55 protein-coding genes and 1 tRNA gene (2 of these 56 only partly in view) are annotated in these 55,812 nt (G+C 56.3%); 29 read left to right on the top strand and 27 right to left on the bottom strand.

What is annotated here, in order from left to right:
* From F8N36_RS09680 to F8N36_RS09650, 7 genes are all read left to right on the top strand, one after another.
* Nucleotides 1-1,739: the 3' portion of an aldehyde ferredoxin oxidoreductase gene (locus F8N36_RS09680; protein ID WP_291332585.1), read on the top strand. The gene continues 370 nt to the left of window position 1, outside the view; 1,739 of the gene's 2,109 nt are visible here — the last part of the coding sequence; its start codon lies off the left edge, out of view; the stop codon is at nucleotides 1,737-1,739.
* Nucleotides 1,740-1,752: 13 nt separating this feature from the next.
* Nucleotides 1,753-2,778: a hypothetical protein gene (locus F8N36_RS09675; protein ID WP_291332584.1), complete on the top strand. Its 1,026-nt coding sequence runs from the start codon at nucleotides 1,753-1,755 to the stop codon at nucleotides 2,776-2,778.
* Between the two features lie 96 nt (nucleotides 2,779-2,874).
* Nucleotides 2,875-3,873, top strand: a complete 999-nt coding sequence (hmcB, locus tag F8N36_RS09670; RefSeq protein WP_291332583.1) for a sulfate respiration complex iron-sulfur protein HmcB — start codon at nucleotides 2,875-2,877, stop codon at nucleotides 3,871-3,873.
* The gene (nrfD, locus tag F8N36_RS09665; protein WP_291332582.1) at nucleotides 3,867-5,045 is read left to right on the top strand and encodes an NrfD/PsrC family molybdoenzyme membrane anchor subunit; all 1,179 of its coding nucleotides are present in this window, start codon (nucleotides 3,867-3,869) and stop codon (nucleotides 5,043-5,045) included. Before hmcB ends, nrfD begins: the two co-directional genes overlap by 7 nt.
* A gap of 13 nt (nucleotides 5,046-5,058) precedes the next feature.
* Nucleotides 5,059-5,184: a hypothetical protein gene (locus F8N36_RS09660; RefSeq protein WP_022658500.1), complete on the top strand. Its 126-nt coding sequence runs from the start codon at nucleotides 5,059-5,061 to the stop codon at nucleotides 5,182-5,184.
* 13 nt (nucleotides 5,185-5,197) lie between these two features.
* The gene (locus F8N36_RS09655) at nucleotides 5,198-5,770 is read left to right on the top strand and encodes a hypothetical protein (RefSeq protein WP_291332581.1); all 573 of its coding nucleotides are present in this window, start codon (nucleotides 5,198-5,200) and stop codon (nucleotides 5,768-5,770) included.
* 86 nt (nucleotides 5,771-5,856) lie between these two features.
* Complete coding sequence (locus F8N36_RS09650; protein WP_291332580.1) at nucleotides 5,857-7,908, top strand: cytochrome c3 family protein; 2,052 nt, start codon at nucleotides 5,857-5,859, stop codon at nucleotides 7,906-7,908.
* A gap of 92 nt (nucleotides 7,909-8,000) precedes the next feature.
* Here F8N36_RS09650 and F8N36_RS09645 read toward each other — a convergent pair whose 3' ends face one another.
* Nucleotides 8,001-9,074: a 4Fe-4S binding protein gene (locus F8N36_RS09645; protein ID WP_291332579.1), complete on the bottom strand. Its 1,074-nt coding sequence runs from the start codon at nucleotides 9,072-9,074 to the stop codon at nucleotides 8,001-8,003.
* A gap of 264 nt (nucleotides 9,075-9,338) precedes the next feature.
* On the opposite strand from F8N36_RS09645, the gene F8N36_RS09640 reads away from it, so the two are divergent.
* Genes F8N36_RS09640 through F8N36_RS09630 form a run of 3 tightly spaced genes read left to right on the top strand, consistent with a single transcriptional unit; the run spans nucleotide 9,339 to nucleotide 11,833 of the window.
* Nucleotides 9,339-10,322, top strand: a complete 984-nt coding sequence (locus tag F8N36_RS09640) for a methionine ABC transporter ATP-binding protein (protein ID WP_291332578.1) — start codon at nucleotides 9,339-9,341, stop codon at nucleotides 10,320-10,322.
* Nucleotides 10,315-11,010 carry a methionine ABC transporter permease gene (locus F8N36_RS09635; protein WP_291332577.1) on the top strand — a complete coding sequence of 232 codons (696 nt, stop codon included), beginning with the start codon at nucleotides 10,315-10,317 and terminating at the stop codon, nucleotides 11,008-11,010. The genes F8N36_RS09640 and F8N36_RS09635 overlap by 8 nt, the downstream gene beginning before the upstream one ends.
* Nucleotides 11,011-11,056: 46 nt before the next feature.
* Nucleotides 11,057-11,833, top strand: a complete 777-nt coding sequence (locus F8N36_RS09630; RefSeq protein WP_291332576.1) for a MetQ/NlpA family ABC transporter substrate-binding protein — start codon at nucleotides 11,057-11,059, stop codon at nucleotides 11,831-11,833.
* Between the two features lie 113 nt (nucleotides 11,834-11,946).
* Here the strand turns inward: F8N36_RS09630 and F8N36_RS09625 are convergent, their stop codons facing one another.
* Entirely contained in the window at nucleotides 11,947-12,168 is a 222-nt protein-coding gene (locus tag F8N36_RS09625) for a YgdI/YgdR family lipoprotein (RefSeq protein ID WP_291332575.1), read from the bottom strand.
* 222 nt (nucleotides 12,169-12,390) lie between these two features.
* Here F8N36_RS09625 and F8N36_RS09620 point away from each other — a divergent pair, with 222 nt between their 5' ends.
* Nucleotides 12,391-13,269 carry a PhzF family phenazine biosynthesis isomerase gene (locus tag F8N36_RS09620; RefSeq protein WP_291332574.1) on the top strand — a complete coding sequence of 293 codons (879 nt, stop codon included), beginning with the start codon at nucleotides 12,391-12,393 and terminating at the stop codon, nucleotides 13,267-13,269.
* A 179-nt stretch (nucleotides 13,270-13,448) separates the two neighbouring features.
* Here F8N36_RS09620 and F8N36_RS09615 read toward each other — a convergent pair whose 3' ends face one another.
* From F8N36_RS09615 to F8N36_RS09580, 8 genes are all read right to left on the bottom strand, one after another.
* On the bottom strand, nucleotides 13,449-14,018 hold the full coding sequence (locus tag F8N36_RS09615) for a hypothetical protein (RefSeq protein WP_291332573.1): 570 nt from the start codon (nucleotides 14,016-14,018) through the stop codon (nucleotides 13,449-13,451).
* A 90-nt stretch (nucleotides 14,019-14,108) separates the two neighbouring features.
* On the bottom strand, nucleotides 14,109-15,140 hold the full coding sequence (locus F8N36_RS09610) for an acyltransferase family protein (protein ID WP_291332572.1): 1,032 nt from the start codon (nucleotides 15,138-15,140) through the stop codon (nucleotides 14,109-14,111).
* Between the two features lie 128 nt (nucleotides 15,141-15,268).
* Nucleotides 15,269-15,511: a thioredoxin family protein gene (locus tag F8N36_RS09605; RefSeq protein WP_291332571.1), complete on the bottom strand. Its 243-nt coding sequence runs from the start codon at nucleotides 15,509-15,511 to the stop codon at nucleotides 15,269-15,271.
* Between the two features lie 17 nt (nucleotides 15,512-15,528).
* Nucleotides 15,529-16,614, bottom strand: coding sequence for a permease (locus F8N36_RS09600; RefSeq protein WP_291332570.1), 1,086 nt, complete (start codon nucleotides 16,612-16,614; stop codon nucleotides 15,529-15,531).
* A 107-nt stretch (nucleotides 16,615-16,721) separates the two neighbouring features.
* Nucleotides 16,722-17,072: a helix-turn-helix domain-containing protein gene (locus F8N36_RS09595; protein WP_291332569.1), complete on the bottom strand. Its 351-nt coding sequence runs from the start codon at nucleotides 17,070-17,072 to the stop codon at nucleotides 16,722-16,724.
* Between the two features lie 110 nt (nucleotides 17,073-17,182).
* The gene (locus F8N36_RS09590; RefSeq protein WP_291332568.1) at nucleotides 17,183-19,213 is read right to left on the bottom strand and encodes a methyl-accepting chemotaxis protein; all 2,031 of its coding nucleotides are present in this window, start codon (nucleotides 19,211-19,213) and stop codon (nucleotides 17,183-17,185) included.
* A gap of 13 nt (nucleotides 19,214-19,226) precedes the next feature.
* Nucleotides 19,227-19,646 carry a cytochrome c family protein gene (locus F8N36_RS09585; RefSeq protein ID WP_291332567.1) on the bottom strand — a complete coding sequence of 140 codons (420 nt, stop codon included), beginning with the start codon at nucleotides 19,644-19,646 and terminating at the stop codon, nucleotides 19,227-19,229.
* Nucleotides 19,630-19,839: a hypothetical protein gene (locus F8N36_RS09580; protein WP_291332566.1), complete on the bottom strand. Its 210-nt coding sequence runs from the start codon at nucleotides 19,837-19,839 to the stop codon at nucleotides 19,630-19,632. The genes F8N36_RS09585 and F8N36_RS09580 overlap by 17 nt, the downstream gene beginning before the upstream one ends.
* Nucleotides 19,840-20,839: 1,000 nt before the next feature.
* Here F8N36_RS09580 and F8N36_RS09575 point away from each other — a divergent pair.
* Complete coding sequence (locus F8N36_RS09575; RefSeq protein WP_291332565.1) at nucleotides 20,840-21,685, top strand: MerR family transcriptional regulator; 846 nt, start codon at nucleotides 20,840-20,842, stop codon at nucleotides 21,683-21,685.
* A gap of 216 nt (nucleotides 21,686-21,901) precedes the next feature.
* Here F8N36_RS09575 and F8N36_RS09570 read toward each other — a convergent pair whose 3' ends face one another.
* Together F8N36_RS09570 and F8N36_RS09565 are read right to left on the bottom strand one after the other, a co-directional pair.
* Nucleotides 21,902-23,476: an outer membrane homotrimeric porin gene (locus tag F8N36_RS09570; protein ID WP_291332564.1), complete on the bottom strand. Its 1,575-nt coding sequence runs from the start codon at nucleotides 23,474-23,476 to the stop codon at nucleotides 21,902-21,904.
* A 79-nt stretch (nucleotides 23,477-23,555) separates the two neighbouring features.
* The gene (locus tag F8N36_RS09565) at nucleotides 23,556-23,735 is read right to left on the bottom strand and encodes a hypothetical protein (protein ID WP_291332563.1); all 180 of its coding nucleotides are present in this window, start codon (nucleotides 23,733-23,735) and stop codon (nucleotides 23,556-23,558) included.
* 392 nt (nucleotides 23,736-24,127) lie between these two features.
* On the opposite strand from F8N36_RS09565, the gene F8N36_RS09560 reads away from it, so the two are divergent.
* From F8N36_RS09560 to F8N36_RS09550, 3 genes are all read left to right on the top strand, one after another.
* Nucleotides 24,128-26,014, top strand: coding sequence for an alkaline phosphatase family protein (locus tag F8N36_RS09560; RefSeq protein ID WP_291332562.1), 1,887 nt, complete (start codon nucleotides 24,128-24,130; stop codon nucleotides 26,012-26,014).
* A 91-nt stretch (nucleotides 26,015-26,105) separates the two neighbouring features.
* Complete coding sequence (locus F8N36_RS09555) at nucleotides 26,106-26,654, top strand: hypothetical protein (protein WP_291332561.1); 549 nt, start codon at nucleotides 26,106-26,108, stop codon at nucleotides 26,652-26,654.
* A 975-nt stretch (nucleotides 26,655-27,629) separates the two neighbouring features.
* On the top strand, nucleotides 27,630-28,223 hold the full coding sequence (locus F8N36_RS09550; RefSeq protein WP_291332560.1) for a hypothetical protein: 594 nt from the start codon (nucleotides 27,630-27,632) through the stop codon (nucleotides 28,221-28,223).
* Between the two features lie 50 nt (nucleotides 28,224-28,273).
* On the opposite strand, the gene F8N36_RS09545 is transcribed toward F8N36_RS09550, so the two are convergent.
* Complete coding sequence (locus F8N36_RS09545) at nucleotides 28,274-29,695, bottom strand: sigma 54-interacting transcriptional regulator (RefSeq protein WP_291332559.1); 1,422 nt, start codon at nucleotides 29,693-29,695, stop codon at nucleotides 28,274-28,276.
* A gap of 205 nt (nucleotides 29,696-29,900) precedes the next feature.
* Between F8N36_RS09545 and F8N36_RS09540 the strand changes: the two genes are divergently transcribed.
* From F8N36_RS09540 to F8N36_RS09495, 10 genes are all read left to right on the top strand, one after another.
* Nucleotides 29,901-30,338: an OsmC family protein gene (locus F8N36_RS09540; RefSeq protein WP_291332558.1), complete on the top strand. Its 438-nt coding sequence runs from the start codon at nucleotides 29,901-29,903 to the stop codon at nucleotides 30,336-30,338.
* Nucleotides 30,339-30,347: 9 nt separating this feature from the next.
* Nucleotides 30,348-31,775 carry a dihydrolipoyl dehydrogenase gene (gene lpdA, locus F8N36_RS09535; RefSeq protein ID WP_291332557.1) on the top strand — a complete coding sequence of 476 codons (1,428 nt, stop codon included), beginning with the start codon at nucleotides 30,348-30,350 and terminating at the stop codon, nucleotides 31,773-31,775.
* 23 nt (nucleotides 31,776-31,798) lie between these two features.
* On the top strand, nucleotides 31,799-32,182 hold the full coding sequence (gene gcvH / locus F8N36_RS09530; protein WP_291332610.1) for a glycine cleavage system protein GcvH: 384 nt from the start codon (nucleotides 31,799-31,801) through the stop codon (nucleotides 32,180-32,182).
* 1,085 nt (nucleotides 32,183-33,267) lie between these two features.
* Nucleotides 33,268-33,969 (top strand): ABC transporter ATP-binding protein, encoded by a 702-nt coding sequence (locus tag F8N36_RS09525; protein WP_291332609.1) that lies wholly within the window; start codon nucleotides 33,268-33,270, stop codon nucleotides 33,967-33,969.
* A 16-nt stretch (nucleotides 33,970-33,985) separates the two neighbouring features.
* Nucleotides 33,986-34,798 carry an ABC transporter permease gene (locus F8N36_RS09520; protein ID WP_291332556.1) on the top strand — a complete coding sequence of 271 codons (813 nt, stop codon included), beginning with the start codon at nucleotides 33,986-33,988 and terminating at the stop codon, nucleotides 34,796-34,798.
* A 4-nt stretch (nucleotides 34,799-34,802) separates the two neighbouring features.
* Entirely contained in the window at nucleotides 34,803-35,675 is an 873-nt protein-coding gene (locus F8N36_RS09515) for an ABC transporter permease (RefSeq protein WP_291332555.1), read from the top strand.
* Between the two features lie 12 nt (nucleotides 35,676-35,687).
* Nucleotides 35,688-36,461: an ABC transporter ATP-binding protein gene (locus tag F8N36_RS09510; RefSeq protein WP_291332608.1), complete on the top strand. Its 774-nt coding sequence runs from the start codon at nucleotides 35,688-35,690 to the stop codon at nucleotides 36,459-36,461.
* Between the two features lie 206 nt (nucleotides 36,462-36,667).
* A complete protein-coding gene (locus tag F8N36_RS09505; protein WP_291332554.1) occupies nucleotides 36,668-37,756 on the top strand; it encodes an ABC transporter substrate-binding protein in 1,089 nt (362 codons plus the stop codon).
* Nucleotides 37,757-38,051: 295 nt separating this feature from the next.
* Nucleotides 38,052-38,363, top strand: coding sequence for a hypothetical protein (locus F8N36_RS09500; protein WP_291332553.1), 312 nt, complete (start codon nucleotides 38,052-38,054; stop codon nucleotides 38,361-38,363).
* Between the two features lie 140 nt (nucleotides 38,364-38,503).
* On the top strand, nucleotides 38,504-38,716 hold the full coding sequence (locus F8N36_RS09495; protein WP_291332552.1) for a hypothetical protein: 213 nt from the start codon (nucleotides 38,504-38,506) through the stop codon (nucleotides 38,714-38,716).
* A 173-nt stretch (nucleotides 38,717-38,889) separates the two neighbouring features.
* On the opposite strand, the gene F8N36_RS09490 is transcribed toward F8N36_RS09495, so the two are convergent.
* Nucleotides 38,890-39,156, bottom strand: a complete 267-nt coding sequence (locus tag F8N36_RS09490) for an RNA-binding protein (RefSeq protein WP_291332551.1) — start codon at nucleotides 39,154-39,156, stop codon at nucleotides 38,890-38,892.
* A 276-nt stretch (nucleotides 39,157-39,432) separates the two neighbouring features.
* On the opposite strand from F8N36_RS09490, the gene F8N36_RS09485 reads away from it, so the two are divergent.
* Nucleotides 39,433-39,756 (top strand): hypothetical protein, encoded by a 324-nt coding sequence (locus F8N36_RS09485; RefSeq protein WP_291332550.1) that lies wholly within the window; start codon nucleotides 39,433-39,435, stop codon nucleotides 39,754-39,756.
* 83 nt (nucleotides 39,757-39,839) lie between these two features.
* Here F8N36_RS09485 and F8N36_RS09480 read toward each other — a convergent pair whose 3' ends face one another.
* From F8N36_RS09480 to hisD, 6 genes are all read right to left on the bottom strand, one after another.
* A complete protein-coding gene (locus tag F8N36_RS09480) occupies nucleotides 39,840-40,373 on the bottom strand; it encodes a phosphatase PAP2 family protein (protein ID WP_291332549.1) in 534 nt (177 codons plus the stop codon).
* Between the two features lie 166 nt (nucleotides 40,374-40,539).
* Nucleotides 40,540-40,631, bottom strand: a tRNA-Ser gene (locus tag F8N36_RS09475).
* A 320-nt stretch (nucleotides 40,632-40,951) separates the two neighbouring features.
* On the bottom strand, nucleotides 40,952-41,092 hold the full coding sequence (locus F8N36_RS09470; RefSeq protein ID WP_291332548.1) for a hypothetical protein: 141 nt from the start codon (nucleotides 41,090-41,092) through the stop codon (nucleotides 40,952-40,954).
* Between the two features lie 106 nt (nucleotides 41,093-41,198).
* Nucleotides 41,199-41,969 (bottom strand): enoyl-ACP reductase, encoded by a 771-nt coding sequence (locus tag F8N36_RS09465; protein WP_291332547.1) that lies wholly within the window; start codon nucleotides 41,967-41,969, stop codon nucleotides 41,199-41,201.
* Between the two features lie 222 nt (nucleotides 41,970-42,191).
* Nucleotides 42,192-43,073, bottom strand: coding sequence for a phosphoribosylaminoimidazolesuccinocarboxamide synthase (locus tag F8N36_RS09460; protein ID WP_291332546.1), 882 nt, complete (start codon nucleotides 43,071-43,073; stop codon nucleotides 42,192-42,194).
* A 27-nt stretch (nucleotides 43,074-43,100) separates the two neighbouring features.
* Entirely contained in the window at nucleotides 43,101-44,405 is a 1,305-nt protein-coding gene (hisD, locus tag F8N36_RS09455; RefSeq protein ID WP_291332545.1) for a histidinol dehydrogenase, read from the bottom strand.
* A 200-nt stretch (nucleotides 44,406-44,605) separates the two neighbouring features.
* Between hisD and grpE the strand changes: the two genes are divergently transcribed.
* Nucleotides 44,606-45,262 (top strand): nucleotide exchange factor GrpE, encoded by a 657-nt coding sequence (gene grpE, locus F8N36_RS09450; RefSeq protein WP_291332544.1) that lies wholly within the window; start codon nucleotides 44,606-44,608, stop codon nucleotides 45,260-45,262.
* Nucleotides 45,263-45,314: 52 nt separating this feature from the next.
* Here grpE and F8N36_RS09445 read toward each other — a convergent pair whose 3' ends face one another.
* On the bottom strand, nucleotides 45,315-46,286 hold the full coding sequence (locus tag F8N36_RS09445) for a LysR family transcriptional regulator (protein WP_291332543.1): 972 nt from the start codon (nucleotides 46,284-46,286) through the stop codon (nucleotides 45,315-45,317).
* A gap of 105 nt (nucleotides 46,287-46,391) precedes the next feature.
* Here F8N36_RS09445 and F8N36_RS09440 point away from each other — a divergent pair, with 105 nt between their 5' ends.
* Nucleotides 46,392-46,769 carry a carboxymuconolactone decarboxylase family protein gene (locus F8N36_RS09440; protein WP_291332542.1) on the top strand — a complete coding sequence of 126 codons (378 nt, stop codon included), beginning with the start codon at nucleotides 46,392-46,394 and terminating at the stop codon, nucleotides 46,767-46,769.
* A gap of 102 nt (nucleotides 46,770-46,871) precedes the next feature.
* Here F8N36_RS09440 and F8N36_RS09435 read toward each other — a convergent pair whose 3' ends face one another.
* The 5 genes from F8N36_RS09435 to F8N36_RS09415 all read right to left on the bottom strand — a co-directional run bounded on the left by F8N36_RS09435 (nucleotide 46,872) and on the right by F8N36_RS09415 (nucleotide 51,537).
* Nucleotides 46,872-47,969 carry an HD domain-containing phosphohydrolase gene (locus tag F8N36_RS09435; protein ID WP_291332541.1) on the bottom strand — a complete coding sequence of 366 codons (1,098 nt, stop codon included), beginning with the start codon at nucleotides 47,967-47,969 and terminating at the stop codon, nucleotides 46,872-46,874.
* On the bottom strand, nucleotides 47,966-48,562 hold the full coding sequence (locus F8N36_RS09430) for a PqiC family protein (RefSeq protein WP_291332540.1): 597 nt from the start codon (nucleotides 48,560-48,562) through the stop codon (nucleotides 47,966-47,968). The genes F8N36_RS09435 and F8N36_RS09430 overlap by 4 nt, the downstream gene beginning before the upstream one ends.
* Entirely contained in the window at nucleotides 48,562-49,530 is a 969-nt protein-coding gene (locus F8N36_RS09425; protein ID WP_291332539.1) for an MlaD family protein, read from the bottom strand. Before F8N36_RS09425 ends, F8N36_RS09430 begins: the two co-directional genes overlap by 1 nt.
* Nucleotides 49,527-50,285, bottom strand: a complete 759-nt coding sequence (locus F8N36_RS09420) for an ATP-binding cassette domain-containing protein (protein WP_291332607.1) — start codon at nucleotides 50,283-50,285, stop codon at nucleotides 49,527-49,529. Before F8N36_RS09420 ends, F8N36_RS09425 begins: the two co-directional genes overlap by 4 nt.
* A 124-nt stretch (nucleotides 50,286-50,409) precedes the next feature.
* A complete protein-coding gene (locus F8N36_RS09415) occupies nucleotides 50,410-51,537 on the bottom strand; it encodes an ABC transporter permease (protein WP_291332538.1) in 1,128 nt (375 codons plus the stop codon).
* Between the two features lie 94 nt (nucleotides 51,538-51,631).
* Here F8N36_RS09415 and polA point away from each other — a divergent pair, with 94 nt between their 5' ends.
* Nucleotides 51,632-54,418, top strand: coding sequence for a DNA polymerase I (polA, locus tag F8N36_RS09410; protein ID WP_291332537.1), 2,787 nt, complete (start codon nucleotides 51,632-51,634; stop codon nucleotides 54,416-54,418).
* A 417-nt stretch (nucleotides 54,419-54,835) separates the two neighbouring features.
* Here the strand turns inward: polA and tilS are convergent, their stop codons facing one another.
* Nucleotides 54,836-55,812, bottom strand: partial view of a tRNA lysidine(34) synthetase TilS gene (tilS, locus tag F8N36_RS09405; protein ID WP_291332536.1) — the 3' portion only. Its footprint extends 130 nt past the window's final position; 977 of the gene's 1,107 nt are visible here — the last part of the coding sequence; the start codon falls outside the window, past its right edge — the gene reads right to left on this strand; its stop codon occupies nucleotides 54,836-54,838.

Raw genomic sequence — 55,812 nt, 5'->3', positions numbered from 1 at the left:
CCGTGTGGTTGCATGTGCGTGACGGCAAGGCGTGGCTCAAGGACGCCAGCCATGTGTGGGGCCAGGGTACGCGCCGCACCACCCGCGTGATCAGCGAAGAAGTGGGCGCGGACGGCACCGTTGCCGCCATCGGACCCGCCGGTGAAAATCTGGTTCCGTATTCCGTGGTGGTCAACAGCCGCGCCCATACAGCCGGTTGCGGCATCGGTGCTGTCATGGGCTCCAAGATGCTCAAGGCCATTGCCCTTCAGGGCAGCCAGCCTGTGCACATCGCTGGCGACAAGGCCGACTGGGAAAAGCTCATCAACTACCACCGCACCATCATCGGCGCCAACAATCAGCATGTGGTTCCCAACTTTCCCAGCCCGCTCTTTGAGTACTGGGATGCCGGTTCCCGCTGGGTGGGCGCGCCTGGCAAGCGCTGGGGCGCATCTGAAGCACCGGTTACGCTTACAAACGACGTGCGTTCGCTCAACCGCATTTCGTACCGCACCAACAACGCCGCCTATTTTCTGGGCGACAACGTGTGGCAGTATACAGTGCGCAACAACGGCTGTTTTTCCTGCCCCATCCGCTGTTACACGGTGATGAAGGACGAAGACACGGCTGCCAAGTTCGGCGTCAGCCCCGTCCAGTTCAATACCTGCGTGGGCATGTTTGGCGGGCGTGAATGGTTCCCCAAACTTTCGCGCAAAAAGAGCGATCTGGCGCGTCAGGCCGGTTTTGTGGGCATAGAACTCATGGACGATCTGGGCGTGTGGGAAAACTACGGTCAGCTGTTCCGCGATTTCAGCAACATGTACGAAGACGGCATCTGGAAGCAGAAGCTGGGTGCGGACGAGTACAAGTCCATTCCCTGGGACATGGTGGACGCCTGCAACCCGGAATTCATCAAGGTTGCCGTAAACCGCATTGCCTACAAGCAAGGTGAATTTGGTCAGCTTCTTGGCATGGGCACAGGCTATATGCTTGAAAAAATGGGTATTCCCGAAGAAAAATGGAAGGACGACCACCGTACCGTCTACTGGAAGATGGGGCATCCCAAGCACCACGCCAACGAAGACGACGGTCAGACCGGGTGCGTCATCAACACCCAGTACAACCGCGATCCCATGTGCCACTCCAACTGCAACTTTGTGCGCAGCGGCCTGCCCATTGATGTGCAAAAGCGCCTTGCAGAGCACTTCTGGGGTTCTGCCGATGCGGTGGACGCCATCGGCGACTACAAGCCCACCAACAAGTACAAGATGATCCGCGCCAAGTGGTCCATCGAGCGCAAGGAACTGCACGACATGCTTTCGTTCTGCAACTGGATGGGGCCGTGGATTTCCAGCCCCAACAAACAGGACGGCTACATGGGCGATAACAGCCTTGAAAGCAAGTATTATAGGGTCCTTACCGGTCATAATCTGGACGTAAAGGAACTGGACCGCTGCGCTGAGCGCGCCTTTAACCTGCACCGCGCCTATACCGCGCGCCAGATGCAGACGGCAGACATGCGCAAAAAGCACGACCAGTACCCCAACTGGCTGTTTGAAGACAAAAAAGACAAGGCCCCCTTCACCAAGGGCACCATTCGTATGGACAAGGCCGATATCGAAAAGAGTCTCGACCTGTTCTACGAAGTGCAGGGCTGGGACGTAAAGTCCGGCCTGCCCACAGCGAACCAGTACCGTTCGTTGGGCCTCAACGATGTGGCCGATACCATGACCAAGGAAAAGCTGGTCCCCGGCGCGTAACCTTGGAGAGTCTATGAGTAACCAGAATCAGGTGCAGATGGTCGCTCCCCTTGGCGGGGGCGACCATGCCGCCCCCAATTTGGAGCAAGCTGGTCACGCTGTCCCGAACGTGGAGCAAACAGGCCATGCCCCGGAAATGCAGCCGACTGTGCAATGCGACGACACCGTGCTGGTAAACCAGCGTAGCGCCGACAAGGTGCTGCTGGTGGAAACGCTGGCCGATTTCAGCAGCGATGAGCGCCTTGTAACGGTCGAAGAACTGCTGGCGGCATTTGTGGAGCGTGCGGCAGCAACGCCGCCCGTTACCGTGGCCCAGGTGCGCGAAGAACTGGAAAGTCTGCCAGATCCCCGTTTTGAAGGACCGGATTCGCAGGCCGTGGCCGCAGACATGGCTCGTATCAAGGCCATGGAAAAGGCCCAGCCCGGTTCGGCCCCAGACCCGGAAGTGCCGGGCCTGCGCAAAACCCGCCGTCTGCTGAGCCGCAGGGAATTGCTTACCTCTCTGCTGCACCCAGCAGAGGCGCTGGCAGCGCCAGAACATGCTGTGGAGCAGGTAACAGAATCCGTACCGGCATCTGGGCCTGAACAGGTTGCAGCCGCCCCCCGGATGGTGGAAGCCGCCTACGCGGCGGCCCTGCTGGGCGAGCTGCTGGCCGAAAACGACGAGGTGACGGTTTTCACCGCCTGGGACGGCAAGGAATACTACCATTACAGGCCGCAGATGAGCAGCCTGTATGCCCGTATTCTTTCCACCGGCAACAACAGGATGGTGCAGGTCGCCAGTGTGGTGCGCGACAGTTCGCGCGACTACCCCCGGCCTGTGGCCCTTGAAATATTTGAGTATCCGCCCTTTCTTTTTGAGGCCGAGGCCTTGCAGCAGTGCCTGCGCGATATGGCTGAAAACCCGGAATACGAGGACATCAGGTTTACGGAAAGTTCCGTTGGCACGGTGTATCTGTATTCCACGCTGTATCTCGATGAGGATTACGCTGCCTTTCTGGCAGAAAATGAGGATGTGGGCGCCATTGCCAGCCCATAGCCGCAGGGTGCGTGTTTTCGGCGCCGCCTTGGCGGCTTGCTCCATGGCAGAAGTGGGGCATGAAATGATGCAATGCGCAAGCAGGGGAGGATCGCCATGCGGCGCAGACAGTTTTTGAAAATATTGGGCCTGGGCGGCGTGGCTGGTGCCGCGCTTCCCGGCACAGCCGGGGCCGCCCGGTTTGCCTATGACGGAAGCCCCGATGCCGTGGGCGTACTGCATGATTCGGTACGCTGCATCGGCTGCCGCAAGTGCGAGGAAGGCTGTCAGAAGGTCAATGCAGACGTGCTGCCCCCACTGGAAAAGCCCGTTGACGACCCTTCGGTATTCGGCCAGATCCGCAGGCCAACATTCAAGGCCTATACGGTGGTCAACAGATATGAGCCGCAGGGGCACGCGCCCGTGTTTCGCAAATTGCAGTGCAACCACTGTCAGGAACCGGCCTGTGCTTCGGCCTGCTTTGTAAAGGCGTTTGTAAAAACAGAGCAGGGGCCGGTGGTGTACAATCCCAAGCTGTGCGTGGGTTGCCGCTACTGCATGATGGCCTGTCCTTTTTACGTGCCTGCATATGATTACAACAATGCCTGGAATCCGTTGGTGTACAAGTGCACCATGTGTGCCCCACGCCTCAAGGAAGGGCAGCTGCCCGGCTGTGTGGAGGCCTGCCCCAAGGAAGCCCTGATTTTTGGCAGGCGCAGCGACCTGATCACGCTGGCCCGCCGCCGTATCATGGACAACCCCGGCATGTACGAAGACCACATTTACGGCGAGCACGAAATGGGCGGCACCAATTGGCTGTACCTTTCGCCTGTGCCGCATGCCGAGCTGGGACAGCCGGACGTTCCCGCCGTTTCAGCGCCAGAGCTCACTCGGGGCATGCTCGGTTCCATTGCCGTAATTGCGGGCGTGTGGCCGGTGATTTTGGGCGGCGCGTATTCCATGAGCAAACATTACAAAAAAATGGTGGAGCAGGCCCGCCGCGAGGGCGCGCAGCAGGCGAAAGACCAGGGCTGCACTGACACCCATGCAGAGGCCTGTGGCAGCAAGCCCGCTGACCATAATCCTGAAAAGGGCCAGGGAGGCGGACAATGCTGAAGCCTTCGAAACTGCTGAAAAATACGCTTGGCCTGCTCAACACGCCGGGCAACATCATTACCGCCATTATTCTGTTTTGCGGAGCAGTGGCTACGGTCATGCGTTTTGGCTGGGGAATTGGCGCGGTTACCAATCTTGACGATTACTACCCCTGGGGCCTGTGGATCGGCTTTGACCTGCTGTGCGGGGTTGCCCTGGCTGCTGGCGGTTTTACGCTGGCTGCAGGCTACTACATCTTCGGCTTCAGCAATCTGCGCTCCATGTGGCGGCCCGCCCTGACCACGGCATTTTTCGGCTATGCCTTTGTCATTGCCGACCTGCTGTATGATGTGGGCCAACCGTGGCGTCTGCCGTACCCTGTGTTCGTTTCGCAGGGCACGACCTCGCTGCTGTTTACCGTGGGCGTATGTGAGTTCTTTTACCTGTGCGTCATGGCCGTGCTGTGGTTTGTGATTCCCTGCGAATGGCTGGGCTGGCAAAAACTGCGCGCCATGCTCATGAAGCTGGTTATGCCGCTGGTGGCTCTGGGTATCATACTTTCCACCCTGCACCAGTCGTCGCTGGGCGGGCTGTATGTGATGGTTCCCTCAAAGATGCACCCTCTCTGGTATTCCACGTGGTTGCCGGTGTATTTCTTTGTGTCGAGCCTGTACGCCGGGCTCAGCATGGTGATTTTTGAGGGCACGCTGGCCCACGCGGGCATGCACAAATACATGGACGACAACCATGCAAAAAGCTTTGACGGCGTGAGCCTGAGCCTTGCGCGCGGCGCATCGCTGCTGCTGATGGGCTACTTTGTCATAAAGATAGGCGGCCTTACGCTTGACAACGGCTGGAAGCATGTGTTTAGCGGTTACGGCATGTTGTGGCTGCTGGAGATGGCGCTGGTCATTGTGCCCGCCTTCATGTTTGCCGTGGGTGTGCGTGAGCGCCGTTACGGGCTTATCCGTGTGGCGGCGGGGCTTTCTGTATTTGGGGTCATGCTCAACCGTATGGATGTGAGCCTTGTGGCCTACAACTACAATCTGCCCTCGCAGCTCAAGTATTTTCCCTCGCTGGGAGAAATAACGCTTTCGCTGTTCATGCTGGTGGGGCTGGTGACCGTGTACCGTTTTGTATGCGCCAAGATGCCGGTGCTGCGCGATCACCCCGACTACAAACCCGAAGCCTGACAGGGAGTATGCCATGCAGACGGTATTTTACTCGCTTTATGCCTCCCTCATGTCCGGTACGGGCTGGATGTTTATTTTCATCTGCTTTGCCCTGTTCGGTCTGCTGGGCTTTTACCTTTTTCTGAACGGCAAGGATTAGGCTGGAGCAAGCAATGACAACGCTGATTTCATTTCTTTCCGGCACGGGACTGCTGATATCTCTGCTGGGCTGCCTGGCCGGGTGCATGCTGCGCCTGCGCCAGTGTAAGGCCAGCGGCTGCACGACCCAGGACTTTGTGGCCCGCTGGCGCGCCCGGCTTGTGCCTGTTGACCTGTTGCGCGGCCAGTGGCCCGTGCGTGTGCTGGTCAACGACGCAATCTTCTGGTTGCTGTTCATAGCCCTTGTGGTTGTGCTGTTCGCCCCCGGCCATGCGGTGCTCATTGGGCGCGGCATTGGCCTTGACTGGCCGGGCATGGCCTTTCGCTGGGCCGATGGCCTTGGGGTTGTGCTGACCCTTGGCGTACTGGCCCTGCCGCTGCGCCATCTGCTGCTGGCCGATCTGCGCGCTGCCGCAACAAAGGGTGACTGGCGGCTTATGGCCCTGCTGGTATTGTTGCCTTTTACCGGCCTGCTGGCACGCTCTGGCATGCCGGGTTACGGATTATGGCTGTTGCTGCACCTTGTTGCCGGGCACATCTTTTTGTGGTGTGCGCCCCATTGCCGGTTTGCACGGTTGCTGCGCTGATGGTTTTTCTGATCAAAGTCCCCAAGGGGGAGTTAATGCGAACCACATGTAGTACAGCCCTGGTTTCTGCTTGCGCGAGGCGGTTTGTGGCTGCCGGCGCACTGTGTGCCGTGGCGCTGTGTTTTGCCGCCTCTGTTGTAAAGGCTGCCGAATCTGCGCCCCTTGCGGGCAATGTTGTGTATATGGGCGGCCAGCGGGCCAAAGAGCTTAAAATGCCGGTGGTGGCCTTTGACCACGCGGCCCACGCCAAGGCAAATGCCTGTGCCAGCTGCCATGCGGCTGCGCCCGATGTGGAAAAAAACAGTGCGGGTCTGCCGGTCAACATCATGCAGACACCTGTGTTCAGTGCCTTTGCCGGTGTTGCCTCCAGCGACAAGGACGAGCGCAAGGTGGCCTTTCACTCTGCCTGTGCCTCGTGCCACGCCCAAAAAGGTTCTGGCCCTTCTCTGGCCCAGTGCCGTAACTGCCACAGTGTTGACGACACAGCCCAGTTGCCCACGCAAAAGCCCTTCAAGCCGCAGATGGATGCCTCGCTGCACCAGCGGCATCTGACCTCCGGGGCCTTTCCGGCCAAACCGCAGGCGGGGCTGGCAGCGGGGACCATCATGGCCGAGAATGATCCGCAGCGCTGCATATCCTGTCACCATGCCAAGGGTTTTGCGCCCGACCTGCCGCCCACGGTGGATTCGTGCCGTACCTGCCACGCCAGTGGCCCCGGCACGGCTCTTGCCACCAGGGATGCCGCCTTTACGCCGCCGCCCCTGCGCGCCGCCGCGCACGAGGTTTGCATGAAATGCCACGCATCACTGGCAGAGCAAAAACAGCCCCACGGGCCCATTGATTGCGCCACCTGCCACGACAAGGCACGTTTTGAGGCCTTGCCCCGCTTTGAGGCAAGCCCCTCCATCATGACCATGGACAGGCCCACCGGCGTGGTGCTGAGCGACAAGGTTACGCCTCCCCAGGTGCCGCTTGCGCCCATATACCCCAAGGGCCCCAAGTGGGCCACGGCCATGCCTGCCGTGCCTTTTGACCACAGTCTGCACGAAAGGGCGCTGAACTGCGTGGATTGCCACCACACCAGCGTGAAACAGTCGTGCATTACCTGCCACACGCCCAACGGTGATCCCAAGGGCAAGAACATTCCGCTGGCGCAGGCCATGCATTCGGTCACTTCCAAAAACTCCTGCGTGAACTGCCACACCAGCCTTACAACCGCTGCGCCGGAATGCGCCGGTTGCCATACGCCCCGACCCGTGAGCAAGAGCGGCAACAACTGCGCCTTCTGTCACCGCGCCGCCCCCGGCGTAACTGGCACCATGGGGCTGATGCTGCCGAGCAACCTGCCCACTTCGCGGCCCGCCGCGCCAGAGGCTTCTGGCACCAATGGAGCCGTTGCACTCGAAGCTCCGGCCCTGCCGCAGACCCTGCCCGCGCCCTCTGCTCAGGCAGCCCAGCAGGATGCCAGGCTTGCGTCTTCGGCCATACTGCTGCCCGTGGAAGCCTCGGTTAAGGCTGCGGCCAAACAGGCTGCCGATTCCGAAGCCCTGCTTGCGCCCTCGGCCATTTTGCTGCCGCCGCCGGATAAAAATGCGGCAGCAAAGCCTGATACGGCAGCTAACGCTGCTGCGGCCAAGGCGCTGCAGCCTGCGGGCTCGACGCCTGCCGTTTCTGCCGCTGAAAGCGCTCAACCCGCAGTTGACGTGTCGGAAGCGCCCAAGCTTGGGCCTGTTTCTGACGGGCTGCCCGAAAAGGTGCGCATAGAGCTTATGAGCAAGGAATTCCGCCCTGTGGACTTTGCCCACGCGCAGCACCTGCAAAAACTGCGGGCAGCCATTGGCCGCAAGGCTGCTGGTTTACAGGGTATGCATGCCAAGGACGGCCTGGAATGCTCTGCCTGCCATCATAACAGCCCGCGCCTCAAGCCGGGCATGACGCCGCCCAGGTGCGTGTCGTGCCATCCGGTGAGCCTGCCCACCGGCACAACAACCATGCCTGACGGGCGGCCCCTGCTCAAGGCGGCCTATCACCAGCGCTGCATGGATTGCCACACGCGCATGAAGGTTGAAAAACCCCGCGCAACCGACTGTCAGGCCTGCCACATCAAGCGCGACCCGGCGGAAGCCCCGGTCTGGTAAAGCAGGAAACGGCCTGGTCATAAATAAGACAATGGCGGTGAAGGAAGTACCTTCGCCGCCATTTCTGTTGTTTATCCAGTATGATTGGCCGGTTAGCCGCCAAACTGGATCATGTGAAAGCGCCGTAGCATGGCAGGGGGAATCTCGGACGTCCAGTGCCCGGTGTACACGGCCCAGACATATGCGCCCAGCAGCACCACAAGGCAGCCAGCGACCACAGTCCAGAAGGGTACGCGTCTGCCTGCTGCTGACAGATGCAGGCAATCCTTCTGCGGGCAGGCCTCGATACAGGCGGTGCAGCCCAGGCATTCGGGCGAGTTGACGCGCACTTTCTTGTGCACGGCAATGGCGGATGGGCAGGCGCGCTGGCAGCGGAGGCAGCTTGTACAGGTTGCCGCGTTGCGACGTACCGCAACTGGGCTTGCCAGAGCAAACAGGCCAAGGAACGCGCCGTAGGGGCATAAAAACCTGCACCATGCGTTGCGCACCACCAGCGAGGCCGCCACAATCACGCCAACTACCACAAGGGTTGTGCCCGAAGCGTGCAGAAAGAAAAACAGCATGCTTGAATCGGCCACCATGTTGAAGGGCGCGCCCATAAAGGCATTGATTTCGTCCACGCCCATGGCAAACAGACTGAAATACCCCAGCAATGCCAGCGGAATGTATTTGATGGCCTGGAAGGCCAGCTCCAGTTTGCGCGGCGGGGTGCGGCTGAGGCCCAGCCGTTCACCAAGACGGCCCAGAAGGTTGGAAACAAAGCCCACAGGGCAGATATAGCCGCAAAACCCCTTGCGAAACAACAGGGCCATGAGGGCAATGGCCAGAAAGAGCGTTAACCCAGCGGGGTGTACTGCATCCCACATGCCGGTTTCAAACAGGCGACGGGCCGCCATAAGTTCGCTGATGGGCAAAAAACCCTCCACAGAGGGAGGCTTGGGCGTGTAAATCTGGCTTTGCCCTGTGGCCCATTGCACGTAGAGGTAAAAGTTGTAGCCCACCCAGGTGAGAAAAACGGCAAAAGCCGCCTGAATGCCGCGCCGCAGTATGGTTGGTGTGATTCGGTTATGGCCGCAAATGGCGGCAATAGGGCTGGGTGCTGCATGCCCGCAATCAGAAGCGGCGGGGGAGTTGTGAGAGTCGGAAGAATTGGGGATTTGATTCATATGGATAAATCCTTTCAGACTGTTCAAGTACACAATTGCGCCACTGGTTGTGTCACCATTGTGTGCAGCTGTCCATGCCTGTCGTCACACATCAAAAATCCTCTCTTGCCGCCGTTTGCGAGGCCCCGGCAGGCGGCTTGATTTTGCGCCGCTCCTTGAGGTATGATGCCGGGTTATTCATGCTGTGCCTGCGTGAATTCTTTACTTTCGCTGACAAATATCGCATTGTCTGGCGACACCGAAAACAGGCTCAGGAACCATCGCATGATTCAGGTAACCAATCTTGGCAAGCTCTACGGAAGCCACCTCGTGCTGCAAGACATTAATATGCACGTGCATGAGGGGGAAATTTTCGGCATTGTGGGGCATTCTGGCGCGGGCAAGTCTACCTTGCTACGCTGCCTCAATGGTCTGGAACCCTACCAGATGGGCAGTGTCAAAGTCATGGGCGTTGAAGTTGCCTCGCTGGAGGCAAGAGCCCTGCGCGAGCTGCAATGCAAAATGGGCATGATTTTTCAGAATTTTAATCTCATGTCGCGTAAAAACGTGTTCGACAACGTGGCTTTTCCTCTTTCGTTGTGGGGCAGCCCCAATCGCGAAGAACGCGTGATGGAACTGCTGGAGCTGGTGGGCCTGGCCGACCGGGCCAAGCAGCGCGTACAGAGCCTGAGCGGTGGGCAAAAGCAGCGCGTGGGCATTGCCCGTGCGCTGGCGCTCAACCCCCGCGTGCTGTTGTGCGACGAAGCCACATCTGCCCTTGATCCCAAGACCACATCGTCCATTCTTGACCTGCTGGAAGACATCAACCGGCGGCTCAACCTCACCATCATCATGGTCACGCACCAGATGGAAGTGGTCAAACGCCTGTGCCACAGTCTGCTTATGCTCGACGACGGCAAAACCGTGGCCATGGGCAAGACGGAAAATCTCTTTCTGTCGCCCACCAAGGAAATGCAGGCCATGGTGGAAGACGAATACACGCTCATACCCGGCGGCACCAACATTCGCCTCATGTTCCCGCGAGATATTTCGCAGCAGAGCGTTATCACCCAGATGGCGCGTACGCTGGGCATTGATTTTTCCATCGTTGGCGGCAAACTTGAGCGCTACCTCGATGATGTTTTTGGTTTTCTTATCATCAACGTGCAGGATAAAGACCTGGATGCAGTGCTGCACTATCTGAAAACGCAGAATCTGTACTGGGAAATTCTGACCTATTCTGAAAACGCGGGTGAACAGCATGATTGAGAACATGAGCGGCCTTGCGGCCTACTACCCGCTGTGGGAGCGGTTTCTTGAAAAGTTGCCGGAAATTATCACGGCAACGTGGGAAACCCTTGATATGGTGCTGCTCTCCACGCTGTTTTCGCTGCTTTCGGGCTTTTTGCTGGCCATTCTCATGATTGTGACCAACCCCATTGGTCTCAAACCCAACCGCTCGGTGTATCAGGCGGTCGATTTTGTGGTGAACCTGCTGCGCTCGTTCCCCTTTATCATTCTGCTTATCGCTCTTATTCCTTTTACCCGTTTTGTGGTGGGTACATCCATCGGCAGCGCGGCGGCCATTGTGCCGCTGACCATCGCGGCCGCCCCCTTTGTGGCGCGGCTGATCGAAACCTGCTTTCTTGAGGTGGACAGGGGCGTGATTGAGGCGGCGCGGTCTTTTGGGGCCAGCAACACGCAGATCATCTTTCGCGTGCTGATTCCCGAGGCTTTGCCTTCCATTGTGCTGAATGTGGCGGTTATTGCCATTACGCTGCTGGGGTATTCGGCCATGGCCGGTACCGTGGGTGGCGGCGGTCTGGGCGATCTGGCCGTAAAATACGGCTACAACCGCTTTCAGGTCGATATAATGGTCTATTCGGTCATTATTCTGTGTATTCTCGTGCTGCTCATACAGGGTGTGTGCAATTTCCTTTACAAGATATTGCGCTAAGGCCTGTTTGGCGATTTTCTACCCCTTTATCCTTGCAGGAGCGCTTATGAAACGTCTGCTTTTGTCTCTGGCCATGGTTCTGGCGCTGGCCGCCCCTTCGTTCGCCGCTGAAGACATTGTTGTCGGCGTGACCCCCTTCCCGCATAAGGACATTATGCTGGCGGCCAAGCCCCTGCTTGCCAAGGAAGGCTACAACCTGGTCATCAAGGAATTTACCGACTACGTGCAGCCCAATATGGCCCTGGCCAGCAAGCAGCTGTTTGCCAACTTTTTCCAGCACGAACCCTACCTTGACAACATGAACAAGGAAAAGAAGCTTGACCTTGTTTCCATCGGCAAGGTGCATATCGAACCCCTGGGCGTGTACTCCAAGAAGATCAAGAAGCTGGCCGACCTCAAGAAGGGCAACAGCGTCTCCGTGCCCAACGACCCCACCAACGAAGCCCGCGCTCTGCGTCTGCTTGAATCCAACGGCGTTATCGCCATCAAGCCCGGCGCGCTTGTGACCGTGGCTGACATCACCAAGAATCCCCTGGGCCTCAAGTTCCACGAACTGGACGCCGCCCAGCTGCCCCGCACCCTGGACGACGTGACCGCTTCGGTCATCAACACCAACTTTGCTGGCGAAGCCGGTCTGGTTCCCTCGCGTGACGCCCTTGTCATGGAAGGCAGCGAATCGCCCTACGCCAACATTGTTGTTGTGCGGAACGAAGACAAGGACAGCCCCAAGGCCAAGGCCCTCATGAAGGCCGTTCTGTCGCCCGAAGTGAAGGCGTATATCCAGAAGAATCTGGTTGAACGCGGCATCGTGCCCGTTTTCTAGACACGGCGCGACAGCTTAAATAAAGGCAGCCGCCTTACGGTTCCAGTAATGGAGCTGTAAGGCGGCTACTTTTTTGCACCCTTGCCGCGCTGGGCGGTCAGGTAAAAAATCCTTTAGGGCAGGGGACGAACTTGCTTGAGGTCTTCGCGGGGAATGGTGTGGGTTTTGCCGGTTTCGTCCTCGAAGCTCACGGAATCATTTTCGGGATTGATGATGGGCTTCTTGGTGCCGATGTAGACTGAGTAGTCTTTGGTAACGGCAATGTACTTGGAGCCACAGGCGGTGAGCATAAAGGTGCTCATCAGCAGGGCAAGGATCAGGGCGGTCTTTTTCATGGCGTAACATCCTCGGCTGTTGCAAAAAATATGGGGCTTGCTTGCTGGCCCATTCATGACGCGGTAAAGCGCATACACCCAATCGGAATGCTTGCCAATACGCAATGTGCGAAGTATTTTAGCATGGTGCCAAATAGTTAAGGTTGTTGAGACTGGCGAGCTCTCTGATACTGGTTGCATGGCCCTTGTTTCAAACACGCTTTCCTGCGCAAAGGAGCAAAAGTGAGCAGTTATCCGTATAAAAAGATAAATGCCTTTACTTCGCATTTTTCTTCAGGCAACCCTGCAGCCTGCCTGTATCTGGAAAAAGGCCAGACCCTCTCTGCGGATGACATGCTGGCAGTGGCCAAGGAACATGATGGCTTTGTATCAGAAGTGGTGTTTTGCACACCTGTTGAAGATGCACACTATCAGCTGCGCTATTATTCTTCTGAATGTGAAGTGGCGTTTTGTGGCCACGGTACAATTGCCTGCATGTACGACCTGATCGCCAACAGTCCCCTGCTGCTTGCAACGCCGCAAATAACCATAACCACAAGTAAGGGTAGCCTGAAGGTTTACAACGAAATCCCCTCCGCAGATGCGGTGTTCATCACTGCTCCAGACATGGTAGAGCTGACCGTAAACTCAGAAATTGATGCAGTTGCGCAATATCTGGAAATTTCAGAATCAGATATCAGAAATGATTTGCGCATGGAGTGCATTGATGCTGGCCTGCGCACGTTAATCGTGCCCATTGCTTCTTTGAAAACAGTTTTGGCCATGCATCCCGACGAAACAGCGTTGAAGCAGTTTTGCATCAAATATGAGGTTGATATCATTCTTGTTTTTTCTTCCGAAGTTGTCAGCAGCCAAAGCATGATGCGTACGAGGGTTTTTGCGCCAAGGTTTGGCTACCTTGAGGACCCCGCAACCGGCTCGGGAAACTCGGCATTTGGTCATTACATGCTGAAAAACGCCTTGTGGAACGGCAGTGCTGCTTCAATCGAGCAAAACGCTGAACCTGTGGCATTTAACGTGGTAAAGCTGAAAGAATCGGCGGGAAAGGTGCTGTTTGGCGGCAGTGCGACAACCAGAATCGAGGGCCGATATATGCTGTGAGCCTGCATTTTGTTGCCGCATGTGGCATGGCCGGAAAAGTGAAGGACTGCACGTCGCCATGTACGTGCAGTCCTTTTTTGTTCGGGCCACATTCCCTGTGTGCGTCATGCTGAGCATGCTGGCCGCATTTCATGTGCGAAGCAAAGTCCAGGCAGGCAAATGTGTGAACTGCGGTGACCTTATGCCGCAACCTGCTGACTGGCCCGCAAGCGTCGCAGATAGGCCGGGTACCATTGTGTAAATACGGCCACACCTATGAGCACAGCGTAGGAAAGCAGCTCAAAGGTCAGCTCTGAAAAAAAGAGCTGCTTCATCTTCATCCAGGCAAGCAGGGCATTGAGTGTAAACGCGCCGCCCCACATCGAAGCAATGATATTGTTGGTGCGCAAAAAGAGGGGCGAATTCCACAGCGAGGGGTCGGTGTGATCCTTGGCGTAATCAAGCGTAAAGGGTTTGCCCACAACTATACCGGCCCACGTGCCAAGCGCCAGCGAGCCGTTGGCTAATACGCCCATATATTGCACTGTCCACATGTTTTGAAACACTACCACAAGTACTGTGGCGGCACTAAAAAAGGCCAGCCCCACCCACAGTATCAGCCCCCGGTGCAGCCGAAGCACGCCCATCACAATGCTGAGCCCAAGGGCCACACACAGGCCAAGCTCAAGTCGAAACATGCTGCCGTGTGCAATGATCAAAAACGACAGCCACGGTGCGAACGACAGCAGCAGTTTGAGGAATCCCATCATGGCAGGTATCTCCCTTCAGGCGGTTTGTGCGTCACGCCGCAACGCGTACGCCATATCGAACAGGGGGAAGCGCCACAGATAATGCTAAAATTACAGGCTGATGCCCAGCCTTGCCTCCAGCTTGCGGCTGACCAGCACAATGACCGAGGTAACTGCCATTGTTATGGCAATGTTCAGCAGCACAAAGGCCACGGGCGGCAGTTGCAGCGGCTTGTACAGCCACATGAATACAAGCAGGGGCGTAGGCAGATGAAAAAGATAGAAGCGAAAGCCGTTACGCTCAAACCAGGTAAACAGGGGGATGGATTGCACCAGGGGGTACAGCCCACCTGAGAGCAAAAACAGGTGGTAGCCAAGCAGGGCGCACAGCAGAGAAACCGCCCAGCCGCTCACAGGGGCAAAGGCATAGGGCCAGAGCAGAATGATCATGACCAGCAGCCCAATCGCCAGAGTCAGGGGGCGTTTGCGGCAAAGGGCGTCGAAGGATTCGCGGTTTCTGAAAATCACAATGCCCAGATAGTAGCAAAGAATATACGCAGAAACTTCCCACAGGCAGTACCACTTGATCCACTGGCCGTAGTTCTGCATGCACAGGGCGGCAATCAAGGCCACCATGCCGCCAGCAGCCGCAGTGTCGTGCCCGCATTTTTTCAACACTGTCAGTGTGATAATCCAGAAAATGGTCACCCAGAACAGCACAAGCAGAAACCACAGGTGGTCGGTAAACAGGCCAAGGGCCACAGACTTCCATGTTTCCACAAGAGTGGCGTCAGCGGGGTGTCCAAAGGCGGGGATGGAAAAAAGCCAGTACAGAGGCGCTACCCAAAGCATACCCACGCCAAACCAGGGCAACAAAAGCCTGCGTCCACGGTGCAGCAGGTGTTGCAGAGGGGTGCGTTTGCCCGAATCCCACGCGGCGGCAAACAGAAAGCCAGAGGCCATCATGAAACACTGGATGAGCGTGGTGCCCGAAATGGCCGTAAGCAGGTCGGCAAAAGGCTGGGGTGCATCGGCGTACAGCTTCCAGAAAGGAAAGGGCGTAGCAAAAAACATGACGCAGTGCATGGCCACGACCAGAAAAAGGCACTTGGTCTTCAACATCGCGATGTGGGGATAGTGCATGGGGTCTGCCTTGGTGGAAGTGTGCGAAATAGCACCCTGAACAGTGACCCACAATAGCGTGACCCGCCATGCAGGGCAAGCGTGTTGCACAAGCGTGGCGGGTCAAAGCTGTGCTGGCAGCAGCCAGCCTAGCCCCTGGCTTCTTCAATCCATTGGGCTACTTCTTCACCGGTGGGAACCCTGCCGGTGCATTTGATGTCGCCGTCGACCATCACCGCCGGGGTTGAGATGATACGTGCGGCCATGATTTCCCTGAAATCGGAAACCTTGATCACCGATATGTCGCCGCCAGCCTGTGCTGCCGCCTGCCGTACCACACCCTCTGCCTCGACACAGCGGGCGCAGCCCGGGCCGAATACCTTTATTTCCATGTCATGCTCCATTTTTTTTAGATCATCAACGGTCCAAGCAGGTTGAACAGCCAGCCTACCAAGGTAAACATGAGCAAAAGATAGCCAACAAATACCGCCAGCAGGCGAACCGTCATGACCTGCCGCAGCATGATCATTTCAGGCAGGCTTACCACAACGGTGCTCATGCAGAATGCCAGGGTTGTGCCGAGTGGCAGCCCCTTGGCCAGCAGACTCTCCATGACGGGGATAATACCCGTAACGCTGGAGTATAGGGGAATACCCAGCAACACAGAGAAGGGCACAGACCACCACTCGCCAGCGCCAACGTGCTGCGCAAACCAGTTTTCGGGCACAAAGCCGTGCAGCCCCGCCCCCAGGGCCACGCCAACGATCACCCATTTCCACACGCGTCTGAAGATGGAAGAAGTCTCAGCCCAGGCAAAGTTGTGTCGTTCGCGCACGCTGATTTTGCGGGCAGCGGAAGAAGCCCTTATCTGGGCTGGCTGCGCAGGCATGCTGGCAATGGCCTCCAGAATGGCGGGGTGCAGCCAGCGCCCGGCCTTGAGGGCGTCCATAAGAAAGCCGCCAATTATGCCCGCCACCATGCCCACAACCACATAGGCCACGGTTATTTTCCAACCCAGCAGGCCCCACAGCAGCACTACGGCCAGCTCGTTGATGAGCGGCGAGGTAATGAGAAAGGCCATGGTTATGCCCACAGGAATATTGGCCGTGGTAAAACCGAGAAACAGCGGGATGCTTGAGCAGGAGCAGAAGGGTGTAACCGCGCCAAAAGCCGAACCCAGAAAATAGCCGAGCCCGCGTGCCTTGCCGGTCAGATAGTCGCGTACGCGCTCAACATTGAGGCCCGCCCGGGCCCACGCAATGGCGTAGATGAGCGATACCAGCAGAAGCAGGATTTTGGCCGTATCATAAAGGAAAAATTCCAGGGATTCTGCAGCTGGCGAGCCGGGCACAAGACCAAATACGCTTACTGCCAGCCAGTGGGCCACTGGTTGAATGGTGGAGTACGCCAACCACCACAATATGGCCAGCGCCGTGATGGTCAGCGCGTATTTGCCGTTCCAGTTACGGGCTTCAGGTCCTTTTGCCTTTTGCAAATGGCTTGTTCCACAGCATTGTTGTTTGGCTGGGGTGCTCATGGCAGGTGCTCATATTTTGATATTTGTTGAAATATTGACTCGTTTGTCCAAAAAAAATTCCGCAATCAGTTTTCTGGCAGAATGCCAGGCAGAATGCCGCTTTCCGCCCTGAATTTTTTGCATTCACAGGGGTTGGCAGAGCAGCATTCAGAAGTGAGGTAGGCGATGACCTCGAGCATCAGGGGGATGTTGGCCTTGTAGCGCATAAAGCGTCCCTCCTTTTCAACCGTCACAAGGCCGCTGTGCACCACGGCCTTGAGATGAAAGGAGAGGTTGGTGGAAGGAATTTCAAGCTGTCGCGCAATTTCGCCCGCCACAAGACCTTGAGGGGCGTTTTTGACCAGCAGCCTGAACAGGTCCAGGCGTACTTCTGAAGCCAGGGCTTCAAATATGTTTGCGGCAGTTTTGCTTTCCATAAAATGACATTTCAACATTAATTGATCTGTGTCAAGGGCGCGACCAAAAAAACGGCGGCAAACCAAAGTTTGCCGCCGCTCTCTCGTTTGTCGGTATCCGGCCTGTGTGGCTAGGAGTTGCCGTTGCCATTGCTCATGGAGGCAATGGTTTTGCGCAGGTCGGCGGCCATCTGGGCCACTTCTCTGGCGGTGCTGCCAAGCTCTGCCATGCCATTGGAAATATCCATGGCGATGGAATTTACGTTGCTGATATTTCCGTTGATTTGTTCGGATGCCGCGGATTGCTCTTCGGCCGAGGCGGCGATAACGCCAATCATGTCGGCGGTCTGCATGACCTGGGTTACGATCTCCTGCAGGGCTTCGCCAGCCTGGCTGACAAGGGTGACGCCCTGTTCCACACTGGCGTCCGTATCGTCCATCAGTGAGATGTTGGAGTGCGCGCTGTCCTGAATACCTTTGACGGCCGCCGAGACTTCCATGGTGGCCTGCATGGTTTTTTCCGCCAGCTTGCGCACCTCGTCGGCTACAACAGCAAAGCCACGACCGGCCTCGCCAGCCCGGGCGGCTTCAATGGCGGCATTGAGGGCCAGCAGGTTGGTCTGGTCGGCAATGTCGCTGATGATGCCAAGAATTTTGCCCACATCCTGCGCCTTGTTGCCCAGGTCGTGCAGGCCGGAGCTCATGGTGGTAGTGTGTTTGCGCACATCGGCAATGGCGGCGATGGACTGGTCGGTAATCTTTTGGCCACTCTGGGCGCGCTGGCGGGCCTGCGCTGCCTTGCCCGAAGCATCGGCGGCGTTGCGCGCCACATCCAGAATGGAGGCGTTCATGGATTCCACTGCAACCGCAGTTTCGCGGATTCTGTTTTGCTGGCTGGCCGTGCCCTCGCTGGTCTGGCCGATGCGCTCAAGCAGCTGGTCAGATATATGGGCAAGATGCGTGGCGATTTCGCCCGCATTTTCGGCCACTCTGGCGACCATGGCACCGTTCTTTTCAATCTGCTGCTGGTTCTTTTTGATTTCGGTAATGTCGTTCCAGAAAGTTACCGAGCCCATCAGCTCGCCGTCCATGTCAAAGAATGGCGTTGCGGTAACCGTAACGTAGCGCAGATTGCCTTTTTCTGTGGGCAGCTCCCGCTCGGCAACAAATTTTTTGCGGTGTTCAACTGCACGTACCGCTGTGGTTTCGCGGGCGTCGTCGTTCCACAGAAAACGGCCGGATGTCTGCCCGATGAAGCTTTGCGGCGGCTGCGACTTTTCGAGCATGTCGCACAGATGCTGGTTGAGCCACAGAATCTTTTTGTCCGCGCCGATAATAAGGCAAGGTGCGGCGATACCGTTGAGCACTCCTTCTGAAAATCCCAGCTTGTCCTTGAGCTGGGCGACCATGGAGCCAATGTCGGTAGAAAGCCGCGCAAGTTCGTCCTTGCCTTCCTGCTCAAATGACACGGTCAGATTGCCAGCGGCAACCTGACCTGCGTTGGACACAAGGCGCGAAATTCGGCGAATGAGAAAATGGCGGATGGCCAGCACCGTAAAGCCGATAAGGGCAATAAGGCCCGCAGCCCCCATGAGGGAGGTTTGCAGCAGCTGGTTTTCCATGGCGTCCCAGGCCGTGGTGACATCAAGCTTCATCACCAGCTGGCCAAGAATGGGTTCGGAATCGCCATGGCAGTGGTAACAACGGCGCTGATTTTTGATGGAAAAAACGCTGCCCAGAATTTTTTTGCCGTTCTGGTCGATGAATACAGATTCCTCAAGCGGTTCCTTGAGACCACGCGAGTGCAGGGCAGCCAGATCCTTGTCGGCTTCTACCGCCTTGTAATCCTTGCGAACGGTACGTTCATCGGTGCTGTACGTGATGTTGCCCGTGTACGAGGTCATGAAGGCTGAAATATGATTGAACTTGTTTTTGATCTTGCTGAACTCTTCCGCAGTGCCCGTGTTGTCACCCACGATCATGGGCTTTTCAATGCCCATGTAGATGAGGCCGGTTTCCATGCGCGCGCCTGCGCGTATTTCGTCGGTCATCATTTTTTTAACGCCAACATACTCAAGGGCCATAATGCAGCTGATCACCAGAAAGGTGATGCCCACAATGGACATGGTAATTTTGAAATTAAGCGATCTGGATAAAAGCATTGCTACCCCCGAACTAGTGCGCGCCGGAAAAGATCAGTGGCTTGAATTTGAAATCCTGGATCCGTTCTGAGCTGTGGCATGCCGTGCAGGTTTCTACCGCAGGCTTTCTTGTGATGGACTGTGGATCCTGGGTTTCGGCATGTTCGCTGCCGGGGCCGTGGCAGGTCTCGCAACCCACATCGGCCAGGTCAGGCGTGCTTTCAATGCTTTTGAATCCGCCTTTGTTGTAGCCGGTGGTGTGGCATTCGTAACATTTCTGAAGCTCATGCTCCTTGAGCTTGGGCTTCATGATGGCTACAGAATTCCATGAATTGGCTTTTTTTGAATGTTTGATAAATGAATTGTACTGATCTTCGTGGCATGGGGCACAATTTTTTGAGCCTATGTATGTTTTTTGCTCTGCCGCAAAGCTGGAATCATAAGCCAGAATCATCTGAAATATGCAGATAATAAAGATTATCGGCAGCTTTTTGAAACATAAATATAGCATCATGCACGTTCTCTTGACTGGTTGTTTTCTGCCAGAGCCACTTTGATGAAGCAGCAGACATTGTCATTGGTCGTTGTTGAAAACCATGAGCCATTGCAAAAAACTGAAATGTAATTGCCTTGTTGACCCAAGGCATGTTCTTCTTTTCGGTCTGATGGCCTAAAAGATTATGGTATCTTGGGCTGTTGCACAGGTTTTTTCCGCCACTGTCCGAAAATGAGGCTGTTAAGAATTTGTAATAATTTGCCTTTTAGTAAGATTGGCTGGTTAAAAAATAATCAATACATCATTTACGCAAATTTTGAAAAATGGCAATCATTGAGCAAGCAGTGAATATGCAAATGCACGATATTTTGCCAGGCAGACTGCAAAAAATATCGATAAATTTAAGTTCGCGAAACAGGCATCTGGCGTAGATTCGGGCGCTGTTGGCGAGTAAAATTCAGCTGTCTGTGGATTTAGCGCGAAATACAAAAAAATAATATGTATTTACGTAACCTGAATTTGGGATGCATCGTATTGCATAATACAATTATTGCAATAAAAGTTATCGTTGAAATACAAAAAATGAATTTATTACGTTCCTTAATATAGATTAATTTGGAATTCAGTACGGAATTTTACATCTAGGGAATTGAAATTCTATTTTAAATGTGTCCGAGTGATGTTGTATTTGAAAAATGCTGAAATGTTTGCTTGTGGAATATGTCTAGTTAAAGCGCCATGTTTTCTAATTATGACTGAATTAATTCAGATTAATAAATAAGGCAGTATTGTTTGAAATGCATCGGAGAGATTTTGATAAAACACGAGTTGTCGAAATATAATTTTTTTTGGCCTTTTGAAATCGAATATCTTATAAATGGCAGACTCTATCAGCTCATATAACTGCATATATTTTTAAAAAACTAATGCATCACAGATGAATACAGTTGCTGATGTTGGCCATAACTGTTGGTAGGTACTGGGTAGGGCTTGTGCTGCGACAGGTAGCGGAGGGCAGCCTGACAGTGCCGTTTATGCCCGTGTTTTTTTGAAGGACTCGCGCTGTTTTCGCTTACGGCGGCAAGGCGGAACGCATTTTGCATTTGAAGTGTGTCCCTCAGATTGAGAGCACTTCATTCAGGAGACGTTTCATGACCTCACGGCGCTATACCATCAGTGAAATGAGCGAAACATCAAATATTTCAAAAAAAGCCCTGCGTTTTTACGACAAGCTGGGGCTTATTTCTCCTCGCTTGCGTGGCTCCAACAATTACCGCTACTACACACACGAAGACGTGCTCTCGGTGCCTCCGCTCAAGTATTACAAGCAGATGGGCTTTCGCCTTGAAGAAATTCGCGCTGCCTTTGATGCTGACAGCACGGCATCGCTCAAGGCCTTGTGCAGCATGTTTCTTTCCAAGATGGAAGACCTGCGGCAGGAAGAAGAAATTTTGCGCCTGCGTGCAGAATCCATTCACGACTGGCTCGAACTGCTGCACGAGGCAGAAATGCTGCTCGACAACGATACCCGCCAGGTTTCGGTGAAATACGTTTCACCCCAGCTGTTGCTGTGCCACGACGAGGAATTTTCGCTGGACATCAAGTCTACCATCATAAATATGGAATTTACCAACTTTGTCGAGTCGTTGGGCAATAATATCGCTGGCCCGGTGATCGTGCACTTTTCGTCTCTGGCTGACCGTCTGGCGAATGTTGAGCAGCCCATACAGGTTTTGCAACGCCCCATGCGCCCCTGCAAAGCAGAGCATTTGCAGGAATTTGGCGGAACACTGATGGCCAGCTGCTATCATATTGGCCCGCACGAAACCATCAGTGATACCTACCGCAAGCTGCAAAACTGGTGTGCGGCAAACAGCTTTGCGACTGCGCCCGATTCATATGAACGGTACGTTACCGATTACTGGACCACCAACAATGAATCCCTCTTCGTTACCGAGGTGCTCGTTCAGGTGCACCGCGAAGATACGGCTTCCTAGCTTCCGGTTATAGCTGCCACGCCAGCCCGCGTGCCGGGCACTGTTGAAAGGGCCGCCGCTCCATGGTTTTGGAAGGACGGCCCTTTGCTTGTGGCATCTGGCTGCTGGCTTGTTGTATGCCAGCAGGTTGGTGCTCGCACGCAAAAATGCACCTGCCGGCAACCAGTATGCGGGTTGCCGGCAGGCATGAAACCGGAGGAAGGAGCCGCCGGATGTTTAGAACTTGTACTGGAAGACCACCTGGCCCTTCCAGGCATCCTGCTTGGAGTAGGAGCCGAAGTTCTGGTAGCTCTTGTTCCAGGTGCTGCTGTCCATGTAGTTGGCCACGTAGCCCAGTTCAACGTTCATTTCAAGATTGTCGTAAATCTTGTAGGTGGAGATCACGTTGAATTCGAGCAGACCGTCGTTGGTGGTCATGTAAGGGCCATCAAACATGTTGGAAGTGGAATCCCAGGCGTTGGCGTGGTCCATGTACTTGACCATGGAGGGGCTGTTGGTGCCGCCCCAGTAGGCCACACGGAAGGTATGGTTCAGCTTTTCGATGAAGCTGACGTCGCGGATCTGGGCGCCAATACCCCAGGTACCGGCGTAGGACAGCGACTTGTCCATGAAGTTGACGTTGGGGCTCCAGCCAAGGTTGCCATCACCCATGAAGGAGGTGAAGTTGCCGTAGGCACATACGGAGGGCAGGCGTTCGGAACCGTTCTTGACGTTGCCGTCGTCGCCGGAGGCGTACCAGCCGAAAATGCCGGGCACGCCCCAGTCAAGCTTGTATTCCACGAGGGCCTTGGCCAGCCAGCCTTCACGCTTGGTGCTGCCGTGAACCACATCGTTGGGATTGTTGCGGCGCATCACGTTGAAGCTGCCCATCTGTTCGACATAGCCGTAGTTGGTGTCGAATTCGATGTTCCAGGGTTCCAGGGCGGTAATCTTGACGGGCAGACCGGCCCAGAACACTGTACCGTATTCCTTGGAGGCATTGGTCACGCCGGTCACGTTAAGGCCGCGGCCGCCACCAAGCTTGTTCAGGTAGGGGTACAGGGTGGTAGCCGGAGAACCGTCGTTGAGGCCGTAGTTGCTGAAGGCCGCAAACTTGCCGGTGTTACGGCCCATCATGCCGGGCATGACCCAGGGGGTAACCGTAATGCCGTCAAAGGTCAGGGGCAGGGTGAGGGCAAACAGGTCCATGTTATCAAGATAGCCGGACTTGTCGTTGCTGAGCACGTTCTGGTAGTTGCCGCCCTGATAGTTGTCGTTAAAGGGGCGCATCCACAGGGCGGTAAGCCCCACGTTTTTGTTAAAGGCATAGCTGCCCACCACTGCGGCTGCCTGCGTGTCAAACACGGCAGAGCCACCAGCGGCATTGGGCAGGGCCAGATACTGCAGGCCCATCTTGAACTTCAGATCGGTCTGCGGAACCATCCACTGCATGTTGGCCTGGGTAACGCGAACCATGGTGCCGTCGGCACCAAGGGCGGAACCCTGACCGGCGCGGCCCCAATCCTGCGGGCCAAGCTTGAACTGCACGCTGCCCATCAGGTTTTCAGAGGCAACAGCATCAAGGAACAGCAGCACGCGCTGACGCGACACAAACTGATCGTTGTTGTTGGCCTTCTGTTTGGTACCATTGGTCGTCACGTCCTTGGTCAGGCTGGAATCGCCCACACCAAAACCCATTGACCAGATGCCACGAGCCTTGAATTCCACTGCTTCAGCAGGCTGCCCAAACGCCAACCCCAATGTAAGCGCAAGAGCTGCTGCGGAAAGAATGGTTTTCCGTTTCACAGACATAAAACCTCCCAAGTTAAAACGTTATCCATTTGCTACAGCCTGAACCATAAGGCAGAGTGCGGGCGAAAATTCGTCCACACTACGGGAAGCATATCCAGTACCGCTGCATGGGGTCTGGTGCAGCGGTTGCGGTGCGCAATATATTGTTGAATTGGGCGTTGGAGGGCGCGGCATGTCCCATGCACGGCAAGAATCCTTGCAGCGGGTTTTCTGCAAACAGGGTGGTGCTGGGCACAGCATCAGACAGGGGTGCAGTCATGGCGTCTCACGGTTGTTTGATCGACAAAGTGAATTACGCACTATCTGCATCCTGTGTGCCAAATTTCACCATGCTGAAATAATTGATTTTTTTTATAATATGGACCAGCTTGTACCTAATACGCGGCATAGTTGTCGCGTGTTGCGACAAAAAAAATTTTAGATAAATATGTATAATTTCAGTATGTTGACAATTTTAATCAAAAATCGCGACATATTTGTCGCTAAAAATGTCAGCGCGGCATGTCCGCTAAAGCACGGATTGGATAATTGCCTTGTGGGAGTAGAAAATGATGTGATCGTGGAAGTTGTGAATGATTTGGCATGCAAATTGTAAGGAGGGGGGCGTTAAATCACAACAGTGCCCGTCGGTACTATCAAGGAGTTTTAATCATGGCTGCAAAAGCAAAGCGCGCCGCCCTTATAGGTTACGACTGCCTTATTCCCAAAAGGCTTGAAGTAATGCTGGCTCAGGGGGGGCTCGATAACTTCAGAAAGTTCATGCAGGAGGGCAGCTACATCCCCGAAGGTTTCAATCTGCCTACGGTCACTCCTCCGTCCTGGGCCACTATCTGCACGGGCGCATGGCCCCGCACCCACGGCGTGGAAGACTACTATTACTACCACGAAGGTCGCAGCCTTGATTACAAGGAAACCTCGCAGGCTTTCGGTTCCACCATCCTTACCGCCGAAACCATCTGGGACGCGTGGGACAAGGCTGGCAAGAAGTGCATCGTCGTCAACTACCCCATGTCCTGGCCGTCCAAAATGCAGCACGGCGTGATGATCATGGGCGAAGGTCTCAGCCCCGCTGAAACCCGTTGGCCCCTGCACGGCAACGAGCACAAGGAATTTCTGTGCTCTGAAAGCGTTATCTCTACAGATTTCTACCCCATGGGCGCTCAGGGCACCTTTGACGACGCCGAAGGCTGGGCCAACCTGCCCGAAGGCGAAGAGCCCCTTGAAATGAACGTGCGTATGCACTTCAAGGAAGCCATTGAACCCCTGGAAGACCAGACCTGGCACTGCCTTGTGTGGCAGAGCGGCGACGAGGGCTATGATCGCATGGCCCTGTGCCCTGAAAAGGACTACGCCAAGGCCTTCTTTACCATCCAGCTTGGCAAGTGGAGCGAACCCGCCCAGCACGACTTTACCGTGAAGGCCGATGGCCGCACCGAAAAGGGCGTGTTCCGCGCCAAGCTCATGCAGCTTTCTGATGATGCGGAAGAATTCAAGCTGTACATTTCCGGCATTGCTGGTCGCTGTGGCTTTATTGCCCCAGCCGAAGCTGCCGCGCAGATTGACTTTACCAAGCACATCACCGCCAACGACATCGGTCTGGTCGCTTACCTGCACGGTATTATCGACACCGACACCGTGTGCGAACTGGTTGACTTCCACAGCGCATGGCTCTGGAACACCATCGAATCTCTTATCAAAGCCAATGCGGACTGGGATCTGTTCTACATGCATTCCCACCCCATCGACTGGTTCTACCACGGCTGGCTCAGCGAACTGGACAGCACCGACGACGTGGTTCGCACCAAGGCCGAAAAGATGGAACGCTACATCTACGAAGTGGAAGACCGTCTGCTTGGCCGCCTCATGGACATCATGGGCGACGAAACCGTCATGTGCGTGTGCTCCGACCACGGCGCAACGCCCCTCGGCCCCATTCTCAACACTGCCCACGCCCTCAAGGAAGCGGGCCTGTGCTCGTATGAGCCCAAGAAGTCTGAAAACTACTGGGATATCTACGAAGAAACCGAAGGTTTCAACTACGTGCTTGATGTGAGCAAGTCGCTTGCCGTGCCGCAGCGCTATATGTTTGTGTACGTGAATCTCAAGGGGCGTTACCCCGGCGGTATCGTTGAACCTGAAGATTACGAAAACGTGCGTGACCGCATCATCAACGCCCTGCTTGACTACAAGCATCCTGATACCGGTGATCGCCCCGTGCTGCTGGCTGTGCGCAAGGAAGACGCGCATGTGTTCGGCATGGGCGGCGCGCAGGCTGGCGACGTTGTGTACGTGCTGAAGCCTGAATACATGGCCGAACACGGTTACGGCCTGCCCACTGGTGAATCCGGCTGCGGCAGCCTCAAGAACCTGCTCATGTTCCGCGGCCCCAACATCCGCAAGGGCTACCGTTATACCCGCCCGCGCTGGCTGGCCGACATTGTGCCCACCTTCTGCTACATCACTGGCAATCCTGTGCCTGCTGATGCCGAAGGCGCGCCCATTTACCAGATTATGGAAAACCCCAACCTGGTTGACTAATTCACTATGCCGGGGCAGGGGTGCTGCCCTTGCCCCGGCACGATAAAACGCAAAGCCCCGCCAAGGCGGGGCAGATGACGAGGAAAAGATCATGGCTGAAAAGAAAGCAATTCTCGTGGTGCTGCCTTCCGTTGCGCTCAGCAGCTCTTCTGAAGCGCTGGACAAGCTGAAGAAAAAGGCGGCCCTGCTGACCAATGCCGATACCGCTGGCCTGGAAGACCTGGCCCTGGCTCTGGGCGGTAAGAAGGTTGAAACCGCCGCCCTTGAAGGCGCGGAAGATGCCCTGCTGGTTGTGCAGGGTGACGAGGCCGCTCTGGCCGCTGCCCTTGAAGCTGCCGACCGTCGCACCCTGGTGGTGGTTGCCGCCGCTGACGGGCTTGCTTTCTACGGTCTGGCCGTGGACAGCAAGGCTGGTACCGTTGCCCGCGCCGTTAACGCGCAGGACCTCGCCGTTACCATTGCCACCATTGTGGATCTGCCCATCAGCGCAGACTGCACCGGCGCCATAATTTACCAGGCCATGAAGAACCCCAACCTCAAGCTCGATGAAATCAAAAAGCTCAAAGAAGCTCTCGTGCGTATGGAATCGGTTATCCAGCGTGATAACCGTGAACCGTGGGACAAGCACGACTGCGCCTAATCCCCATGCCGCTGTGACCGCGCTTGCCGTGTGGGGGCATGGCTTGCGCGGTAATCAGACGAGCCGTAGCTGTGCTGCGGCTCCGCAAAAACCTTCCTCCAAGCGCCTGCGGAAACTGAGCCTCTGGTTCAGTTTCCGCAGGCTGTTTTTGTGCCCGCACAAAAACATGCGGCTATTGTCCTTGGGGGGTATTCATTGGGTTGCATGCGGAGACAATTCACATGTAATAATGTAACGCAATATCAATTTTTAAAAAATTGTGTATTGGTTATGAGTTGTAATTAAATTTTTTTACATGTTAATATTTATGTGTAATAAGTTTGTATATGTCTTGTTATTTACTGATAAATTTGTGAATATCTGAATATGCAAAAGGCTCACTGGCTCAGATAAGACTTGGCAGAGCGAAGACCGGCCATACAGAGATGCGCGCTTTGTGCCCTGATGCTGCAAGACCGCATGATGCGGAAGATAACCATGGGGATAGTGGAGAAGGGCAGGATATACAACACCGTACATGACTTGGAAAACTTCTTGCTGTAATCATGCAGGCGGTTTTTTGCAGGCTTGCGTTGGGGAGGCTGTATGGGGTTTTTAAACTCAGTAGGCAGCATGCTTTGGCGTTTGTCACTTCGATATCGCCATGTGCAGCCCGGAAAAATACTTTTGACAGTTCAAAACCAGCACTTGCTGCTGCGTCTGTTCTTTGTTGACAGGCAAAGACAACTTGAAAATGTCGCCTGTGACGTTGTTTATCTTTCTCCCACCAAGGTGATACTTAAGTCAAACAAGCGTTTTCTGCCTGACGTGCTCAAGGCGGAACGTTGCAGCCTGTATGTAAAAATACCACACCATATCACTGAAAAATATATAGGTATCGTAAATCCTGCCGTGAGGCACGGCTTCCTTTTCAAATCACGCATTCTGGCTAATTACGTCGATCCCGTAACAAAGCATTGCATTATCGAAATTGCCATGCCGCATAGCTATGTGCAGCGTGATTTGCAGCGGCATGAGCGCGTAAGCCCCACCGCGCTTATGCTCAAGGAAATTTCATTATGGCTTTGCGGTAAGCAGCTGCCCAGTTCGCCAGGCAATCTGCTCGCGCCCGCATTCAGTTATCGTGATGGAGAGGCAAACCCCTCGGTGCATCTGGTAAATCTTTCGGCGGGAGGTTTGCGGGTGCAGCTGGACAACCTGAATGGATTCGAGAACCCCAAAAGGGATCTGAACAGGCCCATAGTAATGTGCCTTGTGCTGTACAAGCCCATGCGCAAAGAACTTGTTGTCTGGGCTGTATGCAACTGCATCAAGGTGCATTTTAGCCCGCAGCTGAAAATACTGACGCTTTTTTTGAAATACGTGCGCGTGTGGGATGAACCGGAAGAAGGCGGAAGGGGCTGGGTGCCTGTTGAGCGAGAGGGGCTTGCGGCAATTGAAAACTGGGTGGACAACGATTACTGCATGTTGCTCGACAAAAAACACATGGTGAGTGAAGAACTGTGCCGTTGTTTTGGTATTGAGATGGACAAGATGCGCCACAAGGGGCAATACGCCCGTAAATGCTAAAATCCCCGTGTGCCGGGCAGCTGATTGCGGTTGGCTGCCCGGCCTTACTGCTATTTACCCTTATGTTTTTCTCCTGCCACGGTCATTCGGCGCATTTTGCGTTGCAGGGTGCGCAGGTTCAGGCCCAGCTCTTCTGCAGCCTTACCCCTGTGCCAACGACAGCGTTCAAGCGTTTGCCTGATCATGCGCTCTTCAAGCTGCAATACGGCCTGATCCAGGCTGATACCCTGCGGCGTGTTGAGCAACAGATCCGCACGGCCTGCATCGCCCAGAGACATGAGGGCCTCATCGCCAAAGGCCAGATAGCGATCAAGAAAATTGTGCAGTTCGCGCACGTTGCCGGGCCAGTCGTATTGTTCCACAGCAAGACGCACGTGGGGAGGCAAGATAATGCTCAAACCGCGTTTTTCGAGCCATGATTCCACAAGCAGGGCAATGTCGCCGTGGCGTTCGCGTAGAGGCGGCAGGGTGATGGAAAGCACGTTTACACGGTAATAAAAATCGGAGCGCATGGTTTTTTCGCGCACCATTTTTGAAAGATCCTGGTTGGTTGCAGAAATAAGCCGGAAGGATGATTCCTTGGGGGTGTTGCCACCAACCGGGGTGTACATCTTGTTTTCAATGGCCCGCAGCAGTTTGACCTGTAGGTGCAGCGGCAGTTCGCCAATTTCATCGAGAAACAGCGTGCCACCGTTGGCAGCGCCAATGTAGCCTTCCTTGTTGGCATGCGCGCCGGAAAACGCGCCCTTCACATGCCCGAAAAATTCGCTTTCTAGCAGCTGCTCTGGTATGGCGCCGCAGTTCACAGGCACATAGCGGCCTTTGCGCCCGCTGTATTCGTGAATGCTTTTGGCGGCCAGATCCTTGCCACAGCCCGTTTCGCCGTAAATGATGACGTTGGAATCTGTTTCTGCCGCCTTGAGAATCTGGCTGTACACGCGGCGCATGGGCTCACTTTTGCCCACAATGTTGCCAAGGCCGTAGAGATTGATGACAGAAGTGCGCAGCTCGCGGTTTTCTTCACGCAGGGCCATTTCCTGAAACTTCTGTTCGCTCACGTCCATGATCAGGCCTTCGAGATATCTCAGAACGCCCGAATCGTCGTAAACTCCCTCCCCCTGATCCCAAAGCCATTTGACCCGCCCCGAAGGCAGCAATAGCCGGTACATGACCTGATATGGCTCGTGAGCGACAATACTGTCGCGTATGGCTTTGCGGCTGGGTCCCAGGTCGTCTGGGTGGGTCATGCGCTCGATGGTGTTGTGATGAGCATACACCATGTCTTCGGCAGGTACGCCCAGCAGCTCGTAACTGCCCTTGCTTACAAATTCCAGTTCATATTGAAGAAAATCGTTCTCGTCCGCATCAGTGTTCAAAATGCGGCACCGATACGCCATGCCCGGCAGGTGATTGAGCAGGCGTCGATAGCTTTTTTCCACATTGATGGGGGGAACTGGGGGGGATGAAAGCATAGGGGATCAACCTTGCAAGGAATGTCGTTTATCGCGACACAAATGTCGCTTCTGGCCACGGATACTAGGGGTATGTGCCATAAAACACAAGCGCCAATGGCTCTGGGCGGCACAGATATTTCTTATGGCACTATTAGTGCAATAGGCAGGCCAAATCGCGCGAGAGCAGGGTGCTCCTGCGTTTTTTAAGCCTGGAGGGTTTGAAATGTCACATGAACTCAGTGTTTCTCTCTGCCGCCGTGGTGGAAAGGTCGATCTGGATATGGAAAGCGGTGCCTTTGGCGTGCTGACCATAGACGGCGACAAGATCCCGGCTGAAGAGCGTGCCGGCACGGCCAAAAAGCTGTTGGCCGCATCTGCGCTGTACTGTTATTGCGCAGCTTTGGACAAGGCCCTTGATACGCGTAACGCCAAGTATGAAAAAATCGATGCCAAGGCCACCCTGCACACCGGTACGGATGATCTGGGCCGCGGCAGGGTAACGGGTATTGATATCGACGTTACCGTGCATCTGGACGAAGAGTACGAATTCATTTTTGACCGTGTTGAAAAGGTTATGCGGCAGGGTTGCCTGGTTACCGGCTCGCTCGAGGCCGCCTTCCCCGTGAAATACAACCTCAGGCTCGCCGACGACGAGGATTAGGAGCCAGGCATGTCCGAACAGAAAAAAAGCATGACCGTGGTGGGCGGCGGCCCCGGCGGTTACACGGCTGCCTTTGCAGCCGCCAAGGCCGGAATGGCCGTTACCCTTGTGGAATGCGCCGAGCTCGGCGGCACCTGCCTCAACAACGGCTGCATCCCCACGAAGACCATCAAGTCTTCTGCCGAAGCTCTGGAACTGGCCCATCAGGCAGTTCAGTTCGGCGTTAGGATCGAAGGCGGCGTGAGCATTGACCCTCAGGCCGTGTACGAACGCAAGGAACGCGTTTGCGCCACCCTGCGTTCTGGCCTTGAAAAAACCTGCGCCGCACTCGGGGTAACCCTGCTGCGCGGCAAGGGGCGCCTGCTTGGCGGCTGCTCGGTTGAAGTGACCAGCAACGGCACTGCCACAACCGTTACTTCCGACTTTGTGATTCTGGCCACGGGCTCGCACCCGGTAAACCTGCCGGGCCTTACAGCCGACCATAAGCGCATCCTCACCAGTGACGACGCTCTCAAGCTTACCCACGTGCCCGCGTCCATCATCATTGTGGGCGGCGGCGTTATTGGCTGCGAGCTTGCGTGCATCTATCAGGCCTTTGGTTCCACGGTCACCGTGGTGGAAGGGCAAGACAGGATTTTGCCCCTGCCTTCAGTGGATGCCGACATCAGCGTGCTGTTGCAGCGCGAGATGAAAAAGCGCCGCATCGCCTGCGAACTTGGGCAAACCCTCACCCAGGTGCGCATTGACGAAAACGGCGTCAGCGGCGTGCTTGCTCCCTCGCCCTTTGTGAGCGGTGCGCCCGTCAAGCCCGAGCGCCCCATCAGCGCCGAGCTGGTGCTTGTTTCTGTAGGCCGCGCGCCCATGACCTCGGGCCTTGGCCTCAAGGAAGCTGGCGTGGCCACTAACGAGCGCGGCTGGATACGCGCCGACGAATACATGCGCACGTCTGTGCCCGGCGTGTATGCCGTGGGCGATGCCCTTGGCCCCTCACGCGTCATGCTGGCCCATGTGGCTGCCGTCGAGGCGCTTTGCGCCGTCAACGACTGCCTCACCGGCGGCCAGGGTACTCCCATGGATTACCGCTTTGTGCCCTCGGCCATCTTCACCTCGCCCGAAATCGGCTGCGTGGGTATGAGCGAAAAACAGGCCCGTGACGCCGGACACGAGGTAAAAACATCGGTTGTGCAGGTGCGTGAGCTGGGCAAAGCCCAGGCCATGGGCGCACTGCCGGGCTTTTGCAAACTGGTGGCCGATGCTGGCGACGGCACGCTGCTTGGTGCGCATATGGCTGGCGCTCACGCTACCGACCTCATTGCAGAGTGCACCCTGGCATTGCGTATGGGCGCTTCTGTAAACGACATTGCCACCACCATTCACGCACACCCCACGCTGGCCGAAGCTGTAGGCGACGCTGCCCTGCGTATGGAAGAGGAGTAAGGATTATGAAAGATCTTGATCAATTGGCTTTGCCCGAAAACCTGCGTTATACTGACGAGCATGTGTGGCTGCGTGTAGAGGGCGATACCGCGGTGGTTGGCATCAGCGACTTTGCACAGGATCAGCTGGGCGAAATCGCCTTTGTGGATCTGCCCGCCACCGGCACAAGCTACAAGGGCGGCCAGGAATTCGGCACCGTAGAGTCGCTGAAGTCTGTCAATGCCCTGTTCATGCCTGTTTCCGGCACGGTGCTTGAGGTGAATGAAACCCTCGAAAGCACCCCCACCCTTGTAAATGCCAAGCCCTACGCCGAAGGCTGGATGCTTCGCATCCGTCTTGATGCCCCGGCAGAGGTCGATACGCTGCCCGACAGCACCGCATATCTTTCCCTTTTGCGCAAAGGTTAACACGCACGGCGGTAAACGTTTGCGATAAAAGGTCGGTCAGGCCTGGGGTGCAGACGTTCCCCCACGGGGGAAAGCTGCGCAGCCTCGCAAGGGTTTTTTATCGTGTGGTTGGGCAGAGTATGCGAGCGCCCGAAATTGAAGTTGGGGGCTTGCAACGTAGTAAATTACTATGTATTGGCTGCGGCGGTCATCAGCAACAGCAGCGCAGTGTTTCGGCAGAGCCACAAGGCGGCACTGCGAGCGGCGGTGGCAGTCAATACCCGGCCCATGCCATCTGGCGTGGCGGTCAATCCCGATAAAACAATATGCCGTCCATGGCTAATGCACTGAAACTAAAGCGTAAACTGCCAAAAGTGCTGGATGCCGGTCAGGCAGCCCCACGCGCGCGACCAGCGCATGGACAGCAGAGTAACCGGACCGCTCCATCTTTTTGCCGTGACCTGCGTCACGCCATACCCTTGTTGAATACGGCCGCAACCGCGGCAAAGGTGTCGCCCCATGCATGTTGGGGTGACAGGTGAAGTTTTGTTTAAAAAAAGTGCGGCAAAGGGTGCTGTGTCTTTTGGGGGAGCATCCAAACCCTCCCGTGCGGTGGAAGATGCGACGCAAATGTCGCCTTCTTTTTCACAGCAGTGAGGAGGCAGGGCGCAGGACGACAGAAGTTGTTCTTTTATTCCCTAGCGCTAGCGCCAAAAATGCGGTGCAATGCACCGCAAAAGCCCGAAAAAAGCGCACCGCAGCCCGCTGCGTCACATCTGTCGCAATCATGCGCATTCGTGTCGCAATGGTGGGTGCAGCGGTGGTGCATGGTATAAAAAATGTCCTGTTATAGCGCGTGATAAGCGGCTTTTTGCAGGATTTGTGAAAAATGGTATATATTATGCAAAATAGATCACAAAGAATTTCGAAGCACGCGCAACCATTCCGGCAGCCCGTAGGCAGCTTTCAGGGGCGTATGGCTTCTTTTGCGCACCCGGCCGGCAGACCGGGACATTCAATAACTCTCATCAAGGAGTGCAGCCGTGCAGCAAACCGATGACTGTGCCTGTTCCGACGCTAAGATAGCAGTCAGGGATCTTACGAAAATGTATGGAGACCTTACCGTTCTGGACAAGGTCAACTTTACCATCAAGCGCGGAGAGCTGGTTTGCATAGTCGGGCCTACGGGATGCGGCAAGACGACCTTTCTCAATTGCATGTCCAAGCTTACGGAAACCACTTCGGGCAACATTTACATTGATGGTGAAGTGGCAAACCCGCGCAAGCATAACCTGGCCTTTGTGTTTCAGGAACCCACGGCCCTGCCGTGGCTTACTGTTGAAGAAAACGTGGCCTACGGCATGCGCATCAAAAAAGTTCCGCCCAAGCAGCTCAGGGAACGTCTGGATATGATTCTGGAACTGGTGGGCCTGGAAGATACGGCAAAGCTGTATCCCAACCAGGTTTCGGCCAGCATGATGCAGCGTATCGCCGTGGCGCGCGCCTTTGCCGTGAACCCCGATCTGCTGCTCATGGACGAACCCTACGGCCAGCTGGACGTGAAGCTTCGCTTTTATCTCGAAGATGAACTCGTGAAGCTGTGGCAGACCCTCAAGAGCACCGTGCTTTTTGTCACGCACAATATCGAGGAAGCCGTGTACGTGGCTGACCGCATTCTTGTGCTGAGCCCTAAGCCCACCAAGGTCAGGGCAGAGGTGGTTGTTGACCTGCCGCGTCCGAGGGATTTCAGGGACCCGCGTTTTGTCGAACTTCGCCGCCAGGTCACCGACCTCATCCGCTGGTGGTAGGAAAAAGGGATAGCTCATGGAAAGCAATGAAAAAGTAACCTACCGCAAGCCCATGCGGCTTCGCATCCTGCCGGTTCTGAGCGTGTGTATTTTTCTTGGCGTGTGGCAGATATGTGTTGGGCCAGCCGACAGCAACGACTGGCGTATTCCCAGCACGCTGCTCAGCTCGCCCTACGACATTTTGAGCCTCATGTTTGACAAGCTCACCAACCCTGCTCCTGACGGTGCCGTTCTTATGGAACACGCCTGGACAAGCATGCAGGAAGCCTTTTTGGGCTATGTGCTGGCCCTGATCGTGGGCCTGCCCCTTGGCCTTGCCATGGGCTGGTTCACCACGGTGCGCGGCCTTGTGCGCCCCATTTTTGAAATCATCCGGCCCATTCCGCCGGTTGCCTGGATTCCGCTGACCATCTTCTGGTTTGGCATTGGTCTGCCGGGCAAGGTCTTTATTATCTGGCTGTCGGGTATCGTGCCCTGCGTCATCAACACCTATACCGGTGTGCGCATGACCAACCCCGTGCACATTCAGATGGCCAGAACCTATGGCGCGTCTGACTGGCAGATATTCACCTCTATCTGCATTCCTTCTGCGCTGCCCATGGTGTTTGGCGCGCTGCAGATCGCCCTGGCCTACTGCTGGGTGACCCTGGTGGCGGCTGAACTGCTGGCCGCAGACAAGGGCCTTGGCTACCTGATCACCATTGGCCGCATGCTTGGCCGCACCGACCTTGTGATGGTGGGCATGGTGAGCGTGGGTATTGCTGGCGCCATCATCGGTTTCATCATTGACAAGATTGAATCCCGGCTGCTGGCCGGTATCAGGAGATAGCGCCATGCAGTCTTCCGCCGAGTCCAACGGGCAGACCCAGAGCGTCTGCAACGAAACTATCAAGAATTCGAAAAAGTACGAGTTTTCGCTGGTTCGTGCCCTGAAGAGCGAATATTTTCTGTACATCATTTCGCTGGTGAGCTTTTTCGGCCTGTGGCAGTGGGCTGCCACCTCCAATGTGTTTGGTCACAGCAGCGCTCTTGCCACCCCTTTTCAGGTGGTGGACAGCCTGCACGACCTGAGCGTCAACAAGCTTTCTGGTCTTGGCCTGCTCGAACACCTCTGGATCAGCACGCGCCGCGTTATCATCGGCTTTGTGATCGCCGCTGGCTTCGGCATTCCGCTGGGTCTGTTCATGGCTTTTAATGAAACATTCCGCGCCATTGTCAAGCCCATTTTCGACATGTTCAAACCCATGCCACCCCTGGCCTGGATTTCTGTGGCCATTCTGTGGTTCGGCATTGGCGAAGCGCCCAAGATCTTCATCATCGTCATTGGCTCCTTCGTGCCGGTGGTGCTCAACTCTTACAGCTGCCTGCAGCTCATCGAACCCGAATTTTTCGATGTGGTGCGCATTATCGGCGGCAAACGCTGGGACGAAATTCGCCTTGTGTGCATTCCCGGTGCTCTGCCCGCCATCACGGCAGGGCTCCAGATCGCCATGTCCAGCGCCTGGACGTGCGTTGTGGCTGCCGAGCTCGTGAACTCGCGTTCTGGTCTTGGCTACATCATTGTGCAGGGTATGAAGCTTTCTGACCCCGGCATGATCATTGGCGGCATGCTCATCATCACGGCGGTTTCGCTCGTGTTTACCCTGGGCATGGATTTGCTGACCCGCAAGCTCTGCCCCTGGCAGCGCGAAATCGAGAATCTTTAGAGAGCCAAGGAGCTGAACGTGAGCAACACGCAGCCAAAGATTGTCTGTGACAATATAAGCAAAACCTTCATCCAGAAGGGAACCCAGATGGTTCCGGTTCTGGAAAAGATATCCCTTGAGGTTCGTGATCAGGAATTTCTGGTCATTCTTGGCCCTGGGCAGTGCGGCAAAACCACCTTGCTGCGCATTCTTGCCGGGCTTGAATCGCCTTCTTCCGGCGCGGCCTACCTCGACGGCAAGGAGATCGTGTCTCCCGGCCCCGAAATCGGCCTGGTGTTTCAGAGCTACAAGCTCTTTCCGTGGAAGACCGTGCGCCAGAATGTGGAAATTGGTCTTGAAGTACGCAGGCTTGAGCCTGCCAAGGTGCGCGAAATCTCGCACCATTACCTTGGCATGGTGGGGCTGCACGGCTTTGAAGACTATTATCCGCACCAGCTTTCGGGCGGCATGAAGCAGCGCGTGGGCATTGCCCGTGCGTATGCCCTGAACCCCGAAGTGCTGCTGCTCGACGAGCCCTTTGGTCAGCTCGACGCACAGACCCGCTTTTTCATGGAGCAGGAAACCGAACGCATCTGGCACATGGACAAGCGCACCATGATCTTTGTGACCAATAACATCGACGAGGCCCTGTTCCTCGCCGACCGTATTGTCACCATGGAAGACAAGCTGCCGGGCCATGTGCACACCTCGTATGATGTGCCGCTGCCGCGTCCGCGCGACACCATGGACCCCGCATTCCTTGAACTGCGGGCCAAAATTACGGAAGAGCAAAAACTTACCCTTTAACATTACCCAACGCAGCACCAGGGGCCGCGCCGAGATAATGGGCGCACCTGCCCGTCCGGCACGGCCCCTTCTGCAAAGTGCATAGTCCATATTTCTCGGCAAACCAGCATGTTTGCCGAGGTTGCCCAAGTGGTTTGTTTGTAGGTTCAAGCGTTAATGGTTTTTCGTCACATGTGGTTCTGTTTACTAACCAATAGGAGTCATGCATGAGAAAACTGCTTCTGATCGCGCTTCTGCTTTGCATGGGCGCTGTCATCTGCGGCAGTCCCGTCGCAACCCTGGCAGCCGACAAGCCCGTTGAAATTTCCACCTGCTGGATGGACGAATCGCCGGGCTTCAATATCTGGTATGCCAAAAAGATGGGCTGGGACAAGGAAGAAGGCCTGGACATCAAGATGCTGCTGTTCAATAGCGGTCCTGCCCAGATGGAAGCCCTGCCCGCCAAGGAATGGGTGCTTGGTTCCACCGGTGTGGGTGGCCAGCTGATCGGCGGTATCCGCTACAACATCTACTCCGTCGCCCCCATCATCAGCGAAGGCGACGTGCATGTACTTTATCTGCGCCCCGACAGCCCCGCCGCCAAGGTCAAGGGCTACAACCCCAAATATCCCAACGTGTACGGCAGCCCTGAAACCGTCAAGGGCATGAAGATCCTGTACACCTCCCAGACCACCGTTCACTACATGATCGGCAAGTGGCTGAGCATTCTTGGCCTTACCGAAGCTGACGTGACCCTGGTGAACATGGAACAGCCTTCTGCCGTGCCTGCCTTTGAAAAGGGCATTGGCGACGCCGTGTGCCTGTGGGCTCCCTTCACCTTTGTTGCCGACTCCCGCAAGTGGCAGCGTGCCGGTACCATGACCGACATGGACTGCATCACCGTGTCTTCTCTGGTGGGCGACAAGAAGTGGTGCGACGAAAACCCCGCTCTGGTTGCCAAGTTCCTGCGCGTGTACCTGCGCGGTTCCAACATGCTGCGTGAAGAAGGCCCCAGCCCCCGCATCATCAAGGAATACCGCCAGTACATGAACGAATTCGCCGGTATCCGCATGACCGACGACGAAGCCAAGCTCGATCTGCAGATTCACCCCCGCTGGTCTTACGAAGAAACCATGGCCCTGCTCGACAGGACCAAGGGCGATTCGCAGGCCGACAAGTGGCAGAACTCTGTGGCCGACTTCTTCGGTAGCATCAAGCGTTTCTCGCCTGCTGAAATCCAGAAGTTCAAGGACGCCAAGATCAACACCGACAAGTTCCTGAAGCAGGTTCAGATGCCTATCCCCAGCTATAAGTAGCTCCTCCCCCACGAACATGCGCCGGATATAAATCTGGCCGAACAGGGCCTGTTCCTGCCTATTGCCGGGCAAGAACAGGCCCCTTTGCTTTTGCCTGCAGGGGGCGAAAAAGAATGAGGAAGGGTTGGTAAAAAATGGGCAGTATTGCAGCAGTACGCAATGAAAAATTATTATAAAATGTTGTATGATTGTGTGTTTATTTGATATGCTTTTATTTTATATTTTACATGATTTTGAAGACAGTATTTGAGTATGATGTTAGTATGAATTTAGTTGGATTAAAAGGAGGTCAAGTATGGATAATATATCTAATCTGGCTTCTGTGGCGCTCATGAGCAGGGAGTCAAAAATATTTACCATTGAAGACGGGCACGAAATGACAATCACTCCTGCTGGCGATGGAAAAACAATGAATATTAACATTGATGACGGAGCGTCATATACAACAAAAGGAGTTAGCGCTTTTATTGAGCAAATTGAGCGCATTTTAAAAGCCCGAAGTGTAGCCGGGTGGGATGAAGCCCGGGAAGGTCAGGATTCACTTGGTCAGGTGCTCTCCATGTATGACGATGGATGTGCTTCTGACAATTGCACGGCAAGCGGGTAGCCCCAAACGCCCATAAGAGGGTCATTTTGTTGCTTCTGCCAATCCAATAACCTGCTTTTCGTTTAGTACCGGCCAACCTTTTTTGTCTTGGCCGTGCTAGGGAGGAACCTTTTTTTTGAATAGTAATAGGAGAATGAACTTTGCAAATTAACTCAAAACAGCGTGCTGAGATTGAACGGATTTTATCCGGTTGGAATACATATCTTGATAGCCTGCCACCAGCCTCAGATGATTTGAAATTGCATAAATGGCTTGGAATGAATACATCGTTAGTTAAAAAAGATGATTTTAGTAATAATTTGAGATCATTTGCTAATGAATTAAGGAAACGCCTAAACGCGATTCCTGTCTAAAACTGCAAAATAGACAAAAGGCCGTAATAACTTACGGCCTTTTGTCTATCTATCATTACAGCAATGCGCTGGGTATATTGGCGACAAGGTTCATGCCACTCGTCTTGTTCAGGCGCAAAAAAAGAAGGCCGTAATTGCTCACGGCCTTCCTGCATTTCTAAATGCTTGTTGGCTTACCAGCGACGGGCGGCGGGCTTTTTGGGCTCGGCCTTGTTCACGCGCAGGTTACGGCCGTCAACTTCCTTGCCGTCGAGGGCAGCGATGGCGTTGATGGCGTCGGCTTCGTCCATTTCAACAAAGCCAAAACCACGGGCGCGACCGGTTTCGCGGTCAGAGATCAGGTTGACGGAATGCACGTTGCCAAAAGAGCTGAACAGTGATTCAACGCCTTCCTGAGTAGCAGACCAGGAGAGATTACCAACATAAATAGAAGTAGCCATGTGAGACTCCAAGGGGTTACGGGAGGTAGACTTTCTGCTTGAAGCCTTACCCATGTAAAGTCTCTGGCGAAAAATTTACTATACCCAATCAGTGATGGGCGAAACTAGAGCCGGGGCAGTGAAATGTCAACAGATATTATTTAAAAATCGTGGTTATTTGGAATAAAAGGCAACTTCTATTAAACTATAATCAATCTGAACAGCTAGATATGATGATTAAAATTATTTTTTAAAAATTATTTTTACACTATAGCTATATGTTTGTATTATATTTAGTTGATAGTCCAAAATGATGGAGTAATTATGAACTATAAATTACGTCTTGTTTTAAATGTTCTTAAAAGCAAGGAAGAAAAAGTATTTGTACTTTATGATGGGCAGGAAATGCTGATTTCGCCCGTTGGAGATGGCAAAACGGTCAACATCGCTGTGGGAAACGAAGAAACTTACAAAACCAAGGGTGCTGATGCCTTTTTGAAACGGGCAGAAAAAATTCTGAAACAGCAGGCCGATGCCGCGGATGACGAGCTTTCACAGGTTCAGAGTGATATTTTCAAGGTTCTTGCCTTGTATGAAGGCACGGGCCCACGCCGCAGGTGAGATGTAATGAGTGGCAGGGCAAAAGAGGGGCGGGAGGCGCACAGTATGCGCGCCAGCCCTCATGTCCACCTATCTCGCCAGTATCAGCGTTCGGCCAGGTATTTGGTCTTGGGCTTGAACACCGCGCAGGCAATGACGGCAACAATGGCCGAGGTAATGAATGCGCCCGCCATATCAAACGGGTAGTGCACGCCCACAAACACTCTTGCCCAGGCAATGCCAAGGCCCATCAACAGGATGGCAAGAGCCGTGCCGCGCGTGTTCCTTTGCGCAAAGAGCGGCAAAGCCAGCGAAAACAGGAATGTGGCGTGAAAACTGGGAAAGGACGTGGTGGCATCGTGCTCTATGAGCATGCGACCAAGGCCCAGCACAAATGGCCTGGGGTTATAAATGGTGCAGCGCATGACAAGGGCAAGCCCCATGGACAGCGCAGTGGCAAACAGGGTGCGCCCCACAAAAAGCCTGCGGTCGTTCTGTCTGTAGCAGGCAAGTGCCACAAGCAGCAGGGCGATGGGCACGGGCCATTCCGCCAGAGCGCGGCCCAGCCATATGCTGAAGGCGCTGGCGTTGGCATCAGCATTGAGCAGTAAAAACAGATTCTGGTTCAAAGAATTCATTGGTATATACCGGCGGCAGGGTGTTGCACTGAAAGCAGGTCATGGGGAAATGCGTGTGTGATCTGGAGCGACAGTATGAGCAGTGCACGCGTGAATTTCTTGCTCATCTGCGCAATGGTGCAGAAAAACAGAAAGGGGTTACTGTTTCCAGCAACCCCTTGAAATCTGGCGGAGAGGGGGAGATTCGAACTCCCGGTACGCTATTAACGTACACACGATTTCCAATCGTGCTCCTTAGACCAGCTCGGACACCTCTCCATTCGGTGATGTTCACCGCTCAAAGCCGAATACTTGTATAGCAGCCTCTAAAGAATTGCAAGCAAAAAAATCAAATATGGGCGGATTGTTGCAAATTTTTTTGATCCGCGCGAGGGCAAGTCGCCCACGAAACCTGCCGCAGGCCATAAAGCTGTAGGCAAACAGCTGCACTGGCAAACTTGAAAAAACTGCTGCCCGTAAAATCCGCAGTGGCGCAGCAAACGTGCCGCAAGAGCGGGGCCGTGCAGTCTGGGCAAACAAGGCCCGTCCAGCTTGCGCCAAACGGGCCTTGCATTTCAATTCAGGCAGTATGTGCGCCTCTAGTCGTCCTTGCGCTCTTTGTCTTTCTTCTCGTCTTCGCGGCGGCGCTTTTTGGTGATCTGCGCGGCGCGGTAGAAGGCCCACAAGCCAAAGATAGCCATAACGGTAATGCCCACAGCGTTCAGGGTCAGGGTGTCCATGGTTCGATCCTTCTGACGGCATCAGGCTGCTGAGGCCGCGCTGGTGCGCGCACGCACGTTCGGGTTGCGCCGCCAAGGCGCGGGGCCGGGGCGGCGGCTGTGGCTGCTAGGACATCACGCCGATGGTGCTGAAACCGCTGTCTACGTAGACCACCTGACCGGTCACCGCATGGGCGAGGTCAGAGGCGAGGAACAGGGCCGTGCCACCCACGTCGCCGGTGGTGACGTTGCGGTGCAGGGGGGCATTGCGGTCAACAATGTTGCACAGGTCTTTCATGCTGGAAACAGCAGAGGCAGCAAGGGTTTTGATAGGGCCAGCGCTGATGGCGTTGACGCGGATGCCCTTGGTGCCAAAGTCGCACGCCAGATAGCGCACCGAGGCTTCAAGAGCGGCCTTGGCAACACCCATGACGTTGTAGCCGGGAATAACCTGGGTGGAGCCGTGATAGGTCATGGTCAACACCGAGGAGCCCTCGTGGAGCAGGGGTTCAAAGGCGCGGCAAACACCGGTGAGCGAGTAGGCAGAAACGTCGAGCGCAAGGCGAAAGCCCTCGCGCGAGGTGTCCACAAAACGGCCGCCCAGGTCTTCGCGATTGGCATAGGCCACGGAATGCACAAGAATATCCAGATCGCCCCATTTTTCTTTCACCAGATCAGCGGCAGACTGGATCTGCGCGTCGTCGCATACGTCACACTGAAAGGTAAATTCACCACCGAGCTCTTCGCTCAGGGGTTCAACACGCTTCTTGATGGCTTCGCCCACATAGTTGAAGGCAAGGCGCGCGCCCTGTTCTTTAAGAGCGTTGGCAATGCCGTAGGCAATGCTTCTGTTGTTGGCCAAACCCAGTATAAGAGCTTTCTTTCCTTGCAGCAGCATGGATCCTCCTGAAAAAACAATGCAAGCCGAATAAATCGGACAAAGGGTATTTTAGAATAGCGACAGCTCGCGCCCAGGCAATAAACAGCCGCATGAGGAATGCGCGGCACTGTCGGACAGTGGACGACGGACCCGTGAATCAGACTGGCGCTTGTGAAAAAAACGCCATGCCTGTCACGCCAATGCGCGTCCAGCACTGCTGTGCCGGACGCGCTTGATTTGTTACTTTGTGAGAATGTCGTAAGCTTCCTGGTAGCGGTTCGCCGTGGCCTTGATGATCTCTTCAGGCAGAGCAGGCGGCGGGGGCTGCTTGTTCCAGGGCTGCTTTTCAAGCCAGTCGCGCAGGTACTGCTTGTCAAAGCTGGGCTGGCCCTGACCGGGCTTGTACTGGTCGGCAGGCCAGAAACGCGAAGAATCGGGCGTAAGCACCTCATCAATAAGATGGAGCTTGCCGTCGATGAAACCAAATTCAAACTTGGTGTCGGCCACGATAATACCGCGACCAGCGGCATAGGTGCGCCCTGCCTCGTAAATGGCAAGCGTGGTGCGTTCGACCTGGGCCGCGGTTTCGGCACCCAGCAGTTCCGCAGCCTGGGCTACGCTGATGTTCTCATCGTGCTTGCCCAGTTCGGCCTTGGTCGAGGGAGTGAACAGCGCGGGTTCAAGCTTGTCCGATTCGCGCAGGTTGGCGGGCAGCTTGTAGCCGCACACCGATCCAGTGGCCTTGTAGTCCTTCCATCCAGAGCCGGTGATGTAACCGCGAACAATGCATTCCACAGGCAGGGGCTTGGCCTTGCGCACGATAACGGCGCGGCCTTCGAGCTCGTCCTTCCAGGGGGCAAGGGCAGCGGGAAAGCGGTTTACGTCGCTTTCGACCAAGTGGTTGGGAATGATATCCTTGAACTTTTCCATCCAGAACAGAGTGATCTGGTTAAGGATCACGCCCTTGTAGGGGATGGGCTCGTTCATGATCACATCAAAGGCCGACATGCGGTCAGTGGTGACAATGAGCAGGGTTTTTTCGTCCACATCATAGATATCACGCACTTTCCCGCGTGAAAGCAGGGGATAGGCGCTGATCTCGGTTTTTACCACGACTTTCATGATGGCTCCTGATTCCTCTAGCCCTTGCTATTTCTTTCCACGCGCTTCTACGGAGCGGGCGTGTGCTTCCAGACCCTCAAGGCGGGCAAGGGCGGCTATGGACTGCATGTTCTGCTGTAAAAAGGTTGAAGAGGCGGCCACGATGCTGGTTTTTTTGCAGAAGGTCTGCACCGAAAGGGCCGAGGAAAAACGGGCCGTGCCCAGAGTGGGCAAAACGTGGTTGGGGCCGGCAAAATAGTCGCCTACGGGTTCTGGGCTGTGCTGGCCCATAAACACGGCCCCGGCGTGCCGTATAAACGGCAGTACCGCCCAGGGGTCGCGGGTGCACAGCTCAAGGTGTTCCGGGGCCACCATGTTGGCAACGGCCACAGCAACGGAAAGATTGGGCGTAACCACAATGGCGCTCCAGTCTTCAAGAGCGCGGGCTGCGGTGGTGGCTCTGGGCAGAGCGGCGCACTGCTTTTTCAGTTCCTGCTGCAGGGCATCGGCCAGACGGGGGTCGTCTGTAATGCAGATGGCCGAGGCGAGGGCATCGTGCTCTGCCTGCGAAAGCATGTCTGCGGCAAGCCATGCGGGGTTGGCCGAAGAATCGGCCAGCACCAGCACTTCGCTGGGGCCCGCAATCATGTCTATGCCCACAATGCCCTGCACAAGGCGTTTGGCCGTGGTCACAAAAATATTGCCCGGACCTGCAATAACATCCACAGGCTGAATGGTCTGCGTGCCGTAGGCCATGGCCGCAATGGCCCATGCGCCGCCTACGCGGTAAACTTCATCAATATCAAGCAGATGCGCTGCCGCAAGAATATGCGGGTTGACCGTGCCATCATTGCGGGGTGGGGTAAATACGGCAAGACGCGGCACGCCCGCCACCTGGGCGGGAATGGCGCTCATGAGCAGGCTTGAAACCAGGGGCGTATTGCCACCCTGGCCTCCGGGAACATACAGGCCGCCAGCGTCTACCGAGGTAACCTGCTGGCCGAGAATGCTGCCGTCGGGCTTGGTGACAAACCACGATTTCTCAACCTGGGCTTCGTGAAAAGAGCGTATATTTGTCGCTGCCTCACCAATAACCTCGCGGCTTTCGATGGTAACAGAGGCGGCCGCCCTGGCTATTTCCTGCTCGCTCACGCGCAGTGGCGGGGCAAAGTCTGGGCAGTCAAATTTGCTGGTGTACTCCACAAGGGCATCGTCGCCCTTTTGTCGCACAGCGCTGATAATGTCGTTTACGGCGCTTTCCACCCCGTTGCCGGGGTTGTGCCGGCCCTGCAGCCACGTGGCCAGTTCGGGCCATTCCTGCTCATGTTGCAGTGTCAAAATTCGGCATGTCATAGTGCTATTCCTCTTCTGGTGCGAGCAATATACAGAAGCAGCCGCAGAATGTCGAGGCGCAGATGCCCGTAGAACGGCCCAAGAGCAGGGCGGCGTGAGGCAAAACTTTTTGCAGTTACGGCAGCGCCTTGACAGGGCGGATAAGCATACTTACTTAACGTGAAGCATCACGACCCCAGCGGGGCGATTCAGGAGGAAGCATGCAGCGTCATAAAATGAACCATTCATTCGGGCAGCAGGGCGGTCAACAGGGCGGCCACGGCGAGAACGAGGCAGATTGCCATTGCACCCGGTCGGAAGATGGTTTTCTTGAACAGGACGGCATTTTGTTTGGGCAAACCACGGGCAAAAATGCAACTTCCGCTGCAGAGCAGGACGAGACCGCACCAGCTGCCGAACATGCAGCCTCTGCCGAGAGCATCATTGAAGAGCGCTGTAAAGCCGAGCTCACCGAACTGCGCCTGCGCAACGCCGCCGAGATGGACAATTTCAAAAAGCGCCTCACCCGCGAGCATGAGGAACAGATGCGCTATGCGGCTGAAAAGGTTCTGGGCGACCTGCTGCCCACGCTCGACAACCTTGATCTGGCCCTGCGCTACGGCAGCAAGAGTGAAGCCTGCAAGGACATGCTGCAAGGTGTGGCCATGACCCACAAGCTGTTGCTTGAAGCTGTGGAAAAGCACGGGCTTAAACCGCTTGGTGAAGAAGGCGAAGAATTCGACCCCAATGTGCACGAAGCCGTGGGCTTTGAAGACCGGCCAGACTTTGCGCCCAATTCAGTGGCGCGCGTGCTGCAACGCGGCTTCAAGCTTGGTGATCGTCTGCTGCGCCCCGCCAAGGTTATGGTAAAACAGTAATTTTTTTGAATGCTGCGCACTCAGCCCGGCTGCTTTGGTGGCCGGGCTTTTTTTATGGCACGGGCTTGCCGCCAAGGTGCTGGGCTGCTGCGTTCAGCAGCTCCTCCAGATGGTTTGCGGCTGATCCGGTGGCATCATCCCGGCAAGCATCCTGCCCTGCACCACTAGCGGGCAGTATCAGACCAAGGCGCATCTGCATCAGGCTGGCTTCTTCAATCGGCTGAAAAAACACGCCCTGCCGTCCGATGGCCGAAAACGAATGCGGCAGCAACCCCATGCCTTCGCCCTGCGCTATGCGGGCCAGCAAAACATCGTATTCTTCCGGTTCTTCAATATATAGTGGCGCAAAGCCAACATGCGCAAACAGACCGCGCATGTGGTCGAAAAAAGCGGGGTTAACCTCGCGCCGGAACCAGAAGAGAGCCCTGCCGTTCATATCCTGCAAGTGCATGTGCCCTGTTTCAGGCTTTGCCCACGCCGCAGGCAGGGCCGCCAGCAGGGATTCCGCATGAGGCAGCGGGCTCACGCGCAGGCCCGGGGTTTCGAGAGGCAGGGCAACAAGGGCTGCGTTCAGCCTGCCCCGGCGAACCGCGCGCGCCAGCTGCGGGGATGACTGCCGCACAAACCGCACCGGGCCATGCCAGTGTTCTTCCATGTGCCGCACAAAGCCAGCAAATACACCCTGCTCAAAAGCGGTGCTGAGGCCAAGTGCGAGTGCCGCACCCGCCCTTGCTGCCCGCTGCCCCATGGCCCGCAGGGTTTTGCTGGCAGCATCCTGCGCTGCCAGCACCGGGCGGGCAATGTGCAGCACTTCCTGCCCTTGTCTGGTGAGGGTCAGACCCTTGCTGTGCCGCGTAAACAGTGTGACCCCCAACATTTCTTCCAGACGCTTCATGTGTCTGCTCAGGGGCGGCTGGGTCATGTACAGCCGCTCCGCGGCGCGGCGCATGCTGCCTTCTTCGGCAATGATCGAAAAATAGCGCAGCAGCCGCCAGTCCGGGTTTTCAAACAGATCGTTTGCCATGCCTTAAAGGTATCACCAAAATGGCAAGAGGCAAAGACCGGGCCCACGCCTACAAAGGGGCTGTGGTCGCTGCATGCTGCGGCGGCCGGAAACAGGAGAATTGCCATGCAAAGCGATCGTTATGCCACAGGGCTTGCCATGCTGGAAAAGGTGGACGGAAGAGGCGGTGAGGAAGTGCTGGAGAGTGTGCGGGCCATCAGCCCCGACTTTGCGCGCTATCTCGTGGAGTTTCCCTTCGGCGACATTTATTCGCGTGACGGGCTTGATCTGAAAAGCCGCGAAATAGCGGTGGTGGCAGCGCTTACGGCCATGGGCAATGCAGCGCCCCAGCTGCGTGTGCACATTGGCGCGGCCCTGCATGTGGGCTGCACCCGGCAGGAAATACTGGAGGTCATCATGCAGATGGCCGTGTACGCGGGTTTTCCCGCCGCGCTCAACGGCCTCTTTGCCGCCAGGGATGTGTTTGCCGGGCACGATGCCTAACGGCACGGCCGGTGCGGCGGCTGGCCTCTGGCTGTAAGGTCCTGCCCATGTTTCTGCCCGGCAGCCGCTGCACCCTCAGACTGTCATGCCAGCCAGCGAGGCCTACACATCTGAATACTTTTCTGCAATGGAGCGGAACTGTTCCTGCAAGGCCACAAAGGCATCCACCACTTCGGGGTCAAACTGCGTACCCTTGCCGTCTACAATAATGCGCGCGGCTGTTTCGTGCGGCATGGCCGGTTTGTACACGCGCTTGCTGCGCAGGGCGTCGTACACGTCGGCCACGCTCATGAGCCGGGCCGAAAGCGGAATCTCCTTGCCCGTCAGACCGCGCGGATAGCCCTTGCCGTCCCAGCGTTCGTGGTGGCAGTAAGCGATGTCGCTGGCGATGCGCAAAAAGGAATTTTCACCCAGAAACTTGTCTGCCGAGGCAAGCACCGCGCGACCATGCGTGGTGTGCTCCTTCATGGCCTCGTATTCCTCGTCTGTGAGAGGGCCGGGCTTGTGCAGCACCGTATCGGCAATGGCAACCTTGCCCACATCGTGCAGAGGCGCGGAAAGGTAAAGCCATGCGATGGCGTCTTTATCCAGTTCCTCCCGGTAGTTGGGCAGCTGGGCAATGTAGACGGCCAGAGCCTTCACATAGTTCTGCGTACGCTTGATGTGCGCGCCTGTTTCCGTATCGCGCCATTCTGCAAGGCTTGCCATGGCGTGAATGGTGGCTTCCTGCGTAAGGGCCAGCTGGCGCGTGCGCTCGTGCACCATGTCGTTGAGGTGATCACGGTAGCGCTTGTACTTGAGCTGGTTGGCAACTCGGTTGCGCACCAGAGAAGAGCGGAAGGGCTTTGTTATGTAGTCCTGCGCGCCAAGCGAGAGCCCTTTGGCCTCGTCGGTTTCTTCATTCTGCGCGGTGATGAACATGATGGGGATGTCGCGGGTCTGCGTGTCGTCGCGCAGGCGGCGGCACACTTCGTAGCCGTCCATACCCGGCATGATGACGTCGAGCAGTATCAGGTCGGGCGGGGGCTGACGCATGGCAAGACGCAGGGCGTCCGGCCCGTTTTTGGCAAACATGATGGTGTACCTGTCGCGCAGGCACTCGCTGAGAATGCGCAGGTTTTCCGGCGCATCATCCACAAGCAGAATCTTGTTGCGCTTGAGCTCAAGCCCGGAATCGGCGGCATCCTCGGCCAGTATCATGACTTGCCCCGTATGAGTGCGGGCAGGCGGGTTGCCAGATGCTCCGCCAGGCGACGCACCATGGCGCTTTCTGCCGCGGTGAGGGTGTCGTAGGTTTTGCCATTGACCTGTTCCACGTCGGCATAAATGCCACGGGCAAGGACATCGTCGTGCCGGTTCTTGATCGTCCAGCGCGCTTCAAGCACGGCGTTGGCTTCAAAGTTGCCATCGAGCCGCTGCACGTCAACCAGCAGCACATAGTCGGCCCTTGTGTCGTCGCCCGCCGCCAGCACGTTGAAGCCCGCTGCCAGCATGGGCGCGGTGAGCACTTCCTGCACCACACGTCTTACGCCGTGGCCCACAGGTTCCGCCCAGGCATGAAACTGCGATACGATCAGCTCTGTCTGACCGTTTACGCGGCTCACAATGCTGTTGCGGTCAAGATAGTCCGGCACGGTAACCTGCGCCACACGCAGGGTTTTGCTGGGCAGGCTGTCGGCCTTGACCGGGCCAAGGGCGCTTTCAAGCAGGTAGTAGCGCGTGGGGGTGCTGCGTCCGCAGCCGCACAAAAGCACAAGCAGTGCAAGCGAGAATAAAAGAATATTACGTGGCATCAGCGTGCTCCTTGCTTGCCCCGCAGCAGGGCTTCGGGGTTGCGTTCAAGCGTTTCGGCCAGGGCGCGCATCGAGCGCATGGCATCGGTGCTTTCCTTAAGCAGACGGCGCAGGTCGTTCATGGTTGGCGAATCGCGCCCCAGAATGCCCTGTGCGGAGGCCGTGGCCGCGCGCAGCTGGTCTGCGGCAACGGCCATGCTCTGCATGCCCTCGCGGAAGGCCGTCATGGTGGCTGGCAGTTCTTTTTCAACCGAGGCGCTGGCAGAGCTCAGGTTTTTGAGCACCTGCTCGGTATTGGTGCGTATGGAGCCCGTGTGCAGAATGCCGTGGACCTCGTCAAAGGTGTTGGTAAATGCCGTAAGCGCCTTGCCCAGTTTGTCGTCGCTGAGGCCCAGTGCCAGATTTTGCAGCACGGCGCTCAGCGAGTTGACCATCTGCTCGAGCGGCATCTGCGAAAGCGTGCTTTGCAGCGTGTCTATGGGCGAGGGGATGGTGGGAATTTCCATGTCTGGCGTGGCAGAGCGGAAGTTGGCCGCAGTGGCGGGGTAAAAATCGAGCTCCACGCGGTACTGGCCCGTAATCAGGCTTTGCAGTTGCAGGCGCGCGCGCAGGCCGCGCTGCACCATGCGGCGTATTATTTCCTGCTGGAAAGATTCCGAGGGCGAGGTCGCGCCGCTGGCGCGTACAAAGCTGCGTTCGTCGATGCGCACATAAACGGGAATTGTCACGTTTGAATCGCGCGCGTTGGCAACCAGATTGATGCGGGTAACGCTGCCCATGGGCACGCCCCTGAACACCACAGGTGCGCCGGTGGTGAGGCCGCTTACCGAGCCATCGAAGTAGAGCACGTATTCAAGGTCGTTGCTGAACAGACGGCCGCCGCCCAGCAGAATGATGCCCAGAACCAGCAGGGCCAGGCCCCCCAGCACAAAAGCGCCAACAGTTGTCTTGTATGATTGCGAGTTCATCGGCTTTGTTCCTTGTGTGACGTTGCCGCCTGTGCGCCTTCGGCCCCTTCTTCAGTGTTTTCGCGCTTGCCGCCTCTGGTCAGAAAGAGCATGGCGCTCTGGTCTGTGGTGGGGTCCTTGACCATCTCGCTGGGGTTGCCCCTGGCGGTGACGGTTCTGCTTTGCGCGTCGAGAAATATGCCGTTGCGGGCAATGGTAAAAATGCTCGCCAATTCGTGCGAAACAATGACAAACGTTGTGCCAAGGCTGTCGCGCAGTTCAAGTATCAGGTCGTCAAGCAGGCGCGAGCTTACGGGGTCGAGTCCGGCCGAGGGTTCATCCAGAAAGAGTATCTGGGGGTCGAGGGCAAGCGCCCGCGCCAGACCCGCGCGTTTGCGCATGCCGCCGCTGATTTCCGAGGGATAGTAGTCCTCAAATCCGGCAAGCCCTGCCAGAGCCAGCTTGAGCGAAGCCTGTTCCCTGATCTCCTCATCGGAAAGATCGGTGTACTGTTGCAGGGGCAGGCCCACATTTTCTGCCAGCGTCATGGAGCTCCACAGCGCGCCGCCCTGAAACAGCACGCCGGTGTTGCGCATGATGCGGCTGCGGCTTTCTTCCGTGCCTGCCCAGAAATTTTCGCCGTTATAGCATATCTGCCCCTGCTGTGGCTCTTTCAGGCCCATGAGCACGCGCAGCAGGGTACTTTTGCCGCAGCCGGAACCGCCCATGACCATAAAAATATCGCCCACGCGCACGTCAAACGACACGTTGCGCATGAGCACGAATGAGCCAAAGGCCACCGTAAGATCGCGCACGCTGATGCGTACATCGTCGCCAGCGGCCGCATTGGGGGTGCCTACGTTGGGAAGGACGATGGAAGTTTGCACTGCGTCGGGCATGCTACACTCCCAGCACGTTGCAGATAACAGTGATTATGGCGGTTGCCACAATAATACCCACAATGGCCTGCACCACCGCCGTGGTGGTGGCCTGCCCAACGGCCTGGGCGCTGCGCCCGCAACGGATGCCCTGATAGCATCCGGCCACGGCCACAATGGCTCCAAATACCGTGCCGTACACCAGACCGATAATCAGGTGCTTGAACGGAACCATCTGGATGGTGGCGTTGATGTATTCAAGCGGGTTGAGGTTCAGCATGGCCGTGCCCACAAGAAAACCGCCGATTATGCCCATAAGGTCGGCGTACAGGGTCAGCAGGGGAATCATGGCCATCAGCGCCAGCACCCGTGGCAGTACAAGAAAGTCGTGGGGTGAAATGCCAAGGGTAGACAGGGCGTCCACCTCTTCATTCACCTGCATTGTACCAATAAGGGCCGCGTAGGCAGCACCCACCCGGCCCGCCATGACAACCCCCACCATGATGGCTCCCATAACCCGCAGCATACCTATGCCCACAAGGCCCGCAACGTATATCTGCGCGCCAAACTGGGTAAGCTGCACAGCTCCCACAAAGGCGAGAATAAGGCCAAAAAGCAGGCTGGTGAGCGAAATGATGGGCAGGGCAGCCACGCCGCATTCGTGCATGGCGGCAAAAAGATCCATGGGGCGCATCTTGGCCCGGCCAAGAAACAGCCGCCAGATGGAGAGCACAACCTCGCCAAGAAAGTTGAGAAAATCCTCAATCTTGGGCCGCAGCGCCAGTACGCTTTCGCCCACGCTGGTTACAAAGCCAACGGATTCCTTGCTGCGCGCCGAGCCTTCCTTGGCCGGAACAGCAAAGGCCAGCTTGATGAGGCGTTCGAGCCCCTCGGGCAGCATAGTGCGCAGGGGCAGCTGGCGGGCGCGCGCCGCCTTGACCATCTGCACCAGAAAAACAAGCAGGGTGCTGTCCCACTGGCCCAGATTATCGCTTTCAAGGCTCACCTCGCGGATACGCTGGTCGGCGACGCTGGCCAGGGCGGTTGCCGCCTCGCTGGGCCAAGGTTCATCAAAATTCCAGCGTCCGCCGACGCTCACGCGCAGCAGCGGCCCCTGAACAGATACGGTCACTTGCGGACTTGTTTCCATCACTATACTATACGCGTAGCACTACATCTTCGCAAGCATCCAGGCCTGCGAACCTCCCTGCACCCTTTCAGAAACCGAAAACCACCGGGCAATCATGTCGCTGAAACAACGTCTCAATCTCCCTGCCGAACCGCTCTTTCTCATGGACGGCTCTGCCTTTATCTATCGCGGTTTTTTTGCCAACAAGAACATGCAGCGTTCCGACGGCTTTCCTACCAACGCGCTGGTTGTGGTTACCCGCGTGCTGATGCGTATTCTGCGTGATGAAAGGCCCGGACATTTTCTGTTTGTAAAAGACGGCAAGGGCAAGAATTTCAGGCACGACCTGTTTCCGCTGTACAAGGCCAACCGCGACGCCACTCCAGAAGATCTGGTGCGGCAGATGGAACCCATTGTGCGCATGGTCAAGGCTCTTGGCATTCCAGTAGAAATTTCTGACGGCTGCGAGGCCGACGACTGCATTGCCTCGCTGGCGGCGCGGTTTTCTGCCGAGCGGCCCGTAATAATCGTGAGCGGCGATAAAGACCTCAAGCAGTGCCTTGGCCCCAACGTGTACATGTGGGACCCCGCCTCAAAGGAAGAAAAGCTGCTCTCCGCTGCAGATTTTACGGCAGAGAGCGGCCTGCGGCCCGACCAGTGGGCCGACGTGCAGGCTCTTGTGGGTGACACGAGCGATAATATTCCCGGCGTGCCGGGCATCGGCCCCAAGACCGCGCAAAAGATATTTGAAATCTGCCCCTCGCTCGAAGACATACGCGACCATTTTGCCCTGCTTGGGCCCAAGATTCAGGACAAGCTGCGCGACCATCTCGACAACATGTTTTTGTGGCGTCAGCTTACGTCTCTTTCGCTGGACATGTGCAAGGAACTGACCCTTGAGGACATGACCGTTGGCCCGCTGGATGAAGCCCAGTGCGCTGCCATGGCCGACGAATTTGAACTGCACGCCCTGCGCCGCGACATGGCTACTCTGGCCCGTTTGCAGCACAGCGCGCCCATTGGTGCAACTGGCGGTGCATCTGGCGGTGGCTCGGGCCCTGCGCAGGCTGTCAGTTCTGCCACCACAACCACCATGCCTGTATCAGATTCTGGTGCGCTGCGCCCCGCGGCACAGGGTTCTCTCATGGCCCCTGCCGAAAAGGCTTCATCAAAGTCCCGGCCCGCAGCAGGTGCCGGCCCGCAGATGAGCCTGCTGGATGTGGCCGATGAGCCGGAAGCACCCCTTGTGAGCGCACTTGATCAGTTGCCCCCCTGCGCGGGGCTTGAGGTTGCGGTTGTCTGGCCCGGCGGTATGGGCAAGGCCCCGCATGTGGGCGTGGAAGGGCTTGATGATTTTCGCTGGGGTGGCTCACAGGAAGACCTGTGTGTCTGGCTTGCCGGTGCGCGCAGGCTGGTGACCGCCGACCTCAAGGCCCTGCTTGTTGCTGCTGCCTGCTGGCGCAAGCTGCCGGTTGCGGCCACGCCGCCGTTTTTCTTTGATCTTGGGCTGGCCGCCTACCTTATCAACCCCGAAGAAAGCGACTACGGCTGGCCCCGGCTGGCGGTGCGCTGGGGTGCGCCCCTGCGCGAAGGACAGGGCGGCAACGGACCTGCCGGTATGGCCCTGCGCATGGCCGCTGTTATGGAGCAACGTCTTGAGGCCGACGGCCTTCTTGAGCTTTACCGTTCGCTTGAATTGCCGCTCACCCCGGTGCTTGCCCAGATGGAAGCGCGTGGCGTTGCCATTGATGCGGCTGCTTTTCAGGCTTTTCTCTCAGACGTGCAGGGCGAAATAGACCGCCTTACGCAAGAGGTTTTTGCCGCAGCGGGAACCACCTTCAACATCCGCTCGGCCCAGCAGCTTGGTGACATGCTTTTCAACACGCTCAAGCTGCCCTCGCCGCGCAAAACCCGTGGCGGTCAGGCATCCACCAGTCAGGAAACACTGGAAAAACTGGCAGGTCAGCACCCGGTGGTCGAGAGCATTCTTCAGTTCCGCAAGCTGGAAAAAATGCGCTCCACCTATCTTGATCCATTGCCGCGCCTTGTGGATTCGCGCGGGCGCATCCACACTACCTTCAACCAGAAGGCCACGGCCACGGGGCGGCTTTCGTCCAGCAATCCCAACCTCCAGAACATCCCCGTGCGCGGGCCGCTGGGCAAGCGCATGCGTTCGTGCTTCATCGCCGGGACTGATAATCTGCTGGTTTCTGCCGACTATTCGCAGGTTGAGCTGCGTGTGCTGGCGCATATGTCGCAGGACGCCGCCCTGATTGAGGCTTTCCGCAATGGCGAAGACATTCACGCCCGTACTGCGGCCCTGGTATACGACCTGACGCCCGATCAGGTGAGCCCCGATCAGCGGCGCAATGCCAAGACCATCAATTTTGGGCTTATCTACGGCATGGGCGCGCAAAAGCTGGCGCAGGAGCTGAAAATCAGCTCCAACGAGGCCAAGGAATTCATCGCCCGTTATTTTGAACGTCTCACGGGCCTGAAAGAATTTTATGAAGAAGTGGAGGCTGTTGCCAAGCGGCAGGGCTATGTGACGACCCTTGGTGGGCGGCGGCGGCTGCTGCCCGACATCCATTCCGCCAACGGGCAAAATTATGCGCTGGCGCGGCGGCAGGCCATCAACACGGTTATTCAGGGCTCGGCGGCAGATATCATCAAGCTTGCCATGCTGGCTGTGGCCCATGATGCGGAGTTGAAGCGCATGGAAGCCCGACTGCTTTTGCAGGTGCATGACGAACTGCTGCTGGAAGTACCCACCGATGCTGCGGCTGCCGCGGGCGAGAGGGTTGCGGCGCTTATGAGCGGGGTTATGCCTGGTGGTGCGGCTTTGTCTGTGCCGCTTGTCGTTGACTGGGGGAGTGGCCTCGACTGGGGCTCTGCCCACTAAACATGCGCGGCATGTCGGACTGATTTCGCAACCCCGACTTTCTTGGCCTGACGGCGTTAAAATCCTGTTTTTGATGCTCACGTACTTGAGTACGCTGCGCTCAAAAACAGGATTTTTCCTTGTCAGGCCAGAAAAATGTGTATTTTGCAAATTCGCCCAACACATCCCATCGCCTCCGCCTCCGCTCCGGCGAGTTTAAAAAAGGGCAAGGCACAAATATGACTATCTCATTTTTCTGTTGTAGTTGGCTGAAGCGGAACCACTCCCGAAGCGAGAGCGCACTTTGGCATTTACGCGGCGCGGCGGGGGCGAAGCCCCATAACCGGCCCCGCCTTGCCGCGCGCCGCGCAGGCATCCCAAACTTCGCCGGACGGCGAAAGTCAGTGCCCACAGGGCAGCACAAACTAGAAAATTGAGTTATTTGCCCGCCGCAGGCACCCCAAAAACAATATTCCCACCCTTCAAATACGCCTCCAACCCACCAGGCAACTGAAACCGCGTATTCCCCCGCCCGCTGGCAAGCGCTTCATCAAGCGCCAGCAGGGTCCGGGCGCGGGCCTGACCCCGCAGTTGCCCCGTACTGTCAGAATCCTCGCGAGCATTTCCCCCCACTGAGCGGCACAAATACCGTACCGCCCGCACGTACAGGCGCAAACGGGCCGCAGGGTGCAAACCCGCCAGCAGTTTGGCGGGCAGGGTAAGGCTTGGGCCGCTTGCACTGACCACAGGCTGTTCCAGCCAAGGGGTTACTGCCAAGGCCGCATCCAGTGTTGTATTCCAGTAATCTTCGTCCAGGCGGGCCATTTGCCACAGATCGTGCACGGTGCGGTCCAGCGAGGGGTTCTCCTGCCGCAGCAGGGGCAGCACATCAAGGCGCAGGCGGTTACGCTTGTACTGGCGGCTCTGGTTGCTGGCATCTTCGCACCAGCTGATGCCGCACACTCTCAGCAAATCTTTCAGGGCTTGCGCGTCCGTTGCCAGCAGGGGACGCAGCAGACGGCGATCATCATCGCGGGCTGCCATACCGCCAAGGGCGGGCCAGCCTGTGCCGCGCACAAGGCGTAGCAGCACGTCTTCGCTCACGTCTGCCGCATGGTGCCCCAGGGCGATAAAGTCGGCCCCCACGGCAGCGCGTTCATGTTCCAGCATGGCATAGCGCAGTTTGCGGGCCGCATCTTCAATGCCAATCCTGTCGCTGGTCGCCAGTCCGTGCACATCGGCCTGTCGCACAGTACAGCCAATGCCCAACATATTGCATAGTTGCAGTACAAATTCAGCTTCTTGCGCGGATTCTTCCCGCAGGCCGTGATCAACGCTCAGGGCGTGCAGTGTCAGCCCAAGGCGTGGGGCCAGCAGATGCAGCACAAGGACCAGCGCGGTGGAATCAGCTCCGC

It is taken from the genome of Desulfovibrio sp., assembly GCF_009712225.1.
GTDB lineage: Bacteria > Desulfobacterota > Desulfovibrionia > Desulfovibrionales > Desulfovibrionaceae > Desulfovibrio.
Note: the sequence above shows the minus strand (reverse complement) of the source record. Positions and strands in the feature narration are given on the sequence as shown.

Excerpts from the sequence above, each read along its gene's own strand:
- F8N36_RS09675 (WP_291332584.1), top strand. The coding sequence starts at position 1,753 with ATGAGTAACCAGAATCAGGTGCAGATGGTCGCTCCCCTTGGCGGGGGC.
- hmcB (WP_291332583.1), top strand. The coding sequence starts at position 2,875 with ATGCGGCGCAGACAGTTTTTGAAAATATTGGGCCTGGGCGGCGTGGCT.
- nrfD (WP_291332582.1), top strand. The coding sequence starts at position 3,867 with ATGCTGAAGCCTTCGAAACTGCTGAAAAATACGCTTGGCCTGCTCAAC.
- F8N36_RS09660 (WP_022658500.1), top strand. The coding sequence starts at position 5,059 with ATGCAGACGGTATTTTACTCGCTTTATGCCTCCCTCATGTCCGGTACG.
- F8N36_RS09655 (WP_291332581.1), top strand. The coding sequence starts at position 5,198 with ATGACAACGCTGATTTCATTTCTTTCCGGCACGGGACTGCTGATATCT.
- F8N36_RS09645 (WP_291332579.1), bottom strand. The coding sequence starts at position 9,074 with ATGAATCAAATCCCCAATTCTTCCGACTCTCACAACTCCCCCGCCGCT.
- F8N36_RS09640 (WP_291332578.1), top strand. The coding sequence starts at position 9,339 with ATGATTCAGGTAACCAATCTTGGCAAGCTCTACGGAAGCCACCTCGTG.
- F8N36_RS09635 (WP_291332577.1), top strand. The coding sequence starts at position 10,315 with ATGATTGAGAACATGAGCGGCCTTGCGGCCTACTACCCGCTGTGGGAG.
- F8N36_RS09630 (WP_291332576.1), top strand. The coding sequence starts at position 11,057 with ATGAAACGTCTGCTTTTGTCTCTGGCCATGGTTCTGGCGCTGGCCGCC.
- F8N36_RS09625 (WP_291332575.1), bottom strand. The coding sequence starts at position 12,168 with ATGAAAAAGACCGCCCTGATCCTTGCCCTGCTGATGAGCACCTTTATG.
- F8N36_RS09615 (WP_291332573.1), bottom strand. The coding sequence starts at position 14,018 with ATGATGGGATTCCTCAAACTGCTGCTGTCGTTCGCACCGTGGCTGTCG.
- F8N36_RS09610 (WP_291332572.1), bottom strand. The coding sequence starts at position 15,140 with ATGCACTATCCCCACATCGCGATGTTGAAGACCAAGTGCCTTTTTCTG.
- F8N36_RS09605 (WP_291332571.1), bottom strand. The coding sequence starts at position 15,511 with ATGGAAATAAAGGTATTCGGCCCGGGCTGCGCCCGCTGTGTCGAGGCA.
- F8N36_RS09595 (WP_291332569.1), bottom strand. The coding sequence starts at position 17,072 with ATGGAAAGCAAAACTGCCGCAAACATATTTGAAGCCCTGGCTTCAGAA.
- F8N36_RS09590 (WP_291332568.1), bottom strand. The coding sequence starts at position 19,213 with ATGCTTTTATCCAGATCGCTTAATTTCAAAATTACCATGTCCATTGTG.
- F8N36_RS09585 (WP_291332567.1), bottom strand. The coding sequence starts at position 19,646 with ATGATTCTGGCTTATGATTCCAGCTTTGCGGCAGAGCAAAAAACATAC.
- F8N36_RS09580 (WP_291332566.1), bottom strand. The coding sequence starts at position 19,839 with ATGCCTTGGGTCAACAAGGCAATTACATTTCAGTTTTTTGCAATGGCT.
- F8N36_RS09575 (WP_291332565.1), top strand. The coding sequence starts at position 20,840 with ATGACCTCACGGCGCTATACCATCAGTGAAATGAGCGAAACATCAAAT.
- F8N36_RS09570 (WP_291332564.1), bottom strand. The coding sequence starts at position 23,476 with ATGTCTGTGAAACGGAAAACCATTCTTTCCGCAGCAGCTCTTGCGCTT.
- F8N36_RS09565 (WP_291332563.1), bottom strand. The coding sequence starts at position 23,735 with ATGACTGCACCCCTGTCTGATGCTGTGCCCAGCACCACCCTGTTTGCA.
- F8N36_RS09560 (WP_291332562.1), top strand. The coding sequence starts at position 24,128 with ATGGCTGCAAAAGCAAAGCGCGCCGCCCTTATAGGTTACGACTGCCTT.
- F8N36_RS09555 (WP_291332561.1), top strand. The coding sequence starts at position 26,106 with ATGGCTGAAAAGAAAGCAATTCTCGTGGTGCTGCCTTCCGTTGCGCTC.
- F8N36_RS09550 (WP_291332560.1), top strand. The coding sequence starts at position 27,630 with ATGCCGCATAGCTATGTGCAGCGTGATTTGCAGCGGCATGAGCGCGTA.
- F8N36_RS09545 (WP_291332559.1), bottom strand. The coding sequence starts at position 29,695 with ATGCTTTCATCCCCCCCAGTTCCCCCCATCAATGTGGAAAAAAGCTAT.
- F8N36_RS09540 (WP_291332558.1), top strand. The coding sequence starts at position 29,901 with ATGTCACATGAACTCAGTGTTTCTCTCTGCCGCCGTGGTGGAAAGGTC.
- lpdA (WP_291332557.1), top strand. The coding sequence starts at position 30,348 with ATGTCCGAACAGAAAAAAAGCATGACCGTGGTGGGCGGCGGCCCCGGC.
- F8N36_RS09525 (WP_291332609.1), top strand. The coding sequence starts at position 33,268 with ATGTATGGAGACCTTACCGTTCTGGACAAGGTCAACTTTACCATCAAG.
- F8N36_RS09520 (WP_291332556.1), top strand. The coding sequence starts at position 33,986 with ATGGAAAGCAATGAAAAAGTAACCTACCGCAAGCCCATGCGGCTTCGC.
- F8N36_RS09515 (WP_291332555.1), top strand. The coding sequence starts at position 34,803 with ATGCAGTCTTCCGCCGAGTCCAACGGGCAGACCCAGAGCGTCTGCAAC.
- F8N36_RS09505 (WP_291332554.1), top strand. The coding sequence starts at position 36,668 with ATGAGAAAACTGCTTCTGATCGCGCTTCTGCTTTGCATGGGCGCTGTC.
- F8N36_RS09500 (WP_291332553.1), top strand. The coding sequence starts at position 38,052 with ATGGATAATATATCTAATCTGGCTTCTGTGGCGCTCATGAGCAGGGAG.
- F8N36_RS09490 (WP_291332551.1), bottom strand. The coding sequence starts at position 39,156 with ATGGCTACTTCTATTTATGTTGGTAATCTCTCCTGGTCTGCTACTCAG.
- F8N36_RS09480 (WP_291332549.1), bottom strand. The coding sequence starts at position 40,373 with ATGAATTCTTTGAACCAGAATCTGTTTTTACTGCTCAATGCTGATGCC.
- F8N36_RS09470 (WP_291332548.1), bottom strand. The coding sequence starts at position 41,092 with ATGGACACCCTGACCCTGAACGCTGTGGGCATTACCGTTATGGCTATC.
- F8N36_RS09465 (WP_291332547.1), bottom strand. The coding sequence starts at position 41,969 with ATGCTGCTGCAAGGAAAGAAAGCTCTTATACTGGGTTTGGCCAACAAC.
- F8N36_RS09460 (WP_291332546.1), bottom strand. The coding sequence starts at position 43,073 with ATGAAAGTCGTGGTAAAAACCGAGATCAGCGCCTATCCCCTGCTTTCA.
- hisD (WP_291332545.1), bottom strand. The coding sequence starts at position 44,405 with ATGACATGCCGAATTTTGACACTGCAACATGAGCAGGAATGGCCCGAA.
- grpE (WP_291332544.1), top strand. The coding sequence starts at position 44,606 with ATGCAGCGTCATAAAATGAACCATTCATTCGGGCAGCAGGGCGGTCAA.
- F8N36_RS09445 (WP_291332543.1), bottom strand. The coding sequence starts at position 46,286 with ATGGCAAACGATCTGTTTGAAAACCCGGACTGGCGGCTGCTGCGCTAT.
- F8N36_RS09440 (WP_291332542.1), top strand. The coding sequence starts at position 46,392 with ATGCAAAGCGATCGTTATGCCACAGGGCTTGCCATGCTGGAAAAGGTG.
- F8N36_RS09435 (WP_291332541.1), bottom strand. The coding sequence starts at position 47,969 with ATGATACTGGCCGAGGATGCCGCCGATTCCGGGCTTGAGCTCAAGCGC.
- F8N36_RS09430 (WP_291332540.1), bottom strand. The coding sequence starts at position 48,562 with ATGCCACGTAATATTCTTTTATTCTCGCTTGCACTGCTTGTGCTTTTG.
- F8N36_RS09425 (WP_291332539.1), bottom strand. The coding sequence starts at position 49,530 with ATGAACTCGCAATCATACAAGACAACTGTTGGCGCTTTTGTGCTGGGG.
- F8N36_RS09420 (WP_291332607.1), bottom strand. The coding sequence starts at position 50,285 with ATGCGCAACGTGTCGTTTGACGTGCGCGTGGGCGATATTTTTATGGTC.
- F8N36_RS09415 (WP_291332538.1), bottom strand. The coding sequence starts at position 51,537 with ATGGAAACAAGTCCGCAAGTGACCGTATCTGTTCAGGGGCCGCTGCTG.
- polA (WP_291332537.1), top strand. The coding sequence starts at position 51,632 with ATGTCGCTGAAACAACGTCTCAATCTCCCTGCCGAACCGCTCTTTCTC.